This is a genomic window from Shinella sp. HZN7, assembly GCF_001652565.1.
GTDB lineage: Bacteria > Pseudomonadota > Alphaproteobacteria > Rhizobiales > Rhizobiaceae > Shinella > Shinella granuli.
Genome location: NZ_CP015736.1, coordinates 559,563 through 615,732 on the forward strand (window position 1 = coordinate 559,563; position 56,170 = coordinate 615,732).

Here is a 56,170-nt window from a genome sequence, read left to right on the forward strand (position 1 = left end):
CTTGCGGGCGTGTTCGGCGAGCTGCTTCTTCTGGATCTTGGCGCTTGCCGTCATGCCGATCGCTTCGAAGCTCTCAACGATCCAGACATGGCGCGGCACCTTGAAGCCGGCCATGTTGGCCTTCGCCCAGTCCATGATTTCCGCCGGTTCGGCCCTGGCGCCCTCCTTCAGGATGACGAAGGCGCCGGTCACCTCGACGAGGCGTTCGTCCGGCACGCCGACCACCGCCGCCTGGCGGATCGCCGCATGGCGATGCAGGACATTCTCCACATCGGCCGGCGAGACGTTCTCGCCGCCGACGCGCACGATCTCCTTGGCGCGGCCGAGGAAGGTCAGCCTGCCGTTCTCGTCCAGCACGCCGAGATCGCCGGTGGACAGCCAGCCGTCGGCCGAGAGCGCGGCCCGCGTTTCGGCGGGCTTGTCGAAATATTCCTGCATGACGCTCCAGCCGCGCACGAGGATTTCCCCCGGTTCGCCGCAGGCGGCATCCTCGCCGTCTTCCTTCAGGATGCGGACGTCGATGCCCGGTTGCGGCCGCATGGCGGCGGATATGCGGACGGCCTCCGGCTCCCACCAGGAGGATTGCGCGACGTTCGGCGCGGCTTCCGAAAGCCCGTAGCCGACGACGCATTCGCCCGCGCCGAGCTCGTCGATGACGCGGGCGACGATGGTCGGCGAGGCGGCGAGCCAGGCGCCGCGCAGGACGAGGCGTCGCGCCGGGCGCTCGGGATGGCTGAGCAGCATCAGCGCCATCGTGTCGTTGCCGGAGAAATGCGTGCAGCGCTCGGCCTCCATCAGGCGCAGCGCCTCGCCCGGCTCGAACCGGTCCATGGAGACGAGCGTCGCCATGTGCTGGAGGCAGGAGAGGATGGAGAGCGTCGTGCCTGCGACGTGGAAGAACGGCCGGGCGCTATGGAACCGGTCGCCGACGCGAAGGCCCATGCGATGACCGGAGACGAAGGCGTTGCCCAGCATGCTGCGCTGGGTCAGGAGAACGCCTTTCGGAAAGGATGTGGTGCCGGACGTATACTGGATGAGCAGCGGGTCGTTGGCCTCGCCCTGTGCCTGCGCGGGCTCGGCGCCGCTTGCGAGCAAGGCCTCCCAGGCGAGGGCCGCAGGCGGCACGTTGTCTCCGATGACGATCAATTGCCTGAGATCGGGAAGGGCGGGGGCGGGCAGCCGGTCGGTGAGCGCGGGGTCGATCTGCCGCAGCAGGCCGATGAAATCGATCTTGAGGAACCGGTCGCAGAGGATGAGGCGCGAGACCTTCGACTGGGAAAGCGCATAGGCCATCTCGGCGGCGACGAAGCGGGTGTTGATCGGCACGGTCACCGCGCCGAGCGAGCCGATCGCCAGAAAGATCGCCACCCAGCGCGTGGAATTGCCGAGGCAAAGGCCGATGTGCTCGCCCTTCTTCACACCCTGTGCTGCAAGTCCGTCGCGGATGCGTGCGACCTCGGCGGCGAGCGCGGCATAGGTCAGCCGCCCGTCCGCCGCCACGACGGCCTCCACATCGCCGGCAAGCGTTGCGGCCCGTGCCAGTGCGGCGGAGATCGTCGTTGCGCAGAGCGCGTCTATGTCGAAGGGGAGGGCGTCGCCAGCGGTCATTCCTTGGCTCCCACGCTGTTTGCGAAGCGGTTGAGGCCATCGCGCCAGCCGCCGTCCGCCAGGCACCGCTCGATCGCGGCCATTTCGACGCGAATGCCGTTATTGAGGTCGGTTTCGCTGCCGAGATCCACCGCCTGCTTGGTCAGCGCCATGGCAAGCGGCGGCGCGGCGGCGATCGCCTCGGCGATGCTGGCGATGGTTTCGACCAGGGCCTCCGCTGGCACGATACGGGCGACGAGGCCAAGCTGGTAGGCCTCCTCGACCGGCATGGTGCGGCCAGTGAACAGGAGTTCCTTGGCCCGCATCTTGCCGATCGTGCGTTGCAGGCGCTGCGTTGCGCCGACCGTGCCCCATTGCGGCTCGGGGAAGCGGAAGGTCGTCCTGTCCGATGCGATGACGAAATCGCAGCTCATCAGGATCTCGCCGCCGGAGCCGACCACGGGGCCTTGCGTTGCCGCGACCACCGGCTTGCGGCAGCGGGCAATGGCGTCGTAGGCGGCGAAGGAGGCGCGCCGCCGGGCGATCACCCAGGCCTCGTCCCGGCCGTTGCGCTCCTTCAGATCCGCTCCGGCGCAGAAGACGGGACCGTTCGCCGAAAGCACGACGGCGCGGATGTCGGCATCGGCATCGAGCGCCTCGAAAATCTCCTTCAGGACAAGGCACATCGGCAGGTTGAGGGCGTTGCGCGCTTCCGCGCGGTCCAGGACCACATGGGCGACACCCTCCTCGCGCCGCAGGAGAACCGGGGGTTTCGCTTTGCTCATCAGATCACTCCCTCATTCCTCAGCCGGTCTATGGTCTCGGCCGGCATGCCCAGTTCCCCGGCAAGCAGCGCCGCCGTGTCCGCACCGAGCGGCGGCGGGCAGCCGATGGCGGGATCCTCGTAACCCGCAAAGCGCAGCGGCGTGCGCAAGGCGCGGACGGCGCCCTCCTCCGGGTGGTCGAACGTGCCGACCACGCCGCGGGCCTCGCTGTGGGGATCGCTCAGGATCTCGCGGACCGTGTTCACCTCGCCGGCCGGCACGCCGCGGTCTCGCAGCGCCTCGGCGAGCGTTGCGCGTTCGCGCTGCGCGATCGCCTGCCGCATGCCCGCCATCACCCGTTCGCGGGCGGCGACGCGGGCGGCGTTCTTCTTCAAGGCCGCGTCGGCGGCAAGTTCGTCGAGGCCGAGGACCTCGCAGATATCGTCCCAGTGCTGGTCGCTGCCGCTGATATGCAGCCATGTGCCGTCGGCGCACTGGAACGCCGCGGAGGGAACACGGCCCGGATGCTCCGTTCCCGAGCGGCCGATATCCTCGTCCAGCGCGAAGAGGCGGGCGGCGGCAAGCGCCAGGAGGCTCGTCTGGACATCCATCATCGACAGGTCGACATGGCATCCCCGGCCGCTGCGCCCGCGCCCGACCAGCCCCGTCAGGATCGCGATCGCGATCCACAGGCCCGAGGTCATGTCCGAGACCGGAATGCCGGCCTTGGCGGGCGGCGCGTCGGGATGGCCGGTGAGATGCATGATGCCGGAGAGCGCCTGGAAGATCGTGTCGTAACCGTTGCGCAGGCGATAGGGCCCGGTCTGCCCGAAGCCGGTATTGGAGACATAGACGAGGCCGGGATTGCGGCGGGAGAGCGCGTCGTAGCCGAGATTGAAGCGGTCCATCTCGCCGGGCAGGAAGTTCTCCAGAACGACGTCGTGCGTCTCCGCCAGCCTGGCGGCGATCTCCTGTCCTTCCGGCGATTTCAGGTTCAGCGTCATGGAGCGCTTGGCGCGGTTGAACGCGAAGAAATAGGCGCTTTCGCCGCGGGGCAGCCGGGGCTCGAACAGGCGGGATTCATCGCCCGTGCCCGGCCGCTCGACCTTCGTCACCTCCGCGCCGAGCTCGGCGAGGATCTGCGTCGCCATGGGGCCGGCGAGCACGCGGGAAAAATCGAGGATGCGAATGCCTTCCAGCGGCTTCATCAGCACTCCTCCCGGAAGCTGCGCATCTGCGCGTTGACGGTGCGCCCGGCCGCCATCGCCTCGTCATAGGAGAGGTCGGCGACGCGATAGTACAGCGACTTGACGGCGGCCATCGCCTTCGGATGCGCGGCCGCCCATTGCCCGGCGATATCGAGGGCCGCCTCGACGACCGCCTCCGGCGCGACGATCCGGTTGACGAGGCCGAGGGCGCGTGCCTCCTCGGCCCCGATGAGGCGGCCGAGGCTGACCATCTCGAAGGCCGCCTTGCGGCCGAGCGAACGTTGCAGGCCGGTCATTACCAATGCCGGCACGATGGAATGCTTCAGCTCGGGATAGCCGAATTTCAGGTCCGTGCCGGCCACCATCATGTCGCAACCGATCGCCAGTCCGGCGCCGCCGCCGACGGCCGCGCCGCGCACGGCCGAAACGACCGGTTTGGAAAGGCGCTGCATCATCGCCTGGGTCCGGCAGGTGAGGTCGGCGCGCTTTTCCACGAGCTCCTGGTTGGCCGGCGTCAGGGTGGAGAACTCCGCCAGATCCGCTCCCGCGCAAAAGGCCCGTCCCGTCCCCGTCAGCACGACCGCCCGCACGGCCCCGTCGGCGTCCGCGGCCAGCAGCGCGTCATGCAGCGCCTGCGTCAGGGCCGTGTCGAGGGCATTCAGCTTGTCGGGCCGGTTGAGCGAGAGGATGCGGACCGGGCCGCGGTCTTCGCTGATGAGGATGGGTGAAGCGTCAGTCTGTGTCATGAGAAATCCTACGCTGCCAGATGGCCGAAACCGGTCCGCGCCACCTTGCTCTGCAATTCGCGCCCAAGCGCCTGTTCGCATTGCAGTGAGGCGGCCTGGAGCCTGTCGATGTCGATGCCGGTCGCAATGCCCTCGGCCTCGAAGAGATTGACGAGATCTTCCGTCGCCACATTGCCGGTATAGCCGCCGCCATAGCGGATCTGGGCGGGATGGCCGCCGACGCCGCCGATGGCGCTGTCGAACCAGCGGCAGCCGGCCTCATAGGCGGCCATGCAATTGGCGATGCCGGTGCCGCGCGTGTCGTGGAAATGGGCGATGGGCGTGACGTCGGGCACCTCGGCCATGGCGCGGGCAAAGAGGCGGCGCACGCTGCCAGGCGTGCCGTGGCCGGTCGTGTCGCAGATGGAGACGTGGCGCACGCCGAGGTCGGAGAAGGCCTTCAGGTCGCCGATGACGGATGCCGGGTCGACCCGGCCTTCGAAGGGGCAGCCGAGCGCCATGGAGATCACGCCGATCAGGCGGAACCGGCCGTCCGCCAGCGCGACCATCTCGGCGATGTTGCGCCATTGCTGCTCGCGCGTCGTGCGCAGGTTCTTCTCGGTGTGCGCCTGTGTCGCCGACACCAGCAGGCTTATCTCCTCCGGTCCATGGCCGGCTTCACGATCCCCGATTGCCCGTCTGACGGCATGAAGGTTGGGGCAGGTGGCCTTGTAGGCCGTGCCCGGCCGGCGGCGGATGCCGGCCAGCACGTAGCTGGCATCGGCGAAAACCGGCACATGGCGGGGGCTGCTGTAGCTCGTCGCTTCCACGCGCGGGAAGCCGGCTTCGGAAATGGTGTCGATCAGGGCGATCTTGGTTTGCGTGGAAAGGTCCGTCGTTTCGTGCTGCAAGCCGTCCCTTGCAAAGCACTCGCAGATTGTCAGCGCCTCCGACATCTCGATCCTCCCGGTTTCCTTGGAGGTAGTGATGCGAAATTTAGTTCATATTGTCAACTATAATTCTGGCGATGCATGTTCACTCCTCGTCCAGTTCGCGCAGATCCTCCTGGGACGCCCTGGTTTTCAGATCGTGGAAATAGTGCGCGCTGTTGCGCCCCACCCGCTGCAGGAGTTCGATCAGGATCTGCCGTTCGGCGTGGCTGAGTGTCGAGAGCATGTTTTCGTTGCGCTCGAAGGCGTCGGCCAGGATCGCCTGCGACAGGTCCAGCCCTTCCGGGCTGAGCTTGAGCAGGATGCTGCGTCCGTCCTCGGGATTGGCGGTCTTCAGGATGTAGCCGCGCTCGATCATCGACGAAACCGTCCGGCTCATCTGGCTTTTCAGCAGTCCGCTATGTTTTGCCAGTTCCTGGAGCGGCACTTCGCCGAGATATTTGAGGACGGCGAGCGCGCGCCATTCGCGTGCGGTGATGCCGTATTTCGGCCGGATCGAAAGGGCTGCGATGCGGGTGGAAAGCCCGGCCAGTCGCTGCAGTTCGAAGGAGAACAGGTCCCGTATGTCCGGTTCGCTCTTCTGGGGCGCCAGGTGTCCGCGAAAGAAATTGCCGTCGGAGCGGTCCGTCATGTTTTCGACTTTCTTATTCAAATGGTTGCTCCTTACGGTTCCCGCCGGGCGATTTTATGCACAGAAATTTAGTTGACAAGGTGAACAATATAGTTCATCTCATTAACCAGATTGGCACGCAGGGAACGGAATGTCGATCATGCATTCGGGCCGTGGAGGATGGCTCCGGCCGGGCATCACCAGAGGAGGAACTTGGTAATGGCATCGTGTAATCGCGCATTCTTGACCATCGCCGCGACAGCGGGCGTGCTCTCCTTCGCCGGCGTCGCTGCGGCGCAGGACGTCCTCACCGTCGCCGGCTTCGGCGGCAACCTTCAGACAGACCTGCGCAAGACGATCTGGCAGCCCGCGGCCGATGCCGCAGGCGTCGAATTGCGCGAGGAGACCCATGACGGGCTTGCCGCCGTGCGGGTGCAGGTCCAGTCCGGCTCCCCGACCTGGGATGTCGTGCATCTCGGCGCGGACGAATGCGCGGTCGGCGGCAAGGAAGGGCTTTTCGAGCCGCTCGACTACGGCACGATCAGCACGAAGGGTTTTGACGCGCGCGGATACGGCGAGCACTGGATCGCGACGAACACCTATTCCGTCGTCCTGGCCTGGCGCACCGATGTCTACAAGGACAAGGAGCCGGCAAGCTGGCAGGATTTCTGGAACGCGGAGGCCTTTCCCGGCCGTCGCGCGCTCAGCACCTATCCGCAGGAAATGATGGAGATCGCGCTCATCGCCGACGGCGTCGACAAGGACAGCCTCTATCCGCTCGACACCGAGCGGGCGCTCGCGGCCCTTGAGAAGATCAAGGCCAATGTCGGCGTCTGGTGGTCGTCCGGGGCGCAATCCGCCCAGCTCCTCAAGGATGGCGAGGTCGACATGATGGCGATCTGGGGCAGCCGCGTGGCATCGGTGATCACGGACGGGGCGCCTGTCAAGTTCACCTACCAGGATGCGATCCTCGGTTACGGCTGCCTGGCGATCCTCAAGGGCGCGCCGCACGCGGCGAGCGCCCAGAAGTTCATCGCCGGCGTCGTGTCGCCCGAAGTTCAGGCGCGCATTCCGGAAATGATGCCCTATTATGGCCCGACCAACAGCCTGGCCTTCGAGGTGAAGGCGTTTTCGCCGGAGGTGCTGGCGCAATCCAACATGTCGCCGGAAAACGTCAAGAAGCAGACCTTTCTCGACGCCAACTGGTGGCGTGACAACAACGAGCTGGTTCGCGAGGACTACAGCCTGTTGATGTCGAACTGATCGAACGAGCCGGGAGGACAGGATGCGCTCGGGCAGAGTCAACCTTCGCGAGGTCCACAAGGCCTATGGCAGCTTCAGGGCGCTCGATGGCGTTTCCCTGGATATCAAGGCGGGGGAGTTCCTGACGCTTCTCGGTCCTTCCGGCTCGGGAAAGACCACGCTTCTCAACGTCATCGCCGGCTTCGAGCGGCCCGATCTCGGCAGCTTGCTGGTCGATGACGTGGAGTTCATCACGCGTCCGCCGCACAAGCGCGACCTCGGCATGGTGTTCCAGAACTATGCGTTGTTCCCTCACATGGACGTTTTCTCGAACGTCGCCTATCCGCTGAAGCTGCGGAAGGTGGACAAGCCCTCCATCCGCAGGCGGGTGATGGACGCGCTGGAGATCGTGCACATGCAGCACCTTGCCGACCGGCGCATCACCGCGCTGTCGGGCGGCCAGCGCCAGCGTGTGGCGCTGGCGCGTGCCTTCGTCTTCGAACCGCGCCTGCTGCTGATGGACGAGCCGCTCTCCGCACTCGACAAGAACCTGCGCGAGCACATGCAGATCGAGCTCAAGCGGCTGCACAAGCAGCTCGGCATGACGACGATCTATGTCACGCACGACCAGCAGGAGGCCCTGACCATGTCGGACCGCATCGCGGTTCTCGACAAGGGAAGGATCGTCCAGCTCGACGTGCCCGCGACGGTCTACGATCGCCCGAACTGCAAGTTCGTCGCCGGCTTCATGGGCGAGACCCGCTTCCTGCCCGTCGAGCGCCGCGATCAGTCCTATGTCCTCGATGGACGGCCGCTCCGGCTTGCCGATACGAGAGCCATCTCGTCGACGGGGGAGACCTGGCTCATGGTCCGCCCGGAGCGGCTGCGCTGGCAGGGCGATGCCAGCAGCGACAACCGCATCGAGGGCAGGGTGCTCGATGTCGTCTATCGGGGGGACTGCAACCAGGTTTCCGTCTCGCTGCCCGGCGGGCATGAGGTCGCCATCCGCCATTCCGGGGCGGAACGGCAACCCTTGCCGCAGCCTGGCGATACCCTTGCCCTGTGGCTGCCGGCGGAAGCGAGCCTCGTCATCGGGAGCGCCGCGCCATGACGCTCGCCATGGATGGAGCCCCGGGCATGCCGCTCAACCGCGCCATGCTCAAGAGCGCCAGGCGCCGGGAACGGCGCATTTTCAGCGGGCTTGCCCTTCCGGCGCTGGTCCTCGTCGCCTGCATTCTTCTCATCCCCTTCGCCTGGCTTGCCTGGCTGTCGCTGTTCGACGCCGCCGGCAATCTCTCGGCCCAGAACTATGCCCGGCTGCTGCGGCCCGCCTATGTCGGCAGCTTCCTCACCACCTTCAAGGTCGCCGGCCTGGTGACGGCGCTGTGCGTGGTCTTCGGCTATCCGGTCGCCTATCTCCTGTCGCAGCTTTCCGCGCGTGCCGCACAGATCCTCCTGGTGTTCGTCATCCTGCCGTTCTGGACGTCTGTGCTGGTGCGCACCTATGCCTGGCTGGTCCTGCTGCAGCGCAACGGCGTCATCAACGACTGGCTGCTTTCGATGGGCGTGATCGGCGAACCGCTTGCGCTGGTGCACAATCTGACGGGCACGATCATCGGCATGGTGCATGTCATGCTGCCCTTCCTGATCCTGCCGCTCTATGCGTCCATGAAGGCGATCGACCCGGTGCTTTTGCGCGCGGCGGCCAATTGCGGCGCCTCGCCGAGCCAGGCGTTCCGACAGGTCTTCCTGCCGTTGTCGATGCCCGGCCTTGCCTCGGGCATCGCGCTGACCTTCGTGCTTTGCCTCGGTTTCTACCTGACGCCGGCCCTTCTCGGCGGCGGCCGTGTCGCCATGTGGTCCACGCAGATCGCCGATGCCGTCTCGAAATTCTCCAACTGGGGCGCGGCAAGCGCTCTCAGCGTGGCGCTGCTGGTGGTGACGGCCGTCGTTCTGTGGGGCGTGCGCAGGCTGACCGACGCCCTGAGCTTTTCCGCGGGGAAACCATGATGCTGAACACGCCCGCCACCTCCACCCAGATCACGCACGGCCAGCGCCTCTGGCTCTATGCGACGGTTGCGCTCGTCATGGCCTTCCTGGTCATTCCCTGCATCCTCGTCATCCCCATGTCGTTCTCGGACTCGCAATATCTCGAGTTTCCGCCGCGCAGCCTCAGCCTGCGCTGGTACGAAGCCTTCTTCACCTCGACGGAATGGATCCAGTCCGCGGTGGTCTCGCTCAAGGTCGCGGGCCTCACGACGGTGCTGGCCACCGTGCTCGGCACGCTGGCCTCCTACGGGCTCTACAAGGCGACCAGTGTCTTCACGCCGATTACCCGGGGCCTCTTGATGCTGCCGATGATGATCCCGCTGATCTTCGTCGCCATCGGCGTGTTCTTCGTCTACGCCCGCTTCGGGCTCAACAACACCATCACCGGCCTCGTCCTGGCGCATACCACGCTCGCCATCCCCTTCGTCATGATCGCCGTCGGCAACGGGCTGAAGAGTTTCGACCCCAACCTCGAACGCGCCGCCCGCAGCCTCGGGGCCTCGCCCGTGACGGCCTTTCTCACCGTCACGCTGCCGCAGATCCGCATCTCGGTCTTCTCCGGCATGCTGTTCGCCTTCGTCACGTCCTTCGACGAGGTCGTCGTCTCGCTGTTCGTGTCGAGCGGCGCGAACTCCACGCTGACCAAGCGCATGTTCGCCAACATCCGCGACCAGGTCGATCCGACCGTCGCCGCCATCTCGTCCATGCTGGTGGCCCTGTCGATCGTCGTCCTGATCGCCGCCCAGTTCGTGAAGCGCAAGGACGCGTGACGGCCGTCCGATACGCCCCGCATCTCATTTCAGGAGGAAACCATGTACAACTCGCTGCGCATGCGCGACATCGCGTCCCAGATCCACCCGCAGACCAATCTTGCCGCCCACGAGACCGTCGGACCGACGATCATGGCCCGCGGCGAGGGCGCCTATGTCTATGACGACGACGGCAAGCAATATATCGAGGGCATGTCCGGCCTCTGGTGCGCGGCGCTCGGCATGAGCGAGAAGCGGCTGGTCGATGCGGCGACGCGCCAGCTCAATACCTTGCCCTACTACCAGAACTTCGCCCACCGCGCGACGGAGCCGGCGATCGAGCTTTCGGAGCGCCTCCTGAAGATCGCGCCGGTGCCGATGTCCAAGGTGCTCTTCCAGAGCTCCGGCTCGGAGGCGAACGACACCGCCGTCAAGCTCGCCTGGTACTATTTCCACGCCCAGGGCAAGCCGGAAAAGAAGAAGATCATCGCGCGCAACCGCGGCTATCACGGAACCTCGATCGGTTCGGCCAGCATCACCGGCCTGCCGCACCTGCACCGGGAGTTCAACCTGCCGCTGCCGGGCTTCCTGCATGTCACATGCCCGCATTTCTATCGCGAGGGCCGGCCGGGGGAGACGGAGGAGGACTTTTCCACGCGTCTTGCGGAGGAGTTGGATGCGCTGATCGTGGCGGAGGGGCCGGACACGGTTGCGGCCTTCTTCGCCGAGCCGGCCATGGGGACGGGCGGCGTCGTCATTCCGCCGAAAACCTATTTCGAGAAGATCCAGAAGGTTCTGAAGAAGCACGACGTCCTGCTCGTGGCCGATGAGGTCATCACCGGCTTCGGGCGCACCGGCGCCTGGTGGGGAAGCCAGACCTTCGGGCTGGAGCCGGACATGATCACCTGCGCCAAGGCGTTGACCGCCGCCTATATACCGCTCTCGGCGGTGCTGCTTTCCGAGCGGCTTTATGCCGGCATGAAGGCGCAAAGCGAGAAGATCGGCGTCTTCGGCCATGGTTACACCTACGGCGCGCATCCCGTTGCGTGCGCCGTCGGTGTCGAGGCGCTGAGGATCTACGAGGAGGACGGCATCATCGACGGTGTCGCGGCGCTCGGGGAGCGCATGGCCGAGGGCATGTTGCCGCTTGCCGAGCATCCGCTCGTCGGCGAGGTGCGCGGCGTCGGCCTGATGTGGGGCGTCGAGATCGTCCGCGACAAACGGACGCGCGAAGCCTTTCCCGCCGACATGCAGTTCGGCATTGGCATCCAGAACCGCGCCTTCGAGAACGGGCTGGTCTGCCGTTCGCTCGGCACGGCGATCGCCTTCGCGCCGCCGCTCATCAGCACGCCGGAGCAGATCGACGCGGTCGTCTCGCGGTTCCGCGACGCTCTCGACAGGTCTCTCGATGCCTACCTTGCCGGCGGCGGCCGGCTCGGCGAATGAGGGGAGGCCATCGTGCTGGCGATCCATGACGAACGGCAGGCGCTGCACCGGCCGCTGACGCGCATTGCGGGCGGCGTGCTGAAGCCCAATCTCGAGGTTCCCGAGCGCATAGTGCTGCTGCGCGAGGGGTTGGCGCTGGCGGGCATCGATGTCGTCGCGCCCGCCGGCGACGATGCGGGCCTGATCCGTGCGTTGCATGATCCCGGCTATCTCGATTTCCTGGAGAACGGCTTTGCCGCCTGGCGCGCGATCCCGGGCAATGGCCCGGAGCTGCGCTCCAGCATCCATCCGAACGTCTACATGAACCGGCGTCCCGACGATCTTCTCGGGTGTGCCGGCTTCTATCAGGCCGATGCGGGCTGCGTTCTGGTGGAAGGAACCTGGCAGGCCGCCCGGGCGAGCGCGCTGACGGCGCTCGATGCCGCGGCGCGCGTGCTCGGCGGCTGCGACATGGTCTACGCCCTGTGCCGGCCGCCCGGCCACCATGCCTATCGCGACAAGGCCGGCGGCTTCTGCTACCTCAACAATTCCGCCCTTGCCGCCGAACGGGCGGTCCTGGCAGGGCGGCGCGTCGCGATCCTCGACATCGATGTGCACCACGGCAACGGAACGCAGACGATGTTCTACGATCGCGGTGACGTGCTGACGCTGTCGGTGCATGGCGATCCTGCATATCTCTATCCCTACTATGCCGGTTATGCCGATGAGGCCGGGATCGGCGCGGGGGCGGGAAGGAACCGCAATTTTCCCCTTCCGCTCGGCAGCGACGGCGCGGCGTACCGGGCAGCGGTGCGGGCAGCATGTGACGAAGTCCGACGGTTCGGCGCCGACTTCCTGGTCCTTGCCCTCGGCCTCGATGCGTCCGTGAACGATCCCTTCGCCTGTATGACGGTGAACGACGAGGACTTCGCCCGCATCGCAGAGGACATCGCGGACCTGCGGATCCCGACCGTCATCGTTCAGGAGGGGGGCTATGTCTCGCCCTTCCTCGCCGGAACGCTGGCCGCCTTCCTGTCTGGCATCCTGCAATAGGTTCGGCGCGTTTCTGCGTTCGTGTCCTCTATCCCGGTGAGGCGGGGGAGGGCGTCGCCGGCATGGTGTGAGGCGCATGTCGGCGGATTGGAGCCCATGGCAGGCTAGCCCGGATCACGCTCGATAACGCAACGCCGCGATCAGGGCCGCGAGCGCGGGCGATTGCTGGCGGCGATTGGGGTAATAGAGGTGATAGCCCTCGAAAGTCTTGCGCCAGTCGGCCAGGACCTCGACCAGCCGGCCGGCCTCGATCGCGTCGGAAACGTAGTCCACCGGAAGATAGGCCAGCCCGAAGCCGGCCAGGGCCGCCTCCCGTATCTGGCGCACGCTGGTGAAGACCAGCCGGCCCTCCGCGGTGGCGCGCAGATCCTTGCCGCCCTTGCTGAAGGTCCAGGCCATCAACTCGCCATGGGTCGGCAGGCGCAGGTTGATGCAGGGATGGCCCGACAGGTCCTGCGGCGTGCGGGGTCTCTTCCGGCCGGCAAGGCAGGACGGGGCCGCGACGACCGCCATGGGCACATCCGGCCCGATGCGCATGGCGATCATGTCCTTTGAGACAAGCTTTCCCCGCCGCACCCCGGCATCGAACCGCTCGCGCACGATATCGGTGCGGCCGTAGTCGGTGACGAGCTCGATGCCGATCTCGGGATAATCGGCCAGGAACGGCGACAGCCGCGGCCAGAGAACCGTCTCGATCGCATATTCGTCCGCCGAGATGCGGATCGTGCCCGTCGGCCGGTCGAGCAATGTTCCGATCTGCGCGAAGCCGCGCTCGATCTCCTCCAGCGCGGGCGTCACATGCGTCAGCAGCCGTTCGCCAGCCTCGGTGGGGGAGACGTTCCGGGTCGTGCGGTTGAGCAGGCGGATGCCGACCCGCTCCTCCAGATTGCGCAGCGTCTGGCTGAGCGCGGATTGCGACACGCCGAGCCGTGCCGCCGCGCGGGTGAAGCTGCCCTCGCGGGCCACGGTGACAAAGGCCTGCAAGTCCCTGAGGTTCTCGTTCGGCATTCATAAGCCTGTCTAATGATGGCATCCCGTTTGCCACCCATAATCGAAAAAAGGGTGCGGCGCTATATTCCCTTCATCGCAAACGACAGAAGCGGAGTGATGCTGATGAACCCTGTCAAATTCCCCAACGGCAATCTTGAAATGGCCGCAAACCTCTATCTGCCGGAAGCCTTCGACGAGGCCGGGACCTATGCGGGCATCGTCGTCGTGCATCCCGGCGGCGGCGTGAAGGAGCAGACCGCAGGTGGCTATGCGCGGAAGCTGGCGGCCGAGGGCTTCGTCGCGTTCGCCTTCGACGCTTCCTTCCAGGGCGAGAGCGGCGGCGCGCCGCGCTTCCAGGAAGACCCCTACTCCCGTGTGAACGACGTCCGCGCGGCGGTCGACTACCTGACCACCCTCGACTTCGTCGACAACGAGCGCATCGGCGCGCTCGGCATCTGCGCGGGCGGCGGCTATGCCATCCACGCGACCATGACCGACCGTCGCATCAAGGCGGTGGGCGGCGTCAGCGCGGTCAATATCGGCGACATGTTCCGTAAGGGCTGGACTGGCGATAGCGACGTGGCGCAGGCCATCGGCCTCCTGGAGATGGGCGCGGCCCAGCGCACGGCGGAGGCCAATGGCGGCGAGGCGGCCTTCATTCCCTTCTCGCCCCCGAGCCTCGAAGGTGTCGAGGAGCGCGACATGCAGGAAGCCTACGACTACTACCGCACCCAGCGCGCCCAGCACTGCAACACCGAAAGCAAGTTCACGGCGGTAAGCCTGCCGCAACTGGTCACCTACGACGCCTTCCATCTGGCCGACCAGCTTCTGACCCGGCGGCTGCAACTGGTGGTCGGGCGCGAGGCGGGCTCGTTCTGGTACAGCGAGACCATCCTCGCCAAGGCGGCGAGCAGCGTGAAGGAGCTGCACGTCGTCGAAGGCGCCACCCACATGTCGCTCTACGACACGCCGAACCAGATGGAGGAGGCCATGTCGAAGCTCGGCCCCTTCTACAGGGCCAACCTGGCGGCCTGACCGGCGGATGGTGGCGCGGACGTTTCGCGCCTCCTCCAGATTCTTGCCGTGCAGAAACGCCCCGGCTGGCGGAGATCACGCGCGTTCTGGCCGATTTCGAAGCGGAGAATCCGACGGTTCGCGTCGATCTTCTGATGGAGGGAACGCAGCGCAAGGCGAATCCGGACCTGATGATCCGCTTCGGGGAGGAGCCGCATCTTGTGCGGCATCCGCGGTGGTTGATGGGCATGTCCCACGTCATCATGTGCCGCAAGGAGGATTCCGCGCGCATTGCCAGTCTGGAGGATCTGCTGTCGTTTCGCCTCTATGACGTGGCGTCCCATGCCATTGGCTGGACCGCGCTCCTCAATCACAATTTCGGTCCGCAGCCGGGCCGGCAATTGAAACTCGAAACCGTCGATACGACGCCTCTGTCCCTCATGATGGTCAGCCAGGGCCTGGGACTTGCGATCGGCCACCTTCCGGTATGCGGTCCGATTGCCGCCGCCCTTGGTCTCGTCGTTTGCCCGTTCGTGCCGGGAACGCCTGGTCCGGGCAATTATTATCTCGAACAGCCCCGGGATCAGCCGCAACGTCCTTCCGTCAGCCGGTTGGAGCAAGCCCTTCAGGATGCGGCGCAAGCCTCAATGCGAACTGGTTAGCGCATGAGCGGTTGGAACGAGGGTTCCCTTCATGTCAAACGGCCACCAGGCGCATGATTGTCTCGATGTTGAACTGGATGCGCTCCTCCAAGGCCTCCTTGGCCATCAGGTCCCGCTCATAGATGATTGAGCCGGTAAAGCGGTTTGTCAGATAGTAATAGCCGACGGCGGCAATGGTGATGTTGAGCTGCACGGGGTCGACGCCGTCGCGGAAGACACCCGCCTTCACGCCCCGCTCGAGGATGCTGGAGACCAGGCTGACGAGCTTGCGGCTGGAGGCCTTGACGATCTCGGATTTTTTCAGGTGCTTTGCGCGGTGAAGGTTCTCGCTGTTCACGAGTGTCAGGAATTCCGGGTTTTTCAGGTAATATTCCCATGTGAACCGCACAAGTTTTTCGAGCGCGGCGGTGGGCTCGAGATCCTCCAGGTGCAGCTTCTGCTCGGCGCTGCGTATGTCGAGATAGACCTCCTCCAGGATCGTCCGGAACAGGCCCTCCTTGCTCTCGAAATAGTGGTAGATCATGCGCTTGTTGGCTTTCGCCTTCTCGGCGATGTCATCGACGCGCGCGCCGCCCAAGCCGTTCTTGGCGAATTCCTTTTTGGCAGCATCAAGAATGCGCGCCTTGGTGGCTTCCGCATCGCGGATGCGCGGCTTGCGGCCGGGTTTGTCTTGCTGCTCGCTTGTCGTTCTCAAGGCCGTTCTCCGCCGCGGTCGAGGTTTCCACACTTCCAGTCATATACGCACGAATCGCGCGGCGTCAAAAACGCCTGAACCGCGCGATGCGCTCGCAGCCAGTGTACCCCACTTGACGGCAATGGCAATAATGCAGTAACTAGTTAGTGCGTTAGTGGAGTGGCGCGTGTTGTTGGCAGCGGACATCCGGGCATTGTGGCCTGCCAGATCTGCCGTAACGCGAAAGTGGATTTTTCAAACGGGAACCGGAGGAGCCAATGTCGACCTTCATCAAGGATTTCATCGAGCGGGAGACGATCAGTCGCCGCAACTTTCTCTTCGCCACGGCCGCCGGTCTCGGCGTGGCCGCGGTGCCGGGCGTGTTCGGCCGCGGGACGGCCGCGGCAGCGCTGACGGACCCGGCGATCGCCTGGAGCTACCGCGACCGGGCGTCCGCCTACTGGAACTCGGTCATCGCCGGCGGCGAGGCCTTCGTGGAATCGCTCGGCAGGCCGAAGAGCGCGCTGGTCAGCCTGATCAACGAGGGCTCGACGGAAAAGTCGCTGTCCGACATCAAGGCCTTCCTTGCCAAGAACAACGGCAATTGCGCCATCGCCTGCGATGCCAATGACAGCCCGAACGCCCGCCCGGTCGTCGAGGCGGTCCAGGCCGCCGGCGCCTATATCGCGACGATCTGGAACAAGACCGACGACCTGCACCCCTGGGATTTCGGCGACAACTACGTCTCGCACATGACCTGGTCGGACGAGAAGCCGGCGGAAGAGACCGCCCGCATCCTGTTCGAGGCGATGGGCGGCGAGGGCGGCGTGGTCCATCTCGGCGGCATCGCGGCCAACAACCCGGCCGTCGAGCGCCTCGCCGGCCTCCAGAATGCGCTGAAGGATTTCCCGAACATCGAGCTTCTCGACGCGCAGCCCGCCGATTGGGACACCCAGAAGGGCGCCGCCCTGATGGCCTCCTTCCTCACGCGCTACGGCGACAGGATCAAGGGCGTGCACTGCGCCAACGACAACATCGCCTATGGCGTCATCGAGGCGCTGCGCGCCGAGGGCATCGAGGACATGCCGATCGTCGCCTATGACGGCAATCCCGAGGCCGTGCAGATGGTCATGGACGGCCAGCTGCTCGCCACCGTCTTCACCAATCCGCATTGGGGCGGCGGCATCAGCGCGGCGCTCGCCTACCATGCGGCCATCGGCACCTTCAAGCCGTCCGAGGAGCCGAAGGAGCACCGCGAATTCTACGGCCCGACCATCCTCGTCACGGCCAAGGACGCGGCGGAATTCAAGGCGAAATACCTCGATTCCGTGCCGGCCTACGACTGGAAGGATTTCTGGGGGCCGTCGAACGGCCAGATCCAGTACTGAGCCGCCAGCGGGCTCGGCGGCAGCCTGAAGCGCTGCCGCCGCATTCCCTGAACTTCATCGGGAGGAAGAAGTGTCTGACGTGACACGTCGCATATCGCGCGAAACCTTGATCAAATGGGCGCCGCTGCTGGTGCTGATCGCGCTGGTGATCTTTTTCACCGCGCTCAATCCGACCTTCTTCTCGCTGCGGAACTTTGCCCGCATCGCGATTGCGGCGGCCCCGGCGCTGATGGTCGCCATCGGCGTCACCTTCATCATCGTCATGGGATCGATCGACCTTTCCATGGAGGGAACGGTCTCGCTCACGGCGGTCTCCTTCGCCTTCATCTTCGCCCAGCTCGGCGGTTCGCTGGCGGGGTTCGGCTGGGTCGCCATTCCGCTCGTGCTGGTGCTCGGCGGCCTGATCGGGCTTTTGAACGGGCTGGTGCATGTGAAGCTAAAAATCCCGTCCTTCATGGCGAGCCTCGCCATGGGCTTCGTCGGCACGGGCGCGGCGATCCTGCTCACCGGCGGCGATATCGTGAAGGTCGGCGACGCCGCCTTCCGCGGCCTCTTGACGGTGCGCTGGCTCGGCTTTCCGCTGATGGTCTATGTCGCGGCCTTCTTCCTCTTCGTCGGCTGGTTCATCCAGACCCATACGACGCTCGGGCGCAACTTCTATGCCGTCGGCGGCGGCGAGGATCTGGCCCATGCCTCCGGCCTCAACGTCACCCGCGTCCGCGTCACCGGCTTTGCGCTGGCCGGCGTGTTCTATGCCATCGCCGCGATCCTCGTCGTCGCCCGCATCGGGCAGGCGGAATCAGTGACGGGGGCGAACTTCATGTTCGTCTCCATCACCTCCGTCGTGGTCGGGGGCGTGGCGCTGTGGGGCGGCATCGGCGGCGTGTGGAACGCGCTCGTTGGCGTCCTCATCGTCAATGTCATCGACAACGGCATGGTCGTCATCGGCCTGCCGGATTTCCTCCAGGACGGCGTGCTCGGCCTGCTCGTCATTCTTGCCGTCGTGCTTTCGACCGACCGCAAGATGGTTTCCTTCGTGAAGTGAGGCGCGCCATGTATGAGCTGAAAGCCGTCGACAAGAAATTCCCCGGCGTCCATGCGCTGAAGGCGATCGATTTCCACATCAGGCGCGGCGAGATCGTCGGGCTGGTGGGCGAGAACGGCGCCGGAAAATCCACCCTGATGAAGGTCATCTACGGCGCCTACCAGCCGGATGGCGGCCAGGTCCTCATCAAGGGCACGCCCGTGCGCTTCGCCAATCCGCGCCAGGCGATGGAAAAGGGCATCGGGATGGTGTTCCAGGAACAATCCCTGATCCCCAACCTCTCCGTCATGGAGAACATTTTTCTCGGCTACGAGCGCCAGTTCGTCCGCTTCGGCGTCGTCGACTGGAAGGCGATGGCGAGCGCCGCCAGGGCGCAGCTTGCCAAGGTGAAGCTCGACATCGACCCGGCGATGGTGACCTCGAAACTCTCCTTCGCCCAGCGCCAGCTCGTCGAACTCGCCAAGGTTCTGACGCTGGAGGAGCGGGTGAAGGGCGATCTCGTCATCCTGCTCGACGAGCCGACCTCGGTCCTCTCGAAGGAAGAGGTGGCGCTGCTCTTCAAGCTGGTGCGCGAACTGACGACCCGCGCCTCCTTCATCTTCGTCTCGCACCGCATGGACGAGGTGATGGACCTTTCCGACCGCATCTATGTGATGAAGGACGGCGAGGTGGTCGACGTGGTGGAACGCGGCGGCGCGACGGCGGAGGCCATCCAGCACAAGATGGTCGGCCGCAATGTCGACAAGCAATATTACCGCGAGCACCTGCAAAAACCGTTCGATGCGTCGAAAAGGCTGGTCGAGATGGAGGCTGTCGGCCTTCCCGGCCGCATCCAGGATATCTCGCTGAAGCTGCATGCCGGCGAAGTCCTGTGTCTCGTCGGCACGGAAGGCTCGGGCCGCGAGGCGATCCTCAGAACCATCTACGGCATGCTGACGCCGGTGACCGGCCGCCTGACGATCAAGGGCGCGGCGGCGAACGGCTATTCGCCGCGCCAGTCGGTCGCCCATGGCGTCGGCTATGTGCCGCGCGAGCGCAAGGTCGAGGGCATCGTCGCCGGCATGAATGTCTACGAGAACATGACGCTCTCGCAGATGAAGAACCATTCGCGCGGCGGGGTGCTGCGCGTTGCCGAAGAGCGGGCGCTGGCGCGCGACTGGATCAAGAAACTCTCGATCAAGGCGCATTCGGAGTTCGCCGATTGCGGCAACCTCTCCGGCGGCAACCAGCAAAAGGTGGTTCTCGCCAAATGGCGCTCCGGCGGCTCCGACATCATGCTGCTCGACCATCCGACGCGCGGCCTCGACATCGGCGCGAAAGAAGACGTCTACGACATGATCCGCGCCATGAGCGCGGCGGGTGTCGGCATCGTGCTGGTCGCCGATACGCTGGAAGAGGCGATCGGCCTGTCGCACACCATCATCGTCGTCAAGGACGGGCGCATCCAGAAGCAGTTTTCCTGCGAGCCGGGTGCAAAGCCCACGCCCTTCGACCTCCTGCACTACATGATCTGAGGGACAAGATGGATATTCAGCGCCTCAAACCCCACCTGCCCTGGATCACGCTGGTCGTGCTCGTCGCCATCGTCGGCGTCAACGATCCCGGCTTCCTGCGCCCGTCGAACCTGCTCGGTATCGCGGGTGATATCGTGCCGCTGTTCATCATGGCGCTGGGGCTCACCTTCGCCATCTATATCGGCGGCATCGACCTCTCGGCCCAGTCCATGGCCAACATGGTGACGGTCGTCGCCTCGGTCTACCTTGCCTCGATGGGGGCGTGGGTCGCCGTGCTCTGTGTGATGGCCGGTTTCCTGCTCGGCATGCTCTCCGGCTATGTGACGACGCGGCTCTTCGTGCCGTCCTTCATCTCGACGCTCGCCGTCGGCGGCGTCGCCTTCTCGATTGCGCAGTGGCTGTCCGGCCAGCGCGCGCTCAACATGGACGCGGCCCAGCGCAACGAGACCTTCGGCTGGATGATCGGCCGCACTTGGGGCGTGCCGCATGAATTGCTGATCGCCGCCGTGCTCGTCGCCCTCTGCCTGTTCATCGAGCGCCGCACGACGCTGGGACGCGCCCTGAAGGCGGTCGGCGCCGGCGAGCTTGCCGCCGCGGCGTCGGGCCTCAATGTCGCCCGCTACAAGATCCTCGCCTTTGCGATATCCGGCGCGCTCGCCGCCATCGCCGGCCTGCTCTTCGCGGTCAAGCTTTCCGGCGGCGCGCCGACCATCGCCAACGGCTTCCTACTGCCGGCCATCGTCGCCGTGCTGGTCGGCGGCACGCCGTTGACCGGCGGTGTCGGCGGCGTGGCCAATACGGTGGTCGGCACGCTCATCGTCGCCGTCATCCGCGCCTCGATGCTCTATTTCGAGATCGACGCGACGCGCCAGCAGATCGTCTTCGGTGTCGTGCTGATCGTCGCCATCGCGCTGACCATCGACCGCGCCAAGCTGCGCACGGTGAAGTGATGAGCACCATGCGCGCCGCCGTCCTCACGGCACCAAAACGCTTCGAAATCCGCGCGGTCCCCGTGCCGTCCATCGGCCCGGAAGATGTGCTGGTCCGCGTGATGCGCACGGGCATCTGCGGCACCGATATCCACATCTTCAACGGCCACTACGCCGCCGACCGGCTGCCGCTGGTCCCGGGCCACGAATTCTGCGGCACGATTGCCGAATGCGGCGCCAATGTGCGCCATCTGGCGGCCGGCACGCGGGTCGTCGTCGATATCAATATCGGCTGCGGCACCTGCTTCTGGTGCCGCCGCAACGAGGTGCTGAACTGCGCCGAGGTCACCCAGGTCGGCATTACCAGGGATGGCGCCTTTGCGGAATTCGTCGCCGTGCCCGCGCGGCTGGCGATCCCCGTCGAGGCCGATATCGCTGACGAGATTCTCGTGCTCACGGAACCGGTCGCCTGCGTCGTTCGCGCGGCGCGCAAGGCGAAGGCGGCGTTCGGCCAGTCGGTGGTCATCTTCGGCGCCGGGCCGATCGGCAACCTGCATGTGCAGATGATGCGGCTTGTCGGCGCCGCGCCCATCATCGTCGCCGATCTCTCGGCCGAGCGCCGCCGGATGGCGCTTGCGGCGGGGGCGGATGCAGCGGTGTCCGATCCGGCCGAACTCGGGGAAACCGTACCGCGGATGACCGGCGGGCGCGGCGCGGACCTGGTGATCGAAAGCGTCGGCAACAGGAAGCTCTACGAACAGGCATTTGGCCTGGCGCGCCGCGGCGGGCACGTCGCCTTCTTCGGCATCACGCCGCCCGGCGAGACGGTGCCGATCGATATTCTCCGCACGGTTCTGGAGGAGGGCAGCCTCAAGGGCTCCGTCGCGGGCATGGGGGAGGATATGCACGACGCGTTGACCCTCCTGTCGCATGGCCGGTTCCATACGGAGGATTTCACGAAGGCGAGCTTTCCGCTGGAAAAGATCCAGGAGGCTTTCGAAACCCTCGGCGACCGGCCGCAGCACCTGAAGACGCAAATCGCCGTTTCGGCGTAAACACCATCGAAGTGGAGGAGATCTCATGGACCAGAAAAACCCGTATCTTTCTGCCCCGACCGCAGCGCGCACCTTCGGCTTTTTCGTCGACGGGCAGTGGAGGGACGGCGCGGAGCACTTCGAGCGCGCCTCGCCGGGCCACGGCACGCCCGTCACGCGCACGGTCCGCTGCACGGTCGAGGACCTGAACGCCGCCGTCGCCGCCGCAAGGCAGGCCTTCGAGGATCGCCGCTGGTCGGGCCTGTCGGGCGCGGCGCGCGGGAGCGTCCTGTTGCGCGTCGCCGAAATCCTGCGCCGCCGCCGCGACGAGATCGCCTATTGGGAAGCGCTGGAGAACGGCAAGCCGATCTCCCAGGCGCGCGGCGAGATTGACCATTGCATCGCCTGCTTCGAGGTCGGCGCGGGTGCGGCGCGCATGTTGCATGGCGACAGCTTCAACTCGCTCGGCGACGATCTTTTCGGCATGGTGCTGCGCGAGCCGATCGGCGTCGTCGGCCTCATCACGCCCTGGAATTTCCCCTTCCTGATCCTGTGCGAGCGGGTGCCCTTCATCCTCGCTTCCGGCTGCACGATGGTCGTCAAGCCATCGGAAGTCACCTCCGCCACGACGCTGCTGCTCGCCGAAGTGCTTGATGAAGCGGGCCTGCCGGCCGGGGTCTACAATGTCGTCACGGGTTCCGGCCGCGTGATCGGCCAGGCGCTGTCGGAGCATCCGGATGTCGACATGCTGTCCTTCACCGGCTCGACGGCCGTCGGCCGCTCCTGCGTCCACGCTGCCGCCGACAGCAATTTCAAGAAGCTTGGCCTGGAGCTTGGCGGCAAGAACCCGATCATCGTCTTCGCCGATTCCGACCTGGAGGACGCCGCGGACGGCGCCGCCTTCGGCATCAGCTTCAACACCGGGCAGTGCTGCGTCTCCTCCTCGCGGTTGATCGTCGAGCGCTCGGTTGCCGCCGATTTCGAAAAGCTGCTCGCCGAGAAAATGGCAAAAATCCGCGTCGGCGATCCGCTGGACGAGGCGACGCAGGTCGGCGCCATCACCACTGAGGCGCAGAACGCCACGATCCTCGATTACATCGCCAAGGGGAAAGCCGCGGGCGCCCAGCTTCTGGCGGGTGGCGGGCCGATCGATCTCGGCCGCGGCCAGTATATCGCGCCGACGCTGTTCTCCGGCGTTTCCCGCGACATGGCGATCGCGCGCGACGAGATTTTCGGCCCCGTCCTGTGCTCCCTGCATTTCGATACGGTGGAAGAAGCCATCCAGCTCGCCAATGACACGGTCTATGGTCTTGCAGCGAGCGTCTGGACGAAGAATATCGACAAGGCGCTGACGGTGAGCCGCCGGGTGCGCGCCGGGCGCTTCTGGGTCAACACGATCATGGCGGGCGGGCCTGAAATGCCGCTCGGCGGTTTCAAGCAATCCGGCTGGGGCCGCGAGGCCGGTGTCTACGGCGTGGAGGAGTATACGCAGGTGAAGTCCGTTCATGTCGAGATCGGCAAGCGCACGCATTGGATCGCATGATGTCCGCCGGCTATGACTATGTGATCGTCGGCGGCGGCAGCGCCGGCTGCGTGCTGGCGGCGCGGCTTTCGGAAAACCCGTCCGCCTGGGTCTGCCTTATCGAGGCGGGCGGGCGCGATACCAATCCGCTCATCCACATGCCCGTCGGCTTCGCCAAGATGACGACGGGCCCGCTGACCTGGGGTCTGAAGACCGCGCCCCAGAAACACGCCAACAACCGCGAGATTCTCTACGCGCAGGCAAAGGTGCTCGGCGGCGGGTCTTCCATCAATGCGGAAGTGTTCACGCGCGGCGTTCCCGGCGATTATGACCGCTGGGTCGAGGAGGGCGCCGAGGGCTGGGGTTTCCGGGACATCCAGAAATATTTCCTGCGCTCGGAGGGCAATGCCATTCTCTCCGGCGCCTGGCATGGAACCGATGGCCCGCTCGGCGTCTCGAACATTCCAGAACCGCAGCGCATGACGCGGGCCTTCGTGCAGAGCTGCCAGGAATTCGGCATTCCCTACAATCCGGACTTCAACGGCCCGGTGCAGGAGGGCGCCGGCGTCTACCAGACGACGACGCGCGACAACCGGCGCTGCTCGGCCGCCGTCGGCTATCTGCGCCCGGCCCTGAAGCGCAAGAACCTCACGGTCGTCACCGGCGCGCTCGTCCTGCGCATCGTCTTCGAGGGACGCCGCGCCGTGGGCGTCGACTACGCGGTCGACGGCAAGCGCATGACGGCGCGGGCGGAGAGCGAGGTGCTGGTCACGTCGGGCGCCATCGGCACGCCGAAGCTGATGATGCTCTCGGGCATCGGCCCGGCCGATGCGCTGAAGAGCCACGGCATCGACGTGGTGCAGGACATGGCCGGCGTCGGCCAGAACCTCCAGGACCATTTCGGCGTCGATATCGTCGCGGAATTGAAAAGCCACGACAGCCTCGACAAGTACAACAAGCTGCACTGGTCGATCTGGGCGGGCCTTCAATATACGCTGTTCAAGTCCGGCCCCATCACCTCCAACGTGGTGGAGGGCGGCGCCTTCTGGTACGGCGACAAGGCGAACCCCACGCCGGACCTGCAATTCCACTTTCTCGCAGGGGCGGGGGCGGAAGCGGGCGTTCCCGGCGTGCCGAAGGGCTCCTCCGGCATCACGCTCAATTCCTACACGCTGCGGCCGAAATCCCGTGGGACGGTGAGTCTGCGCTCGGCCGATCCGCGCGCCCTGCCGGTCATCGACCCGAATTTCCTGGCCGATCCGGAGGATGTGCGGATTTCCGTGGAGGGCGTGAAGATCAGCCAGGAGATTTTTGGCCAGCTGTCGCTGCAGAAATATATCAAGGCGCTGCATTTCCCGGATCGCAACGTGCGCACGGAGGCGGACTATATTGCCTATACCCGCCAGTACGGCCGCACCTCCTATCACCCGACCTGCACCTGCAAGATGGGACGGGACGAGATGGCGGTGGTCGATCCGCAGTTGCGCGTGCACGGCCTCGACGGCATCCGCATCTGCGACAGTTCCGCCATGCCGAGCCTTGTCGGCTCCAACACCAATGCGGCGACGATCATGATCGGGGAGAAGGCCGCGGACATGATCCGCGGCAATGCCTGATCCATCGCAGGCAGGAAGGGCGGCCTTGCGGCCCCCCTTTTGCGTCAATCCCATTCGGGAACCCAGGGCAAAAGCCCGGTCTTGACGATGCGGTGACCGGTCGCCGTCAGGGCATCGATGCGGTCCATGTCAATGGACGACAGCGTGAAATCCATGATCTCGAAATTCGCCCGGATGTTTTCCGGCTTCGTCGACATGGTGTTGAGCGGCACGCCCTTCTGGAGAATCCAGCGCAGCACGACCTGAGCGGCGGACTTGCCGTAAGCCGTGCCTATCTCGGCGAAGAGGCCGTGCTTGAACACTTCGCCGCGGGCCACCGAGGCGTAGGACGAGAGCGGAATGCCCGTCTCCGTGGCTGCGGCGAGCAGCTTCCGCTGATCGAGCAGCGGGTGGAATTCCACCTGGTTGGTGACGAGCGGCCCATCGATGGTGGCGCGGGCCACATGCATCATGCGTGCCGTGTAGTTCGAGACGCCGACGGCGCCCGCAAGGCCCGCCTCCCGGGCGGATTGCAGCAGGCGGAGGGACGGGGCGACGTCGCCATCCGCCGGCGGCCAGTGGAGCAGAAGCACGTCGACGCGATCGATCTGCAAGGCTTTCAGGCTGGCCTCGACCGAGGGGAGGAATTTTTCCGCGGTGTAATTGTCCGGATGCACCTTCGTCGTAATGCAGAGCTTTTCACGCGCGACGCCGCAGGCGGCCAGCGCTGCGCCGGTTTCAGCCTCGTTGCCGTACATCTGCGCCGTATCGAAGGCCCGGTAGCCGGCGTCGATGGCAGCGTCGATGGCGTTCCTGAGATCGTCACCCTTCAATGGAAAGGTGCCGAATCCCCGCTGAAAGCTCTTCTGGAAATAGATGTTCATGCCTCCTCCTTGGCTGGCCGGCGCGATGGAAAATCGCGGGCGGCGGATTGATCTTTCCGCAATTAATGTATAACTAGTTAGTTACTTAATGCAATGGAGAACGGAGGTTTCGGCGATGAAGAAGGTGAAGACCGCGGAGGAGGCGGCTCGGCTCGTCAGGGATGGGGCGGTGGTCGCCGTCAATTCTTCCTCGGGCCTGTGCTGCCCGGATGCCGTGCTGAAGGCGCTCGGCGAGCGTTTCGATCGCGAGGGCCATCCGCGCGGGCTCACCTCCATCCACCCTATCGCGGCCGGCGATTTCTTCGGCACAAAGGGCGTCGATCACATCGCCAAGCCGGGCATGCTGGTGAAGATCATCGGCGGCTCCTATCCCTCCGGGCCGAGCAATGCCGAGCCGCCGCTCGTCTGGCAGATGATCTTGAAGGAAGAGCTTGCCGCCTGGAACGTGCCGTCCGGCATCGTCTTCGACATGCTGCGCGAGGGGGCCGCCAAGCGTCCGGGCGTGCTGACCCAGGTCGGCATGGAGACCTTCGTCGATCCCGTTGAGGACGGCTGCGCCATGAATGCCAGCGCGCGGGCCGCGCCGCTCGTCAAGCGCGTTTCCTTCGAGGGGGAGGAGTGGCTGCATTTCCCCGCCATCCGCCCCGACGTGGCGATCATCCGGGCGACGACCGCCGACGAGAAGGGCAACCTCACCTTCGAGCAGGAGGGCGCGACGCTCGGCGCGATGGAGATGGCGCTCGCCGCGCGCAATTCCGGCGGCCTCGTCATCGCGCAGGTCAAGCGCGTGGCGGCGAGCGGCACGCTGCGCCCGCATGAGGTGCGGGTGCCCGGCATCCTCGTCGATGTCATCGTGGAGGCGCCCGACCAGTTGCAGACGACGGCGACGCCCTATGACCCGGCGATATCGGGCGAGCTTTTCCGCCCGCTCGAAACGTTCCGCCTGCCGGGGCTGGATGTCGGCAAGGTTATCGCCCGCCGCGTGGCGCAGGAACTCAAGGAGGACTGGGCGGTCAATATCGGCTTCGGCATCTCGGCCAATGTGCCGCGCATCCTCATCGAGGAAGGGCTTCACGGCAAGGTGACCTGGGTGATCGAGCAGGGCGCCGTCGGCGGCGTGCCGCTGCTCGATTTCAAGTTCGGCTGTGCCTCCAATGCGGAAGCCTTCGTCGCCTCGCCGCACCAGTTCTGTTATTTCCAGGCGGGCGCCTTCGATTGCTCGCTGCTGTCCTTCCTCGAAATCGATGCGGAAGGCTCGGTCAATGTCAGCCGCCTTGCGGCGACGCCGCACCGCACCGCCGGTGCCGGCGGTTTTGTCGACATCACCGCCCGGGCGAAAAAGATCGTCTTTTCCGGCAATTTCAATGCGGGGGCGAAGATGCATGTCGAGGATGGGCGCCTGGTGATCGACAAGGAGGGCCGCATCGCCAAGTTCGTGCAAAAGGTCGACCAGGTCAGTTTCTCCGGCAAGCGCGCCCAGGCGCAGGGGCAGGACATCACCTATGTCACCGAGCGCTGCGTGATCCGGCTCGATGCGGACGGGCTGGTCGTCACCGAGATCGCCCCCGGCCTCGACCTCCAGCGCGATGTTCTCGACCAGGCGGCAACGCCGCTGCGGGTCTCGAAGGCGCTCAAGGTCATGGACGATGCGCTGTTCCGGGCCGAGACCATGGGACTCAGCCTGTGAGCGACCCGCGCATCGACCTCGTCATCGCGGACCGCATGGCGCGGCTGACCCTTCGCCGCCCGGAAAAGCTGAACGCGATCGACGCGGACATGGTCGATGCGCTGTTGCAGGCCTGTCGCACCATCGAACGTTCGGATGCCCGCGTCGCCATCCTGACGGGCGAGGGGCAGAAATCCTTCTGTGCGGGCGGGGATATCGAGGCGTGGAGCAGCCTCGACGCCGAGACGTTCTCCCGCCGCTGGCTGCGCGATGGGCACGATGCCTTCGATGCGCTGGCGCGCCTCACCGTGCCGCTGATCGCGGTGCTGAACGGGCATGCGCTCGGCGGCGGGCTGGAGCTTGCCGCCTGCGCGGACCTGCGCATCGCCGAGGCGCATGTGAAGATCGGCCAGCCGGAACCCGGCCTCGGCATCATTCCCGGCTGGTCCGGCACGCAGCGGGCCGCGCGGCGGTTCGGTGCGGGTCTTGTCCGCCGCATGGCGTTGTTCGGCGAGGTGTTTTCCGCCGGGGACGCGCTGGCGCTCGGGCTGGTGGACCGGGTCGTGGCGACGGGAGAGGGCGCGGCGGCCGCGCAGATTGCCGCGGCGCGCGTGTTGCAGCGGTCTCCCCGTGCGACGGAACTCACCAAGATGCTGGTCAACGCCGCCGAGGGCGAGGAGAGCGAGCGGGTGGTCGAGGCTCTGGCCGGCGCCGTCGCTGCCTCCTCAGCCGATCTGGCGGAGGGCCTTGCAGCCTATCGGCAGAAGCGCCCGGCCCGATTCGGGCAATAGAGCATTTCCAGCAGAAGTGCGAAGCGATTTTGTGTCCGGAAATGCGGAAAAACAAGGAGATAGAGCGTTTTCGCGATTTGGAGAAAAGCGGAAATGCTCTGGAACATCGGCAATACACTCGACCCGTGGGACACAGGTCATGAAACCAGGCGACAAAGAATTCCTTGCCGAACTCTTCGGTGCGGCGGTCGAGGCCGCCGATCCGGAGGCGGCGCTCCGTGCCCGTCTTCCAGCCCGGCCGCGCGGGCGGACCGTCGTCATTGGTGCGGGCAAGGGCGTGGCGCAGCTCGCGGCGGCCTTCGAAAGGTTGTGGGACGGGCCGCTCGAAGGCGTGGTGGTGACGCGCTACGGTTACACCGCCCCCTGCCAGCGCATCCGCGTGCTCGAAGCCGCCCATCCCGTGCCGGACACGGCGGGGCTGCAGGCATCGCGCGCGCTTTTCGAGGCGGTGGAAGGCCTCGGCGAAGACGACCTTGTGGTCGCCCTGATCTGCGGCGGCGGATCGGCGTTGCTTCCCTTTCCGCCCGGGCCTCTCACGCTGGCGGACGAGGCGGCGATGAACAGCGCGCTTCTTGCCAGCGGCGCGCCGATCTCCGTCATGAATGCGATCCGCAAGCAGGTCTCTGGCATCAAGGGCGGCCGGCTTGCCGCGACCTGCCATCCGGCGAAGGTCGTGACGCTGGTCGTCTCCGACGTGCCGGGCGACGATCCGGCGCAGGTCGCCAGCGGGCCGACCATACCGGACGCCGCCGATCGCGTGGAGGCGCGGGCGCTGGTCAAGACCTGGGGCATCAGGCTGCCGGAGGCGGTGGAAGCCTGGCTTGCCGGAGAGGAGGGGCAGCCGCCGTCCCCAGACGATCCGGTCTTTGCCGGCCATGCGGTTCACGTCGTCGCTTCGGCGCGCCTCTCCCTGGAGGCCGCCGCCGCGCGGGCGGAAGCGCGCGGCGTGCCGGCGGTCATCCTGTCCGATAGCATCGAGGGCGAGGCGCGGGACGTCGCGCGCGTGCATGCGGCCATCGCCCGCGAAGTCGCCGGCCGCGGCCACCCGTTCGCGCGCCCGGTCGTCATCCTGTCGGGCGGCGAAACGACGGTGACGATCCGGGGGCAGGGCAAGGGCGGGCGCAATACGGAATTCCTGTTGTCGCTCGCGCTTGCCGGCGAGGGCGTCCCGTTCGCCGCGCTCGCCGCCGATACGGACGGCATCGACGGTTCCGAGGACAATGCGGGCGCCTTTGCCGACGGCGCCAGCATGCAGCGTTTGCGCGGACTGGGTGCCGACCCGGCCGCCCTGCTTGCCGGCAACGATGCCTGGACAGCCTTCCACCGTCTGGGAGACCTGTTCGTGCCCGGCCCGACCGGGACCAATGTCAACGATTTCCGGGCAATTCTGATTCGGTAGTCCCCGCGCCGCTTTTTGCAGCGCGGGCAGACCGGGCTTCAGGCCGGAACGGGCGCGTCCTCGCGCAGCAGGCCCTTCTTCTTGAGGTCCGACCAGAAATCGGCGGGGATCGGATGGGAGAACCAGGCAAGGTTCTGATCGAGCTGTTCGATCGTGCGCGTGCCCGCCATGAAGGACGGGACGGCGGGATGGGCGACGACGAATTGCAGGGCCGCAGCGGCAAGCGGCACGCCATGGTCGGCACAGACGGCCTCGATCTTCGCGACCTTTTCCATCACATCGCGCGGGGCCGGCGCGTAATTGTACTTCGCGCCCTCCACCGCGCCGGTGGCGAGGATGCCCGAATTGAAGCCGCCGCCCACGACGACCGCCGCGCTGCGTGCCTCGCAAAGCGGAAGGAAGCTGTCGAGCGCCTCCTGTTCGAGAAGCGTATAGCGGCCGGCCAGCAGGAATCCGTCGAAATCGTGGCGCAGCAAGGCCTCGTGGCAGACCTGCCATTCATTCACCCCGACGCCGATCGCCTTAACGACCTTTTCCGACCGCAGCCGTTCCAGTGCCCGCCAGGCGCCGTCCATCGCCTGCTCGAACACCTCCGGCTGCGCGCTTCCGCGCGTGAAGACGTCGATATCGTGGATGAAGCACATGTCCATGCGTTCCAGCCCCAGCCTTTGCAGGCTGTCCTCGAAGGCGCGCATCGTGCCGTCATAGCTGTAGTCGAAATGCAGGGTGAAGGGGGCGGCATTCGTCCAGGGCGCGAAATCGATGCTCTCGCGCCTGGCCGGGCGCAGCAGGCGGCCGACCTTGGAAGCGAGGACGAAGTCGTCCCGCTTCTTCCAGCGCAGGGCATGGCCGGTGCGCAGCTCGGCGAGCCCATGCCCATACATGGGCGCACTGTCGAAGAAGCGCACGCCGGCCTCCCAGGCGCGCGCGAACATCGCTTCCGACGTCGCCTCGTCGATCTCGCGGAAGATATTGCCGAGCGGGGCGGTCCCGAAACCGAAGGCCGTCACCTCCAGATCCGTCCGGCCGAATTTCCGCTTTTCTCCAGGATGCATGGTTCTCCTCCATAAGTAACCAGATAGTGCATAATATGCACGCGTCGAACCCCTGTGCAAGCGGCTTCCTCGTCGTGCGGAGGTTTTTCCATCTTGACGGAAGATCAGCTTCGAATGTATGTAACTAGATAGTTACTAGATTGGAGGATGCGGATGTATCTCACCGAAACGCAGGAGCAGGTGCGCGAGATGGCGCGCACGTTCGCCGACGAAGTGATCCGGCCGATGGCCGAGGAGCTGGACCGCGAGGAGCGCTTCCCGGCCGCGCTTTACGACGAAATGGCCAAGCTCGGTCTCTTCGGCATCGGCGTGCCGGAAGCGCTCGGCGGGCCGGGTTTCGATACGCTGACCTATGCGCTCGTCATGGAGGAACTGAGCCGGGGTTACGCCTCCGTCGCCGACCAGTGCGGCCTCGTCGAGCTCATCTCGACCCTGCTGGTGCGCCACGGCACGCAGAGCCAGCAGGCCCTGCTGCCGGACATCCTCGGCATGCGGTCGAAGGTCGCCTATTGCATCACCGAGCCGGAGGCCGGCACCGACGTTTCGGGCATCCGCACGACGGCCGAGCGGGACGGCGATGGCTGGCGGCTGAACGGCGGCAAGATCTGGATCCACAATGCGCCGGTCGCCGATTACGGCTTCGTGCTGGCGCGCACCGACAAGGACGCCGGCAATCGCGGCATGTCCATCTTCATCGTCGACCTGCATGCCGATGGTGTCGAGAAGGGGCCGAAGGAACACAAGATGGGCCAGCGCGCCAGCCAGGTCGGCGCGCTGAACTTCACCGATGTGCGCCTGTCCGCCGATGCCCTGCTCGGCGCCGAAGGCCGTGGTTTCCACATGATGATGTCCGTCCTCGACAAGGGCCGCGTCGGCATCGCCTCGCTGGCCGTCGGCATCGCCCAGGCCGGCCTTGAAGCCGCGCTCGATTATGCCGGGACGCGAAAGCAGTTCGGCAAGGCGATATCGGATTTCCAGGGCGTGCAATGGCTGCTCGCCGATATGGCCAAGGACATCGAGGCCGCCCGCCTGCTCGTCCACTCCGCCGCCTCGAAGATCGATGCGGGGGCGGATGCGACGAAGGCCTGCTCCATCGCCAAGTGTTTTGCCGGTGACATGGCGGTGCAGCGCACGGCCGATGCCGTGCAGGTCTTCGGCGGTTCCGGCTATATCCGCGGCTTCGAGGTGGAGCGCCTCTACCGCGATGCGAAGATCACGCAGATCTACGAGGGCACGAACCAGATCCAGCGCATGATCATCGCGCGCGAGCTTCTGAAGAAGGGGGCGCGGGCATGAGCGCCGCATCCGCCCGGCCCGTCGCGCTTGTGACCGGCTCTTCGCGCGGCATCGGGCTTGCCGTCGCCGAGGCCTTGGCGCGCGAGGGTTTCGCGATCGCCGTCAACGGGCCGGCAGACGATGCCGAACTTGCCGCGGCCGTCGCGCGCATCGCCGCGCACGGCGTGCCGGTCGCGGCCGCTCCGTTCGATGTCGCAGCGGCTGCGGGTCACGCTGCGGCGCTCGATGCGGTCGAGCAGGCGCTCGGGCCGCTCACCACATTGGTCAACAATGCGGGCGTCGGCGTTCTGAAGCGCGGCGACATGCTGGACGTTTCGGAAGAGAGCTGGGATCGCTGCCTTGCCGTCAACGCCAAGGCGATGTTCTTCCTGAGCCAGGCCTTCGCGCGTCGTCTTCTTGCGCGCAGCCGGGCGCCGCTCTTTCATTCGATCGTCAACGTCACCTCGTCGAATGCCGTCGCGGTGGCGGAGCAGCGCGCGGAATATTGCGCCTCGAAGGCCGCTGCCGCCATGGTCTCCAAGACGCTCGCCGTCCGCCTCGGGCGCGAAAACATCGCCGTCTACGACGTGCAGCCGGGCCTGATCGCCACCGAGATGACCGCGCCTGTCATCGCGGCCTATCGCGAACGGGCCGCCCAGGGGCTCACGCTCTTCCCGCGCGTCGGTGAGCCCGATGAGGTCGGCACGCTGGTGGCGTCGCTTGCGACGGGCCGGCTTCCCTACACAACCGGACTGTCGATCCCGGCCGATGCCGGCATGCTCGTCCCGCGCTTCTGAGGTTCCTTCCATGAAAATCGCTCTTCCCGATACCACCGGCCGTTTCACCGATTACGCCCTTTCCGGAACACCGATCGCGGCTGCGGCTCTGGGAAAGAATCCGGCGCGTGTTGTCTATTCGGCCGCGCACGTCGTCGCCGATCCCTTCACGGCGAATGATCCTTCGGGCCGCGCCACGGTCGATTGGGCGAAGACGATGGAGTTTCGCCGTTATCTCGCCGGCCTCGGCCTCGGCATCGCCGAGGCGATGGACACGGCCCAGCGTGGCATGGGCCTCGACTGGCCGGGCGCGCTGGAACTGATCCGCCGCACGCGCGAGGAACTTCCGGATGCGCTGGTCGCCAATGGCTGCGGCACGGATCATCTCGATCCCGCCGACGCCCGCAGCGTCGACGACGTCCGCCGGGCCTATCTCGAACAGGCCGAAGCGATCCAGACGGTCGGTGGCCGCCTCATCCTCATGGCTTCGCGCGCGCTGGTGCGTGTCGCCAAGGGGCCGGAAGATTACGTCAGGATCTATTCGGACGTGCTTTCCGCCTGCGATGAACCGGTGATCCTGCACTGGCTCGGCGACATGTTCGACCCGCAGCTCGCCGGCTATTGGGGGAGCGCCGGTTTCGATCCCGCCATGCAGACGGCGCTTGCCGTCATCGAAGCGAACGCGGCCAAGGTCGATGGCATCAAGATCTCCCTCCTCGACAAGGAGAAGGAAATCGTCATGCGCCGCCGCCTGCCGGCCGGCGTGAAAATGTACACGGGCGACGACTTCAACTATCCCGAACTCATCGAAGGCGACAGCGAAGGCTTCTCTCATGCGCTGCTCGGTATCTTCGATCCGCTGGCGCCGGCGGCGGCCTATGCGGTGGAGCGGCTGGGCGAGGGCGATCACGCCGGCTTCCGCGCCGCGCTCGACCCGACCGTGCCGCTCGCCCGCCTGATCTTCCGCGCGCCCACGCAATACTACAAGACGGGCGTCGTCTTCCTCGCCTGGCTGAACGGTTTCCAGGATCATTTCGTGATGCTGAACGGCGCCCAGGCCATGCGGCCGCTGCCCTATTTCGTCGAGGTCTTCCGCCTGGCCGACCAGTGCGGCCTGCTGCGCGATCCGGAGCTTGCGGTCGAGCGCATGAGGAAGCTGCTCGCCCTTTACGGGGCATGACGATGCGCGACTTCTCGACGGATCATTCGGCGCTCGCGCTCAACACCGCGAGCCTGGGCCACAACCTGGACGGCCACGGCGCGGGCTGGTCGCCGGAGCGCGTGATCGACGCCTGTGCAGCGCGCGGCTTCGGCTCGATCGTCTTCTGGCGCCGCGAAATCGGTTCGCGGGCGGTGGAGATCGGCGAGCGGGCACGGGCGGCCGGGCTGTCCGTCGCGGGGCTCTGCCGGACGCCGTTTCTCGTCGGCGCCGAGGCGACGGACCGGCAGGCGGTCATCGACGGTGCGAAGGCCTCCATCGACATGGCGGCGGGCCTTGGCGCCGCCGTGCTGACGATCGTGGTCGGCGGCGTGCATCCCGGCACGAAAGGCACGGCCGAAAGCCTGAAGATCGTCGCCGACCGCGTCGGCGAGATCGCACCCTACGCGGCCGAACGCAACGTCCGGCTGGCGCTCGAGCCGCTGAACCCGGTCTATGCCGGCAACCGCTCGTGCCTGGTGACGCTGCGGGACGCCCTCGATATCTGCGATGCGGTCGGTGCGCGGAACCTGGGCGTCGCGGTCGACGTCTACCATGTCTGGTGGGACAGCGGGATCGATGCCCAGGCGCAACGCGCCGGGCCGGAGCGGATTTTCGGCTACCACCTCTGCGACTGGCTCGCCGATACGACCGACGTGCTGCTGGATCGCGGCATGATGGGCGATGGTGTTGCCGATCTCAAGGCGATCCGTGCCGGCGTCGAGGGTGCGGGCTATGCCGGCCCCTGCGAGGTCGAGATCTTCTCGGCGAACAACTGGTGGAAGCGGGATCCCGGCGCGGTTCTCGATGTGATGGTCGAGCGTTTCCGCACACTCTGCTGACAATTGAGGAGAATGCCATGAAGATCCTGGTCCCTGTAAAGCGGGTCGTAGACTACAACGTTAAGATCCGCGTGAAGGCGGACGGCTCGGGCGTCGAGCTTGCCAACGTGAAGATGTCGATGAACCCGTTCGACGAAATCTCCGTGGAAGAGGCGCTGCGGCTGAAGGAAGCCGGCAAGGCGGAAGAGGTGGTCGTCGTCTCCATCGGCCCGGCCAAGGCCGAGGAAACGCTGCGCACCGCGCTCGCCATGGGCGCCGACCGCGCCGTGCTGGTCGAGACGGACGATCAGGTCGAGCCGCTCGCCGTCGCCAAGATCCTCAAGGGCGTCGCCGAGGCTGAGCAGCCCGGCCTCGTCATCGTCGGCAAGCAGGCGATCGACGACGACAGCAACCAGACCGGTCAGATGCTGTCGGCCCTGCTCGGCTGGGCGCAGGCGACCTTCGCCTCCAAGGTCGAGATCGGCAACGGTTCGGCCCAGGTCACGCGCGAAGTCGACGGCGGTCTCCAGACGATCGACGTGAAGCTTCCGGCCGTCGTCACGACCGATCTTCGCCTCAACGAGCCGCGCTATGCCTCGCTGCCGAACATCATGAAGGCGAAGAAGAAGCCGCTCGACAAGAAGACGCCTTCCGACTTCGGCGTCGATACCGCCCCGCGCCTCAAGGTGCTGAAGACCGAGGAGCCGTCCGGCCGCAAGGCGGGCGTCAAGGTCAAGTCGGTCGCCGAGCTGGTCGAGAAGCTCAAGACCGAAGCCGGCGTGCTCTGAGAACGGAAAGGGAGAACTAAACCATGGCCATTCTTCTTCTGGCAGATCACGACAACGCACACCTTTCCGACCAGACCGCCAAGGCTCTGACGGCAGCCTCCAAGATCGGTTCCGACGTGCATGTGCTCGTCGCCGGCAGCAATGCGAAGGCTGCGGCCGAACAGGCGGCAAAGCTCTCGGGCGTATCCAAGGTGCTCGTCGCCGACGACGCCAGCCTTGCCAACAACCTCGCCGAACCGCTGGCTGCGCTCATCGTCTCGCTTTCGGGCAACTACGATGCGATCGTCTCGGCCGCCACCTCTGTCGGCAAGAACGTGCTGCCGCGCGTCGCCGCCCTTCTCGACGTGGCGCAGGTCTCGGAAATCGTCGAGGTCGTCAGCCCCGACACGTTCAAGCGTCCGATCTATGCCGGCAATGCGATCCAGACGGTGCAGTCCACCGACGCCAGGAAGGTGATCACGGTGCGCACGGCCTCCTTCGCCGCTGCCCCCGAAGGCGGCAGCGCCTCGGTGGAGACCGTTTCGGCCGCTGCCGATCCGGGCCTCTCGACCCACGTCCAGGACGCCCTGTCGTCCTCCGATCGTCCGGAGCTGACGTCTGCGAAGATCATCATCTCGGGCGGCCGTGCGCTCGGCTCGTCGGAGAAGTTCCAGGAAGTCATCCTTCCCGTTGCCGACAAGCTCGGTGCCGCCGTCGGTGCCTCGCGCGCTGCCGTCGATGCAGGCTACGCGCCGAACGACTGGCAGGTTGGCCAGACGGGCAAGGTCGTCGCCCCGCAACTCTACATCGCCTGCGGCATCTCGGGCGCGATCCAGCACCTTGCCGGCATGAAGGACTCGAAGGTGATCGTCGCCATCAACAAGGACGAGGAGGCGCCGATCTTCCAGGTCGCCGACTACGGCCTCGTCGCAGACCTCTTCGAGGCCCTCCCGGAACTCGAAAAGGCGCTTTGACCAGCATGGCGTCGATGGAGAAACTCCCCGAACGCGAAAGCATGGAATTCGACGTGGTGATCGTCGGCGCGGGTCCGGCGGGCCTGTCTGCCGCGATCCGGCTGAAGCAGGTGAACCCTGACCTCACCGTCGTCGTGCTGGAGAAGGGCGCGGAAGTCGGCGCGCATATCCTGTCGGGCGCTGTCGTCGATCCCATCGGCATCGACCGCCTCTTGCCCGACTGGCGCGAGGACGCCGACCATCCCTTCAAGACCGAGGTGACGGACGATCATTTCCTCTTGCTCGGCCCCGCCGGCTCCGTGCGCCTGCCGAACTTCGCCATGCCGCCGCTGATGAACAACCACGGCAACTACATCGTCTCGCTCGGAAACGTCTGTCGGTGGCTCGCGGCCAAGGCGGAAGAACTCGGCGTCGAGATCTATCCCGGCTTTGCCGCGACCGAAGTGCTCTACAACGACGAGGGCGCCGTCATCGGCGTCGCCACCGGCGACATGGGCATCGAACGCAGCGGCGAGCCCGGCCCGAACTACACCCGCGGCATGGCGCTGCTCGGCAAGTACACGCTGATCTCCGAAGGCGTGCGCGGTTCGCTGGCCAAGCAGCTCATCGCGAAGTTCAAGCTGGACGAGGGCCGCGAGCCGCAAAAATACGGCATCGGCCTCAAGGAGCTCTGGCAGGTGAGGCCCGAGAACCACAGGCCCGGCCTCGTCCAGCACTCCTTCGGCTGGCCGCTCGGCATGAAGACCGGTGGCGGCTCGTTCCTCTATCACCTGGAAGACAACCTCGTCGCCGTCGGCTTCGTCGTGCACCTCAACTACAAGAACCCCTATCTTTTCCCCTTCGAGGAATTCCAGCGCTTCAAGACGCACCCCGCCATCCGCGGCACCTTCGAGGGCGGCAAGCGGCTGTCCTACGGTGCCCGCGCCATCACCGAGGGTGGCTACCAGTCGGTGCCGAAGCTGTCGTTCCCCGGCGGCGCGCTGATCGGCTGCTCGGCCGGCTTCGTCAACGTGCCGCGCATCAAGGGCAGCCACAATGCGGTGCTCTCCGGCATCCTCGCCGCCGAGAAGCTGGCGGATGCGATTGCGGCGGGCCGCGCCAATGACGAGCCGATCGAGATCGAGCAGGGCTGGCGCGACAGCGCCATCGGTTCGGACCTGAAGAAGGTCAGGAACGTCAAGCCGCTGTGGTCGAAGTTCGGCACGGCGGTCGGTGTCGCCCTCGGCGGCCTCGACATGTGGACGAACACGCTGTTGGGCTTCTCCTTCTTCGGCACGCTGAAGCACGGCAAGACGGATGCGCAGAGCCTGGAGCCGGCGGCCAAGCACAGCCGCATCGACTATCCCAAGCCGGACGGCGTGCTGACCTTCGACCGTCTCTCCTCGGTGTTCCTGTCGAACACCAACCACGAGGAGGACCAGCCGATCCACCTGCAGCTCAAGAACCCGGAGCTGCAGAAGACCTCGGAGCTCGACGTCTATGCCGGCCCGTCGACCCGTTACTGTCCCGCCGGTGTCTACGAATGGGTGGAGAAGGACGGCAGGCAAGTGTTCGTGATCAACGCGCAGAACTGCGTGCACTGCAAGACCTGCGACATCAAGGACCCCAACCAGAACATCAACTGGGTGCCTCCGCAGGGCGGCGAAGGGCCCGTCTACCCGAATATGTAAGGTTTGGAGAGGCCGGACCGCACGGACCTCCGCCTGAAAGAGCACGGCGAGGGGCTGGTGTGTGCTGATATGTGATCTTCGGCCGGCCGCAGAGATGCGCGCCGGAGGCACTGGCGAAGGCCCGATCCATCCGGCCGGAAGCAGGGCAGCCGCATGTGGAGTACGATAATGCCGCTCCTCCCTTCTCCCCACAGGGAGAAAGTGGTCCCCACCGATCTCGCCAGCTGGAAACGCAAACCGTGTCCCCCCTTGCGAAAACCTCGATCTTCCCCGGCTGTTCGGCCGCAATGGCGGTGGCCTTTCGATTGCCGGCGGCTGCGGATGTCTTTGCAACGAACCGGGCCAGCCGTATTGACACCGGTGAAATTTCACAATTAATATTGCATCCAATTTATGGCTGCAATTTTTGATCTGCGCTTGCGGTTCGCCGTGCCCGGGGAGGGGCGGGGTGAGAGCGACGGCGGCTGCCGCCGGGCCGGCTTCAGGCATCGGACAGGAGGATTTCGATGAACGATATTGCAACGGCGATCGACCTTGCGCAATTCCGGCGCCAGGTGGAGACCGAGACGACCATGGCGATGTGCCCGACGGCGATCGCCATCGAGAAGAACATCCCCATCTATGACGGCGCATCGGTCGATGACGGCATCGGCCCGGAATGGGCCTCGGTCATCGGGGAGGGGCCGGGCGTCTTCGTCGTCAAGCGCGCCTTCACCGATCCCGGCGCCATCGACGCGGCAAGCGAGGTCTTCCGCGCGATCATCGCCGACGAGCGGGCGGCGGGCACGGCGGCGGGCGACCATTTCGCCAAGGCGGGCGCCAACGACCGCATCTGGAACTCGCTGCAGAAGCTCTGCCTGCGCGATCCCGCCGTCTATGCCCGCTACATGGCCAATCCGGTGATCGACATCGCCTGCCGCGCCTGGCTCGGCCCGGGCTACCAGATCGCCACCCAGGTCAACCAGGTCCGCCCCGGCGGCAAGGCGCAGGCGCCGCACCGCGACTATCACCTCGGCTTCATGAAGCCCGAGCAGATGGCGCAATATCCGAGCCATATCCACGCCACCGGCCCGACGCTCATCCTGCAGGGCGGCGTCGCGCATTGCGACATGCCGGTGGAAAGCGGCACGACGAAGCTCCTGCCCCATTCGCAGCGCTACCTGCCGGGCTATGTCGCCGCCACGCGGCCGGAGTTCCGGGATTATTTCGAGGAGAACTGCGTTCAGCTTCCCCTTGAAAAGGGCGATGCGATCTTCTTCTCCCCCGCGCTGTTCCACGCGGCCGGCGAGAACCGCACGGCGGATGTCGTGCGCATGGTCAACCTCATCCAGACGGCCTCGGCCTTCGCCCGCCACATGGAAAGCCTCGACCGCACCGCGATGGTGCGCGCGGTCTATCCGCATCTGGCGGCGCTGTCGCCGGCCGGGCGGCGGGCGGTGATCGCCGCGACGGCGGACGGTTATCCGTTCCCGACCAATCTCGACACCGATCCGCCGCTCGGCGGCCTTGCGCCGGAAAGCCAGCAGGATCTCGTCGCCCGGGCCGTCGAGGAGGGCTGGGACCAGGCGCGCCTCGACGCGGCCCTTGTCGCGCAGGGCGCCAAGCGCGCGGCCTGACGCAGGAAGTTACCCGCAAAGGCTTCGGGCGGGGAGCGAACAGGAAGCCAACTTCGGGAGGAAGTTAAGCATGAAGAAAATCCTGCAATCCCTGGCCCTCGGTGCGCTGCTGGCGACGACGGCGCTTTCCGGTGCTGCCCATGCGGATGGCGAGAAATTCGTCTGGATCAGCCACGGCCCGGACAGCGACAGCTGGTTCAACGTCATCAAGAACGCGATCAAGGTGACGAACGAGCAGATGGGCGTGACGACCGAGTACCGCAACCCGCCGACCGGCGACCTTGCCGACATGGCGCGCATCGTCCAGCAGAGCTCGGCCGCCGGCGTCGACGGCATCATCGTCACCATCGCCGATTTCAACGTGCTGGAAGGGCCGATCAAGGATGCCGTCGCCAAGGGCATTCCGGTCGTCACCGTCAACTCCGGCACGGTGGAGGAGAGCGAGAAGCTCGGCGCGCTGATGCATGTCGGCCAGCCGGAATATGAAGCGGGCCTCGGCGCTGGCAAGCGCGCGAAGGAGGCCGGCATCAAGAGCTTCCTGTGCGTCAACCACTACATCACCAACCCCGCCTCGGTACAGCGTTGCCAGGGTTTCGCGGAAGGCATCGGCGTCGAGCTTGGCAACCAGATGGTCGATTCCGGCATCGACCCGTCGGAAGTGCAGAACAAGGTGAAGGCCTATCTCACCGCCAATCCCGATACCGGCGCCATCCTGACGCTCGGCCCCAACTCGGCCGAACCCTCGATCCGCGCGGTCAAGGACATGGGCCTCGACGGCGACATCTATTTCGGCACCTTCGACCTCTCGGCGGAGATCTCCGCCGCCATCAAGGACGGCACGATCAACTTCGCGATCGACCAGCAGCCGTTCCTGCAGGGCTCGATCCCGATCCAGGTGCTGACAAGCTATGTGCGCTACGGCGTCGCCCCGGCCAATTCCATCTTCACCGGCCCGGGCTTCGTGACGAAGGACAATATCGCGCTGGTCGAGTCCCTGGCGGGCCAGTACCGTTGACCTGACGGTTTTCGCGGGCGCGGGCGGGCAGCCGTCCGCGCCCCGGTCTTTCGAGGCCCGATCTTTCGAGGGAGGAGAATGCATTCATGACGGACGTCATTCCAGACGCGCTGAAGGACGAGCGCATCAAGCCCGTCTCGCCGCTCCGGCGCGCGCTGATCCGCCCCGAGCTCGGCGGCATCTGCGGCACCATCCTGGTCTTCCTGCTCTTTGCGGTGGTCGCCGGCGACAGCGGCATGTTCGCCGCCGAGGGCGTGATGAACTGGACGGTGGTGTCGGCCCAGTTCATGGTCATCGCGGTCGGCGCCTGTCTTTTGATGATCGCCGGCGAGTTCGACCTCTCCACCGGCTCGATGATCGGCTTTTCCGGCGTGATGATCGCCATTCTCTCGGTCCATATCGGCGTGCCGCTCTGGCTCGCCATCATCATGACCTTCGTCTTCTGCATCCTGCTCGGCGGGGTGAACGGCTGGCTCGTCATCCGCACCGGCCTTCCTTCCTTCATCGTCACGCTCGCCTTCCTCTATATCCTGCGCGGGCTGACGATCTGGAGTTCGATCTACTTCACCCGCCAGACGATCATCGGCGGCGTCGCGGAAAAGGCGGCCGGCGACTGGCTGGCGCCGCTCTTCGGCGGCAAGATCCTCGGCGGCCTCTTCACCTGGATGGGCGAGATGGGCTGGATCGCCACCTTCACCCGCGGCAACCGCGCCGGCCAGCCGGTCATCGACGGCATTCCCATGCTCGTCGTCTGGGCGATCGTTCTCGTCGTCTTCGGCCATTGGCTGCTCACCCGCACCAAGTTCGGCAACTGGATCTTCGCGGCCGGCGGCGATGCGCTCGCGGCGCGTTATGTCGGGGTGCCGGTCAACCGGGTGAAGATCCTGATGTTCATGTTCTCCGCCTTCTGCGCCTGCGTCTTCGCCACCTGCCAGGTGATGGAGTTCGGCTCGGCGGCGGCCGACCGGGGCCTGCTCAAGGAGTTCGAGGCGATCATCTGCGTCGTCATCGGCGGGGCGCTGCTCACCGGCGGCTACGGCTCGGTGATCGGCGCGGCGCTCGGGGCGGTCATCTTCGGCGTGGTGCAGCAGGGCCTGTTCTTCGCCAATGCGGAAAGCTCGCTCTTCCGGGTGTTCCTCGGCGTCATCCTGCTGACGGCCGTGATCATGAACACCTACATCCGCCGCATCATCACGGGAGAACGCTGATGTCCGCCATCGTGGAGATGAGAAACATCACCAAGCATTTCGGCCATGTCATCGCGCTGGCTGGCGTCTCCTTCGACATCCGGCCGGGCGAGTGCCACTGCCTGCTCGGCGACAACGGCGCGGGCAAGTCGACCTTCATCAAGATCATGTCCGGCGTCTACAAACCGAGCGGCGGCGAGGTGCTCGTCGAGGGCGTGCCGACGCTCTTCCAGAGCCCGCGCGACGCCATGACGGCGGGCATCGCCACGGTCTACCAGGACCTCGCGATGATCCCGCTGATGAGCGTCAGCCGCAATTTCTGGATGGGCCGCGAGCCGGAGCGCGGCGTCTGGCCGTTCAAGACCTTCGACACCGGCAAGGCCGACGAGATCACCGTCACCGAGATGCGCAAGATGGGCATCAACCTGCGCGGGCCGGACCAGGCGGTGGGCACGCTCTCCGGCGGCGAACGCCAGACCGTCGCCATCGCGCGCGCGGTCTATTTCGGCGCCAAGGTGCTGATCCTCGACGAGCCGACCTCGGCGCTCGGTGTGCGCCAGACGGCGAACGTGCTCAGCACCATCGACCGGGTGCGCAAGCAGGGCATCGGCGTCGTCTTCATCACCCACAATGTGCGCCATGCGCTCGCCGTCGGTGACCGGTTCACGGTGCTCAACCGCGGCCAGACGCTGGGCACGGCCGAGCGCGGCACGGTGGATGCGGCGGCCCTGCAGGACATGATGGCGGGCGGGCAGGAGCTGGCGCTGCTGGAGGCCTCGCTCGGCGACACGATCTGACAGGACCGGGCGCCGGGGCGTCGCCCGCGCGGCGCTCGGCTTCCGGCGCGCCACGGACGACTGGCGCAGCCTGGTGGCGGATCCGGAAATCGACATCGCCGCTGAGGCGAGCGTGCGGACATTCCGTGAGCTGACGCAGGAGGTGGTTCCGGCAAACAAGATCGATACGGGAGGATACTGAATGCCGCGTGTTCTGGTTGCCGGCAAGATCCACGCTGACGGGCTGGCCATCCTGCGCCAGGCGCCCGGCGTCGTGGTCGATTACGTCGAGGAGGTTTCGGCGGAGAGCTACCGTCCATTCCTTCCCACCGCCGATGCGCTGCTGATCCGCACGCAGCCTCTCACCGCGGGGCATGTCGAGGAAGCGCCGAATCTGAGGATCGTGTCACGCCACGGCGTCGGCTACGACTCCGTCGATGTCGGTGCATTGAATAGCCGTCACATCCCGCTTGCCGTGGTCGGCGACGTCAATTCCCGGGCCGTGGCGGAGCACGCCGCCATGCTCATGCTCGCCGCTGCCAGGCGCACGGTGCTTTTCGACAGGAAGATGCGTGCGGGCGACTGGAACTACAGGAACAGCCTGGACGCCACCGAGCTCGACGGCGGCACGCTGCTTCTCGTCGGCTTCGGCCGCATCGGCAAGCGGCTGGCGCAGATCGCCGGCGCGCTCGGCATGACGGTGCTCGCCTATGACAAGTTCCAGGATGCTGCCGGGATCGCGGCGGCGGGCGTCATCCCGGTCGACGACCTCATGGATGGACTGCGCCGGGCCGACGTCGTTTCGCTCCATGTGCCCAAGGTCGGCGACAAGGCGCTCATCGGCGCGGCGGAACTGGCCGTGATGAAGCCGTCGGCCATCCTCGTCAACACGGCGCGCGGCGGGCTTATCGACGAGGCGGCGCTTGTTGCGGCGCTCGACGAGGGTCGCATTGCTGCTGCCGGCCTGGACGTGTTCGAGGACGAGCCGCCGCGCGCGGATTCTCCTCTGCTCGCCAACGAGCGGGTTGTGATGTCCCCGCACAATGCCGGCCTTACGGAGGCCTGCGCGCGTCGGATGGCAGTCGCCGCAGCGCAGAACATCCTCGATTTCTTCAAGGGCACGCTTGATCCCGCGCTCGTCGTCAACCGCGCGGAGATCGCCGCGCGTCGACCCGCGACGATCGGGGCGCTGGAGGACCCTGCCTGAAGGGCTGCTCGCCTATCCGACGGTGGTGGACGACGCGCTGCCGTCGTGAATTGCAATAAACACTGCAACAAGAAATAGCATAAAATAAAAATTTCCAGGCAGTGGCCGCCGCGAAAAGGCCGACTGAGGGACGTTTACCTGGACCCGGGCGATGCCTGGTGGGATGTCGGCGTGCCGCAGGTGAGCGCGCGCGCGGAGGTCAACGCCGCCGCCGCCGACCAGCAAACCGGCCGCAAGAAGCAGCGCGTCGGCGTCTAGCCTGCCTTGAAGGCGCCGCCGGTCTCCATCGCCATCCTTGCCAGGTCAAGCGTCCGGGTCTATCGACGGTTCCGAGAAACCATGATGTACGAGGACGACCATGCATGAGATCGGGAAAATCGAGGCCGCGGACAAGCCGGCCTTCTATCGCGAGCTGCTCGCCCAGGCCGAGGGGCTGCTGCATGGCGAGCGCGATGCCGTCGCCAATGCCGCGAACCTCTCGGCGCTGATCTACGATGCGGTCGACGATCTCAACTGGGCGGGCTTCTATTTCCTCAAAGGCCCGCAGGAGCTGGTGCTCGGCCCGTTCCAGGGCAAGGTCGCGTGCGTGCGCATTCCGGTCGGCAAGGGAGTCTGCGGCGCCGCCGTGGCGGAGGGGAAAAGCCAGCTCGTGCCGGATGTGCACGCCTTTCCGGGGCACATCGCCTGCGACGCGGCCTCGCGCTCCGAGCTCGTCACGCCGCTCGTGCGCGACGGCGTGGTGTTCGGCGTTCTCGATCTCGACAGCCCGTCGCCCGGCCGGTTCACGGCGGAAGACCAGGCCGGCTGCGAGGCGCTCGCCGCGCTCTACGTCTCGGCAAGCGACGCCTGAAACGGCGAACGCCCGGCTTTTGCCGGGCGTCCATCTCGCCTTGCCGGGGGCGGCCTTACGCCGCCTTCTTGCCGGCGTCGAAGGGGATTTCGATATCGACGGCGAGCGTCGAGACCTGCGCGCCGCGTTCCATCTTGATGGAGACCTTCTCGTCGTCCACCTGCATGTGCTTGGAGATCGCCTTCAGGATCTCGTCGCGCAGCTTGTTGACGAGATCGCTGTCGCCGGTGGCGGCCCGCTCATGGGCGAGCAGCACCTGCAGCCGCTCGCGCGCGGCCGGCGCCGACTGGGCGCGGGAGAAGAAACGGAACAGGTTCATGCCGCCTTCCTTCCGAAGATCTTGCCGAGGAACGAGCGCTTGTCGCCGGGAATGGTGACCGGCAGGCTTTCGCCCTTGAGGCGGCGCGTCGCTTCGAAATAGGCGAGCGCCGGGGCCGAGCGGCCGTCGGCGAGCGTCACCGGAGCGCCGACATTGGAGGCGCGCAGCACGTCCATGCTCTCGGGGATGATGCCGAGCAGCGGGATCGAGAGGATTTCCAGCACATCGTCGACCTTCAGCATGTCGCCGCGCTCGGCGCGGGCGGCATCATAGCGGGTCAGCAGCAGGTGCTTTTCGATGCGCTCGCCGTTCTCCGCCTTCAGCGTCTTGGAATCGAGGAGGCCGATGATGCGGTCCGAATCGCGCACGGACGAAACTTCCGGATTGGTGACGACGATCGCCACGTCGGCGTGGCGCATGGCCAGCGTCGCGCCGCGCTCGATGCCGGCCGGGCTGTCGCAGATCACCCAGTCGAAGGCGTTCTTCAGGGCGGCGATGACCTGCTCGACGCCTTCCGGCGTGAGATTGTCCTTGTCGCGGGTCTGGGACGCCGGCAGCAGGTAGAGCGTCTCGACGCGCTTGTCGCGGATCAGCGCCTGCGTCAGCTTGGCCTCGCCCTGGATGACGTTGACGAGGTCATAGACGACGCGCCGTTCCGCGCCCATGACGAGATCGAGATTGCGCAGGCCGACGTCGAAATCCACGACCACGACCTTCTCGCCGTTTTGCGCCAGCGCGGCGCCGAGCGCGGCCGACGACGTCGTCTTGCCGACGCCGCCCTTGCCCGATGTGACCACGATTACCTTGCCCATTGACCTCTCCGTTTTATGAACCGCCTTCGGTTCAGCCAAGTGTTGCCGCCTTGATGGCTTCGCCTTCCAGCCAGATCTGCACGGGCTTGCCGCGCAGCTCCGGCTCCATGTCCTCGGCCGTCTTGTAATAGCCGTCGATGGCGATCAGCTCCGCTTCCAGCTTGCGGCAGAAGATGCGTGCCGAAGCGTTGCCCGTCGTGCCGGCCATCGCCCGGCCGCGCAGCGGGCCGTAGACATGGATCGAGCCGCCGGCGACGATTTCCGCGCCCGATGCGACCGAGCCGACGATGGTGACGTCGCCTTCGGGAAAGAAGATGGACTGGCCCGAGCGGACCGGCCGCGCAACGACCATCGACGGCACCGCCTGCACGGGCGGCGGGCTCGCGGGCGCCGCGGCCGTCTCGACGGGCTCGGCCTTCTCGGCCTTCGCAGCCTTGCCGGCCTTCTTCGCCGGCTCTTCCGCCGCCGGTTCCTCGACATCGGCCGCGGGGCGGCCGTCGGTCATGGCCGGCGGCATGTCCGCGCCGAGCAGCGAGGAGCGCGCGCCCTCGATGCCCATGACGCGCACATTGCGGGCGCTGAGCTGGCTGACGAGTTCGCGAAGTTCCGCCTTCTCGATGTCGAGCCCGTCGACATCGAGAACCACCGGCCGCCGCAGGAAGAAACCGGCGGACCGCGCCGCCAGATCGTCGAGCCGCACCAGCCAGTCCTCGAAGGGCAGCTCCGGGGTCAGCGCAAGCGCGAGGAAGGATCGCCCCTTGAGGCGGATCGGCCGTGGTTGGGTTAACACGTCAGTCATCTTCGTTAATTTTCGGTTGCTTCGGTGTACCGAGGAAATGGTTAACAAAGGGTTAATTTGCAGGTCTGGCTGGCGCGAGGCATGCGCCCTGGGGCGCCCGCGCAACGGTTCGCGCGGAGCGGGAAAAATCGGGGTTTTCGCGTGTGCTTTGCCCCTCATCCGGCCTGCCGGCCACCTTCTCCCCGCAGGCGGGGCGAAGGGGATATGCCGCGCCGCTTTCCCTAATCACTCCGGTTCGTGGGCCGCGTTCCCCTCTCCCCGCTTGCGGGGAGAGGGTTAGGGTGAGGGGCAGCCTGCAGGACGCAAAAAAGCCCGCCGGTGCCTATCGCAACCGGCGGGCAGGCTGGGAGGATCCTTTGCAACGCGTCAGGCCGCCGCCTCCTGGACGAAATGCCCCGGCGACACCTCACGGTAGGCGCGCTTCGGCGGCACGTAGCCGTGCGGGCGCAGCGGGCTCTTGATTTCCTCGTTGAGCGGCGGGTTCAACTGCCCGCGGCGGGTGGGATCGGGGATCGGCACGGCCGAGATGAGGCGGCGCGTATAGGCATGCTGCGGATTGTCGAAGATCGCCGCACGCGGGCCGATCTCGACGATCTCGCCCAAAAACATCACCGCGACGCGATGGCTGACGCGCTCCACCACCGCCATGTCGTGCGAGATGAAGAGATAGGCGAGGCGGTGCTTTTCCTGGAGGTCGAGCAAGAGGTTGGAAACCTGCGCCTTCACCGTCACGTCGAGCGCCGAGACCGCCTCGTCGGCGACGATGAAGGTCGGCTCCAGCGCGAGCGCCCGGGCAATCGAGATGCGCTGGCGCTGGCCGCCGGAAAACTCGTGCGGATGCCGGTCGGCCATCGCGGCCGAGAGGCCGACCTGTTGCAGAAGTTCGGCCACCCGCTCCTTCGCCTCGCGGCGCCCCATCAGGCCGTGCGCCAGCATGGGTTCGGCAATGGCCGAGCCGATGGTGATGCGCGGGTTGAGCGAGGCGAACGGATCCTGGAAGATCATCTGCGAGGTGCGGCGCATGGCGCGCAGCGCGCCGGTGCCCGCCTTCGTCACATCCTGCCCGCCGATGACCACGGAACCGGCGCTGGGATCGACGAGGCGCATGATGGCCCGGCCGGTGGTGGACTTGCCGCAGCCCGATTCGCCGACCAGCGCCAGCGTCTCGCCCGGCCGAAGATCGAAGGAGACATCCTCGACGGCGTGGATCTGGCCATGCGGCAGGGCGAAGCGGACGGAGAGTTTTTCCACCGTCAGGATCGGCGCCATGTCCGCCGGGACCGGTTCCGTCACCCGGCCCTCGGTGGCCATGCCGGATGCCGGGTCGACTTCCGGGAAGCGGCGGGGGGCCGTGGCATCGCCCATCGTGCCGAGGCGCGGAATGGAGGCGAGCAGCGCCTTGGTGTAGACCGCCTTGGGCGCGGCAAATATCTCCGGCGTCGGGCCGGTCTCGATCATGTCGCCGCGGAACATCACGAGGGTGCGGTCGGCCACTTCGGCCACCACGCCCATGTCATGGGTGATGAAGAGCACGCCCATGTTCTCCTCGCGCTGCAACTCGCGCAGCAGGTGGAGGATTTCGGCCTGCACGGTGACGTCGAGCGCCGTCGTCGGCTCGTCGGCGATCAAGAGTTTCGGGCGGCAGGCGAGGGCCATGGCGATCATCACGCGCTGGCGCATGCCGCCGGAGAACTTGTGCGGATATTCGTTGAGGCGGGATTTTGCCGCGGGGATGCGCACGCGCTCCATCAGTCGCAGCGCCTCGGCTTCGGCCGCCTTCCAGGAGAGGTCGCGGTGCAGCACCAGCGCCTCGGCGATCTGGTTGCCGATGGTGAAGACCGGGTTGAGCGAGGTCATCGGCTCCTGGAAGATCATGCCGATGACGCCGCCGCGCACCGCGCGCATCTCCGCTTCGCTCGCCTTCAGGAGGTCGCGCCCTTCGAGCAGGATGCGGCCCTCGCAGCGCGCCCGGCCGGCGGGCAGGAGGCGCATGGTGGAGAGCGCGGTGACGCTTTTGCCCGAGCCCGATTCGCCGACGATGGCGACGGTCTCGCCGGCATTCACCTCGACGTTGATGTCGCGGATGACGGCGCGCCACCCCTCGGCGGTCTTGAAGGAGGTGGTCAGGTTCTCGATCGAGAGCACCGGCCGCTTTGCAGTGTCCGTCATGGTCAGCTTTCCTTCGCAAGACGCGGATCGACGAGATCGCGCAGCCCGTCGCCGACGAGTTGCAGGGCGAGGACCGAGAAGACGATGGCAAGGCCGGGAAACACCATCAGCCAGGGCGCGTTGTTCATGTATTCGCGGCCGGAGGCGAGCATGGTGCCCCAGGTCGGCATGTCGGTGGAAACGCCGACGCCGAGGAAGGAGAGGCTCGCTTCCGCCAGCATCGCCGAGGCGAAGACGAAGGTCGCCTGGACGAGGATGGGCGAGGCGAGGTTGAGCAGGACGTGGCGCGTCAGGATCTGCCAGGTCGGCAGGCCCATGGCGACGGCGGCCTCGATATAGGGCAGTTCGCGCAGCACCAGCGTCGAGCCGCGCACGATGCGGGCAAGGCGCGGCGCATAGGTGATGCCGAGCGCCAGGATGACCGTGGTGAGCGACGGCCCGAGCGCCGCGACCAGCGCGATGGCGAGCAGGATGTCCGGGAAGGACATCATGGCGTCGAGCAGCCGGGAGATCGGTGCGTCGAGCTTGCGGAAGAAGCCGGCGGCAACCCCGAGGATGACGCCGAGCACCGTGGAGATGCAGACGACGCCGAGGCTGACGAGCAGCGAGATGCGCCCCGCATAGATGGCGCGGGAGAAGATGTCGCGGCCGAATTCGTCGGTGCCGAAGACATGGGCGAGGGACGGCGCCTTCAGCTTGTTGACGATCGACAGCTTGTTCGGCGCATAGGGCGCGACCCACGGGGCGAGGACCGCCGCCACGAGCACGACGGCAAGGATGATCGCGCCGATGAGGATGGCCTTGTTTCGGAAGAGCCGCCGCAGGCTGGAAACGAGCGGCATGGAGAGGGAAGCGGTCATCATAGGCGCACCCGCGGATCGACGAGGATGTAGAGCATGTCGACGATGAAGTTGATCAGCACGTAGATCGCCGCGACGACGAGCAGCGTGCCCTGGATGACGGGATAGTCGCGGCGCAGCACGGCCGAGACCACGAGATTGCCGACCCCCGGCAGGCCGAACACGGTTTCCGTCACCACCGCGCCGGCGACCAGCATGGCGATGGAAAGGCCGATGACGGTGATGATCGGGATCAGGGCGTTCTTCAGCGCATGCTTGAGGATCACGCGCCGCTCGCTCGCCCCCTTGGCGCGGGCGGTGCGCACATAGTCGTCGCCGAGCACGTCCAGCATGGCGGCGCGGGTGAAGCGGGTGATCAGCGCCGAATTGACGATGCCGAGCGCCACGGCCGGCAGCACGAGATGGTGCAGCCGCTCGAGGAAGGAGGTGTCCGGCCCGCCATAGCCGGAGGCCGGGAACCAGCCCTGGCCGACGGCGAAGACCTGGATCAGCATGAGGCCGAGCCAGAAGCTCGGCACGCTCGCCGCCACCATGGTCAGCGTCACCACGACCTGGTCGAACAGCGTGCCGCGCTTGACGGCGGAGAAGATGCCGACCGGCAGCGCGATCGCGACCGCGATCAGGATCGAGAACAGCGTGAGGAAGAAGGTCGGCTCCGCCCGTGCGGCGAGCGCCGATGTCACCGGCTGGTCGAGGAAGATCGACTGGCCGAGATCGCCTTGCAATATACCCAGCACGAACTGGCCGTATTGGGCGATCAGCGGCGCGTCGAGCCCCATTTTCGTACGCAGCTCGGCGATGTCCTCAGGGGTCGCATCCGACCCCAGCATCACGGCGGCGGGATCGCCCGGCGTTACGCGGACGATGACGAAAACCACCGTCACGACGAGGGCGAGCACGATGGCCATGCCCCCCAGCCGTTTCAACAATGCCCGGACGATCCTTGCCATGATATCCCCCTTACTTCTTCGGCGTGACGTTCCAGAAGTGCGGCCAGTAGGTCGGCGTGTAGTCGGCAATTCCGGCGCCGACGCCCGTGACCGCGTTGAAATTGCCGACCTTGAAGAGCGGCGCGTCGTCGTAGATCACGGTCTGGATGCCTTCCCAGGCCTTCTGCTTGTCGGCGTCGGACACGGCGTCCATGTAGGTGGCGACGGCCGCCGCCTTCTGGTCGGAGACATACCAGCCCGGATAGCTGTCGGTGATCGTGTTGATCGTCGTCGGGTCGCCCGGGAAGTTGGAATGGGTGATGAAGATGTCCCATTCTTTCGGGTCGGCGCGGCGGGTCGTCAGGGTCGCCCAGTCCACCACCTGCAGGTCGACCTTGAAGCCGGCGGCTTCGAGATAGGCCTTGGCGACCTCGCCGATCTTGTAGTGGAACTCGTACTGGCGGCTGGTCATCAGGCGCAGCGGCGTGCCGTCATAGCCGGCATCCGCAAGCAGCTTGCCGGCCTCTTCCGGGTCGCCCTCGCCGTAGCGCGCGACGCCCGCCTCGGTGTACCAGAGCGAGCCCTTCGGGAAGATCGAGGCATCGACGCTGAAGAAGCGCTCGTCGGAGAAGGCGGCGAGCATCATGTCATTGGGGTTGAGCGCGGCCTGCACGGCCTGGCGCAGCTCCTTCTTGATAAGCAGGCCTTCCTTCATGTTCATGTTGAGCGAGGCCCAGCCGGTGTTCTCGTAGATCACCGCCTTCGCCTTGCCGCTCGCCTCGATGCGTTCATAGGCGCTGACGGGCAGCGAATCGGCAAAGTCGAACTGGCCGGAGATCAGGCCCTCGACGCGAGTGTTCGCGTCGGGAACCGGCACGAAGCGGATCTCCTTGGCGATCGCCACGCGCTTGCCGGCATAATTGCTGGGCTCGCCCTCGGGCGATGTGTAGCCGTCGAAGCGGACGAGCTGGGTATACTGGTCGGGCTTGCGCTCCTTCAGCGCATAGGGGCCGGTGCCGACGAATTCGGTCAGCGTATCGGCGATCTTCTCCGATGGCATGATGACGGAGGCCTGCGAGAAGGTGGCGAGCAGCGGGGCATAGCGCGACTTCAGCTTGACGACGACGGTGTTCGGCCCGTCCTCGGACAGGCTCTCGACCACTTCGGCGACCTGCTTGCCCTTGGAGTTGACGGCCATCCAGCGCGTCAGCGAGGCGGTGACGTCCTTGGAATCGAGCGCGCTGCCGTCGTGGAACTTGACGCCCTCGCGCAGCGGGATGCGATAGGTCAGGCCGTCCTCGGAAATCTCCGGCATGGCGAGCGCCAGCAGCGGCACGGAGCGCCATTCGTTGTCATAGGTGTAGAGCGTCTCGAAAATGTGCTGGTCGATGGTCAGCACGATGTCGGTCGCCGTCTGCATGACGTCGAGCGTCGGCGGCTCACCGATGGTCGCGACGGTCAGGACGCCGTCCGTCGTCTGGGCGATGGCGAGGCTGCTGGTGCTGGCGAGCGCCGCGGCCAACGTGATCATGACAAATGTATTTTTCATCTTATATCCCTCTGGTTCCACAAGGTTCATATCCGCGCCGGCTCCCGTCCGGCGGGTGGTTCAGCTTTCAAGCCCGAGCGGATCGTCGACGCGTGGCCAGAGTTCGAGACTGGCCTTGCGATAGGCGGTTGTTGCCGGATCGGTCGGGTAGGAGGTCGGTGCGGCGACGTAGACGATCTCGGAGGAGACCGGCTGGAAGCCGGCATGGAAGTGGTTGGTGGACTTCACCAGCAGGAAGGCCTTTGCCGTGAAGTCGATGCCCTGGTTGGCAAAGATGTCGGGCTCGTAGGTCTGCGTGCGACTGGTGATCAGCACGATGTCGATCGTCGTGCCGAGCGGACGCACCACGGCGGCAGGACCCAGCGTCACCCGGCTGTTGCGGAAGCTTTGCCAGCCGGCGTCGAACACGGTCTCGACCGTGACGCGGAGGTCGAGCGGCTCGCCGCCCTCCGGCCCCGACTTGCCGCCGAGGCGCAGCGCAAGCTCCGCCCCTTCCCCCGCCGCATGGCAGAAGGAGACGGCGATCGGGTCCCAGATCGTCGCCACCGCGACATCGTCAAAGCCCCGCGCCATCATGCGGCGCAGGATATAGGTCGCATCGCCCGCCACCCCGCCGCCCGGATTGTCCCAGACGTCGGCGATGACGACGGGCATGTCCGGCCGCTCGTCACGCACGGCCAGCGCCCGGTCGAGCCCGGCCTCCGTGTCGAACATCGGCATCGCCGTCTTGCGGCGCAGGCCGTAGAGCTCGTGGCCGAGCCTTTGCGCCAGCGCGTCGCCCTTCGCCTTGTCGCCGTCGGCAACGACGACGATGCGCGTGCCCATGTCCGGCACGTCGCCGGCCATGAAGCCGTGGATGACGGAGATGGAGAGGATGCCGTCCCTGCCCTCCATCGCCTTCAGCCGGTCGATAAAGGCGCGCATCGGCTCGCGGCTCGTCGGGTAGAGGGTGATCATGCGGCAGTCGAAGGTGGAGATGACGGGGCGGATCTCGCCGCGCAGCGTGCGCAGCGCAAGCTCGACGACATGCTCGCCGCGCTCCTCGAAATCGGTGTGCGGGAATTCGAGGAAGGTCGCCATCAGGTCGAGATGGGCGACGCGCCGGGCGGTGAGGTGGCTGTGCGGGTCGAACTCGGCGGCAACCAGCACGTCCGGCCCGACGATCGCGCGCACCCGCTCCAAGAGGTCGCCCTCCGGATCGTCATAACCCTGCGCCACCATCGCGCCGTGCAGGCCGAGCACGACGGCATCGACCGGCAGGGCGGCCTGCAGTTCGCCGAGGATGCGGTCGCGCAGGGTCTCGTAGGTCCGGCGCTGGATGAGGCCGGCGGGCTCGGCCCAGCAGGAGGTGCCCTCGATGACGGCAAAGCCTTCCGCCCGGCCGCGCCGGCGCAGGATCGGCACGACGGAGGAGCAGAGCGTGGGCGTGTCGGGATGCTCGCCCGGGCCGGCATAGAAGGCGGCCTTGAAGGCGTTCATGTCCGTGGGGACGGGCGAGAAGGTGTTGGTCTCGGTGGCAAGCGAGGCCGTGAAGATGCGCATGGGCGTCCGTTCCGCTGGCGTCCAGGCCGGCCGCTGCCCGGCCGTCATCGCCCGCCGCGTGGCGCGCCGGTGCCTGGCCGAACGGCGTGATGCCGTGCTGTTGGATCGCAAAGTTCCCGTCAACGATCATCGCTGGAGCGATGTAATTTGTTTTCTCGATAATGCGATAATTTCACCGGAAGTCAATGGATGACGGGTGTATGGCAGGCCTTAGTGTAATCCGTTTTCTTTTCAGATGAAAATGGGAGAAATTTTCATGGCAGGCGCCTTGGCGAGAGCGGTGAGGGTCATCGCAGTCGCCTTGAATCCCGTATCAATTTCAACCCGTTCCAGAGCCGATATAAGGACACGAAGAAGGAACGGAACCCCGGAAAACCGGCGTAAACGTGAAAATGGGACCATGTTCGGACGGTCTGATTTTCACGGGTGGCAGGCTTCTGTTTCGCGCCGCGCGTCGATTTGGCATCAACACGTAAAAATTTTTCTGAAAAAGAGAGCCCGCCGGCCTGAAAATCCGTGTCGCGACGGCCGCCGCGATCCGCTTCGGCGTGAAATCCGCCGTTCTTTCGGTGGGCGGCGCTTTCCATGGCTGAAGATCCGGGCGGTGTCGCGCAGGAGGATGGGAGGGCATCCCGGAACGGTCCGGTGAATTTCAGGCGCCGATCGCCAAGCCCATTGATGCGCGCCGGCACTGTGTTATGACTGGCAGACAAGAAATTCGTTTTCATTTGCGCGCCGGACCGACGCGCCGTGCAGGGGGAGGCCGCAGCCGATGGACCTTTTTCACGCCTTGTCGGATGAGGATGGCCGGCTGTCGGGGCTCGATCGCAAGCTGGCGCAACTCGCCCTCGACGACGTCGATTTCGTCGTCAATTCGTCGATCGGCGAGCTGGCCGACCGCGCCGGCGTGTCGCCGCCGACCGTCACGCGCTTCTGTCGCCGGCTCGGCTGCAAGGGCTATCCGGACTTCAAGGTGCAGCTCGCCCGGCTCACTTATGTGGGCCTGCGCTACGTCAAGCCGGAAGTGCCGACCGAAACGCCCGAGGAAGTGGCCGAGGACATCATCGCCAAGGCGCAGAACGCCCTGTTCCAGCTGCATCGCCAGCTCGATTTCGCCTCGCTCGACATGGCGGCCCGCCTGCTGCGCGGCGCCGATTTCATCCAGGCCTTCGGGGCGAGCGGCAATTCGGCGATGATCGTCAACGAGCTGCACAACCGGCTCTTCCGGCTCGGCTGCCGCATCAACGCCTCGAACGACCACAACATGAACGCGATGATCTCCGCGGCCGCCCAGCCGGGCACGGTGGTGTTCGGCTCCTCCTTCACCGGCCGCGACCCGGCGCTCGTCCACTGCCTCGAACTGCTGCGCCGGCGCGGCATCCCCACCATCGTCCTCACGCAGGGCGGTTCGCCCGTCGCGACGGCGGCGGATGTGGTGATCTCCGTCGAGCTGCCGGAGGGCAAGAACATCTTCCGGCCCACCTCGACACGCTATGCCTATCTCGCGGTCATCGACATGCTGGCCAATCTCGTCGCCTATGCCGACCGGACCAAGGCGATGAAGACCCTGCGCAGCATCAAGGAGGAGCTGGTCAGCCGGCGCGACGGCGACGACCGCCAGCTCCTCGGCGACTGACGGGGCCGGCCGTCCTGCTGGAGAATTTCTGCTTTTCTTCGAATCGCCAAAACGCTCTATCTATTTGTTTTTACATAATACCGGACGCAAAACCGCTTCGCACTTTTGCTGGAATTGCTTTACCGCGAGGGTTTCGGCGCCCCGGCGGAAAGCACCTCGACGTGCTGCGTGCCGACCGTGCCGTCCGCCTCGACGACGGCCTGCCAGCGGCGGTTGCCGCAGCGCACCGAAAGCCGCCAGCGCCCGGCATCCTCGCCTTCGCCGCGCTCGACGCGCGAGGCGACGAGGCCGCGGCGCATGTAGTCGCGCAGCGTCTGCGTCGGCCAGCCGAAACGCGCGGCGAGCATGTCTGCCGGCAGGAGGAATTCTCCGGCTTCGTCCCGGCTGAGGACGAGGGGGCTGGCATCGGCGGCACTCATGAAATTGCTTCCCGCGAAATCGGCGTGACCGCCATGGAATCCTCGCCGCGGCTGAAGGCGATGGCGAGGCGGAAGGAATGGGCGATGCGCAAGGCCCGGTCGAGGAAGAGATCGGCGACCTCGGGCGGGCAGAGCCGCTCGACGGTTGCGCGGAACAGCGTAAGCCAGCGGCGGAAATGCTGTTCCCCAAGCTCGGGTATGGCAAGGTGCGGCGGCAAGGGTCGGCCCTCGTAGCGGTCGGTGCGCAGAAGCGTTGCAGACCAGAAGTCGCACATCTTTGCAAGATGCACCGGCCAGTCCTCCGGCGCGATCGCACCGTCGAAGATCGGGCCGAGCAGCGGATCCTTGCGGATCCCGTCATAGAAACCGTGCACCACGGCATGGATCATCGCTTCGTCGAGCACTTCCGGCAGCGGCTTGCCGTCGATGACGATGGTGCGGTCGGGGGCAGGGCGGCCTCTCATCGGATCGCCCTGTAGCT

Annotated in this window: 55 protein-coding genes (2 of these 55 only partly in view); 33 read left to right on the forward strand and 22 right to left on the reverse strand. The window is 66.1% G+C overall.

What is annotated here, in order from left to right; all coding sequences use genetic code 11:
- The 6 genes from shn_RS02715 to shn_RS02740 form a co-directional block, all read right to left on the reverse strand.
- A protein-coding gene (locus tag shn_RS02715) for a class I adenylate-forming enzyme family protein (protein ID WP_064329030.1) crosses the window boundary here: on the reverse strand, positions 1-1,608 show its 5' portion. Its footprint begins 15 nt before the window's first position; 1,608 of the gene's 1,623 nt are visible here — the first part of the coding sequence; its start codon is at positions 1,606-1,608; its stop codon lies off the left edge, out of view.
- Positions 1,605-2,372: an enoyl-CoA hydratase/isomerase family protein gene (locus shn_RS02720; protein ID WP_064329031.1), complete on the reverse strand. Its 768-nt coding sequence runs from the start codon at positions 2,370-2,372 to the stop codon at positions 1,605-1,607. Before shn_RS02720 ends, shn_RS02715 begins: the two co-directional genes overlap by 4 nt.
- Entirely contained in the window at positions 2,372-3,559 is a 1,188-nt protein-coding gene (locus shn_RS02725; RefSeq protein ID WP_064329032.1) for a CaiB/BaiF CoA-transferase family protein, read from the reverse strand. Before shn_RS02725 ends, shn_RS02720 begins: the two co-directional genes overlap by 1 nt.
- Positions 3,559-4,305, reverse strand: a complete 747-nt coding sequence (locus shn_RS02730; RefSeq protein ID WP_064329033.1) for an enoyl-CoA hydratase/isomerase family protein — start codon at positions 4,303-4,305, stop codon at positions 3,559-3,561. Before shn_RS02730 ends, shn_RS02725 begins: the two co-directional genes overlap by 1 nt.
- 8 nt (positions 4,306-4,313) lie before the next feature.
- Positions 4,314-5,240, reverse strand: a complete 927-nt coding sequence (locus tag shn_RS02735) for a hydroxymethylglutaryl-CoA lyase (protein WP_064329034.1) — start codon at positions 5,238-5,240, stop codon at positions 4,314-4,316.
- Between the two features lie 79 nt (positions 5,241-5,319).
- Complete coding sequence (locus tag shn_RS02740; protein ID WP_064329035.1) at positions 5,320-5,886, reverse strand: MarR family winged helix-turn-helix transcriptional regulator; 567 nt, start codon at positions 5,884-5,886, stop codon at positions 5,320-5,322.
- A gap of 177 nt (positions 5,887-6,063) precedes the next feature.
- Between shn_RS02740 and shn_RS02745 the strand changes: the two genes are divergently transcribed.
- The 6 genes from shn_RS02745 to shn_RS02770 are packed head-to-tail and all read left to right on the forward strand — an operon-like array spanning position 6,064 to position 12,362.
- A complete protein-coding gene (locus tag shn_RS02745) occupies positions 6,064-7,107 on the forward strand; it encodes an ABC transporter substrate-binding protein (protein ID WP_064329036.1) in 1,044 nt (347 codons plus the stop codon).
- Positions 7,108-7,129: 22 nt separating this feature from the next.
- On the forward strand, positions 7,130-8,197 hold the full coding sequence (locus tag shn_RS02750; protein WP_064329037.1) for an ABC transporter ATP-binding protein: 1,068 nt from the start codon (positions 7,130-7,132) through the stop codon (positions 8,195-8,197).
- Positions 8,194-9,096: an ABC transporter permease gene (locus shn_RS02755; protein ID WP_064329038.1), complete on the forward strand. Its 903-nt coding sequence runs from the start codon at positions 8,194-8,196 to the stop codon at positions 9,094-9,096. Before shn_RS02750 ends, shn_RS02755 begins: the two co-directional genes overlap by 4 nt.
- Complete coding sequence (locus shn_RS02760) at positions 9,093-9,905, forward strand: ABC transporter permease (protein WP_245337355.1); 813 nt, start codon at positions 9,093-9,095, stop codon at positions 9,903-9,905. Before shn_RS02755 ends, shn_RS02760 begins: the two co-directional genes overlap by 4 nt.
- A gap of 42 nt (positions 9,906-9,947) precedes the next feature.
- Complete coding sequence (locus shn_RS02765; protein WP_064329040.1) at positions 9,948-11,330, forward strand: aminotransferase; 1,383 nt, start codon at positions 9,948-9,950, stop codon at positions 11,328-11,330.
- A 12-nt stretch (positions 11,331-11,342) separates the two neighbouring features.
- Positions 11,343-12,362, forward strand: a complete 1,020-nt coding sequence (locus shn_RS02770; protein ID WP_064329041.1) for a histone deacetylase family protein — start codon at positions 11,343-11,345, stop codon at positions 12,360-12,362.
- Positions 12,363-12,476: 114 nt separating this feature from the next.
- Here shn_RS02770 and shn_RS02775 read toward each other — a convergent pair whose 3' ends face one another.
- A complete protein-coding gene (locus shn_RS02775) occupies positions 12,477-13,370 on the reverse strand; it encodes a LysR family transcriptional regulator (RefSeq protein ID WP_064329042.1) in 894 nt (297 codons plus the stop codon).
- Between the two features lie 105 nt (positions 13,371-13,475).
- On the opposite strand from shn_RS02775, the gene shn_RS02780 reads away from it, so the two are divergent.
- A complete protein-coding gene (locus shn_RS02780; protein ID WP_064332400.1) occupies positions 13,476-14,387 on the forward strand; it encodes an alpha/beta hydrolase in 912 nt (303 codons plus the stop codon).
- A 134-nt stretch (positions 14,388-14,521) separates the two neighbouring features.
- Positions 14,522-15,028 (forward strand): LysR substrate-binding domain-containing protein, encoded by a 507-nt coding sequence (locus shn_RS02785; protein ID WP_064329043.1) that lies wholly within the window; start codon positions 14,522-14,524, stop codon positions 15,026-15,028.
- Between the two features lie 34 nt (positions 15,029-15,062).
- On the opposite strand, the gene shn_RS02790 is transcribed toward shn_RS02785, so the two are convergent.
- The gene (locus shn_RS02790; RefSeq protein WP_064329044.1) at positions 15,063-15,722 is read right to left on the reverse strand and encodes a TetR/AcrR family transcriptional regulator; all 660 of its coding nucleotides are present in this window, start codon (positions 15,720-15,722) and stop codon (positions 15,063-15,065) included.
- 257 nt (positions 15,723-15,979) lie between these two features.
- Between shn_RS02790 and shn_RS02795 the strand changes: the two genes are divergently transcribed.
- From shn_RS02795 to shn_RS02825, 7 genes are all read left to right on the forward strand, one after another.
- The gene (locus shn_RS02795) at positions 15,980-17,089 is read left to right on the forward strand and encodes a sugar ABC transporter substrate-binding protein (protein WP_064329045.1); all 1,110 of its coding nucleotides are present in this window, start codon (positions 15,980-15,982) and stop codon (positions 17,087-17,089) included.
- Between the two features lie 79 nt (positions 17,090-17,168).
- Positions 17,169-18,134, forward strand: coding sequence for an ABC transporter permease (locus shn_RS02800; protein ID WP_064329046.1), 966 nt, complete (start codon positions 17,169-17,171; stop codon positions 18,132-18,134).
- An 8-nt stretch (positions 18,135-18,142) separates the two neighbouring features.
- Positions 18,143-19,648, forward strand: a complete 1,506-nt coding sequence (locus shn_RS02805) for a sugar ABC transporter ATP-binding protein (protein ID WP_064329047.1) — start codon at positions 18,143-18,145, stop codon at positions 19,646-19,648.
- An 8-nt stretch (positions 19,649-19,656) separates the two neighbouring features.
- Positions 19,657-20,598, forward strand: coding sequence for an ABC transporter permease (locus shn_RS02810; protein ID WP_064329048.1), 942 nt, complete (start codon positions 19,657-19,659; stop codon positions 20,596-20,598).
- A complete protein-coding gene (locus tag shn_RS02815) occupies positions 20,598-21,632 on the forward strand; it encodes a zinc-binding dehydrogenase (protein ID WP_064329049.1) in 1,035 nt (344 codons plus the stop codon). Before shn_RS02810 ends, shn_RS02815 begins: the two co-directional genes overlap by 1 nt.
- Positions 21,633-21,657: 25 nt before the next feature.
- On the forward strand, positions 21,658-23,154 hold the full coding sequence (locus shn_RS02820; protein ID WP_064329050.1) for an aldehyde dehydrogenase family protein: 1,497 nt from the start codon (positions 21,658-21,660) through the stop codon (positions 23,152-23,154).
- On the forward strand, positions 23,154-24,749 hold the full coding sequence (locus shn_RS02825) for a GMC family oxidoreductase (protein WP_064332401.1): 1,596 nt from the start codon (positions 23,154-23,156) through the stop codon (positions 24,747-24,749). Before shn_RS02820 ends, shn_RS02825 begins: the two co-directional genes overlap by 1 nt.
- A 44-nt stretch (positions 24,750-24,793) precedes the next feature.
- Here shn_RS02825 and shn_RS02830 read toward each other — a convergent pair whose 3' ends face one another.
- On the reverse strand, positions 24,794-25,612 hold the full coding sequence (locus tag shn_RS02830; RefSeq protein WP_064329051.1) for an aldo/keto reductase: 819 nt from the start codon (positions 25,610-25,612) through the stop codon (positions 24,794-24,796).
- Between the two features lie 115 nt (positions 25,613-25,727).
- Here shn_RS02830 and shn_RS02835 point away from each other — a divergent pair, with 115 nt between their 5' ends.
- The 3 genes from shn_RS02835 to shn_RS02845 all read left to right on the forward strand — a co-directional run bounded on the left by shn_RS02835 (position 25,728) and on the right by shn_RS02845 (position 29,468).
- On the forward strand, positions 25,728-27,299 hold the full coding sequence (locus tag shn_RS02835; protein ID WP_064329052.1) for an acyl CoA:acetate/3-ketoacid CoA transferase: 1,572 nt from the start codon (positions 25,728-25,730) through the stop codon (positions 27,297-27,299).
- The gene (locus shn_RS02840; RefSeq protein WP_145925849.1) at positions 27,296-28,069 is read left to right on the forward strand and encodes an enoyl-CoA hydratase/isomerase family protein; all 774 of its coding nucleotides are present in this window, start codon (positions 27,296-27,298) and stop codon (positions 28,067-28,069) included. Before shn_RS02835 ends, shn_RS02840 begins: the two co-directional genes overlap by 4 nt.
- 139 nt (positions 28,070-28,208) lie before the next feature.
- A complete protein-coding gene (locus shn_RS02845) occupies positions 28,209-29,468 on the forward strand; it encodes a glycerate kinase (protein WP_064329053.1) in 1,260 nt (419 codons plus the stop codon).
- Between the two features lie 38 nt (positions 29,469-29,506).
- Here shn_RS02845 and shn_RS02850 read toward each other — a convergent pair whose 3' ends face one another.
- Positions 29,507-30,523, reverse strand: coding sequence for an aldo/keto reductase (locus shn_RS02850; RefSeq protein ID WP_064329054.1), 1,017 nt, complete (start codon positions 30,521-30,523; stop codon positions 29,507-29,509).
- A 153-nt stretch (positions 30,524-30,676) separates the two neighbouring features.
- On the opposite strand from shn_RS02850, the gene shn_RS02855 reads away from it, so the two are divergent.
- The 13 genes from shn_RS02855 to shn_RS02915 all read left to right on the forward strand — a co-directional run bounded on the left by shn_RS02855 (position 30,677) and on the right by shn_RS02915 (position 44,655).
- Positions 30,677-31,819 carry an acyl-CoA dehydrogenase family protein gene (locus shn_RS02855; protein ID WP_064329055.1) on the forward strand — a complete coding sequence of 381 codons (1,143 nt, stop codon included), beginning with the start codon at positions 30,677-30,679 and terminating at the stop codon, positions 31,817-31,819.
- Complete coding sequence (locus shn_RS02860; RefSeq protein WP_064329056.1) at positions 31,816-32,595, forward strand: 3-ketoacyl-ACP reductase; 780 nt, start codon at positions 31,816-31,818, stop codon at positions 32,593-32,595. The genes shn_RS02855 and shn_RS02860 overlap by 4 nt, the downstream gene beginning before the upstream one ends.
- A gap of 10 nt (positions 32,596-32,605) precedes the next feature.
- Positions 32,606-33,754 (forward strand): dihydrodipicolinate synthase family protein, encoded by a 1,149-nt coding sequence (locus tag shn_RS02865; RefSeq protein ID WP_064329057.1) that lies wholly within the window; start codon positions 32,606-32,608, stop codon positions 33,752-33,754.
- A 2-nt stretch (positions 33,755-33,756) separates the two neighbouring features.
- Positions 33,757-34,614: a sugar phosphate isomerase/epimerase gene (locus shn_RS02870; protein WP_064332403.1), complete on the forward strand. Its 858-nt coding sequence runs from the start codon at positions 33,757-33,759 to the stop codon at positions 34,612-34,614.
- Between the two features lie 17 nt (positions 34,615-34,631).
- Positions 34,632-35,381 carry an electron transfer flavoprotein subunit beta/FixA family protein gene (locus shn_RS02875; RefSeq protein ID WP_064329058.1) on the forward strand — a complete coding sequence of 250 codons (750 nt, stop codon included), beginning with the start codon at positions 34,632-34,634 and terminating at the stop codon, positions 35,379-35,381.
- Positions 35,382-35,404: 23 nt separating this feature from the next.
- Positions 35,405-36,334 (forward strand): electron transfer flavoprotein subunit alpha/FixB family protein, encoded by a 930-nt coding sequence (locus tag shn_RS02880; protein WP_064329059.1) that lies wholly within the window; start codon positions 35,405-35,407, stop codon positions 36,332-36,334.
- 5 nt (positions 36,335-36,339) lie between these two features.
- On the forward strand, positions 36,340-38,004 hold the full coding sequence (locus tag shn_RS02885) for an electron transfer flavoprotein-ubiquinone oxidoreductase (RefSeq protein ID WP_064329060.1): 1,665 nt from the start codon (positions 36,340-36,342) through the stop codon (positions 38,002-38,004).
- Between the two features lie 506 nt (positions 38,005-38,510).
- Positions 38,511-39,620, forward strand: coding sequence for a phytanoyl-CoA dioxygenase family protein (locus shn_RS02890; RefSeq protein WP_064329061.1), 1,110 nt, complete (start codon positions 38,511-38,513; stop codon positions 39,618-39,620).
- 70 nt (positions 39,621-39,690) lie between these two features.
- Positions 39,691-40,635 (forward strand): sugar ABC transporter substrate-binding protein, encoded by a 945-nt coding sequence (locus shn_RS02895; protein ID WP_064329062.1) that lies wholly within the window; start codon positions 39,691-39,693, stop codon positions 40,633-40,635.
- A gap of 86 nt (positions 40,636-40,721) precedes the next feature.
- Entirely contained in the window at positions 40,722-41,843 is a 1,122-nt protein-coding gene (locus shn_RS02900) for an ABC transporter permease (RefSeq protein WP_206362196.1), read from the forward strand.
- Complete coding sequence (locus tag shn_RS02905; RefSeq protein ID WP_064329063.1) at positions 41,843-42,619, forward strand: ATP-binding cassette domain-containing protein; 777 nt, start codon at positions 41,843-41,845, stop codon at positions 42,617-42,619. Before shn_RS02900 ends, shn_RS02905 begins: the two co-directional genes overlap by 1 nt.
- Positions 42,620-42,800: 181 nt before the next feature.
- Positions 42,801-43,805: a hydroxyacid dehydrogenase gene (locus shn_RS02910; protein WP_064329064.1), complete on the forward strand. Its 1,005-nt coding sequence runs from the start codon at positions 42,801-42,803 to the stop codon at positions 43,803-43,805.
- Positions 43,806-44,163: 358 nt separating this feature from the next.
- Complete coding sequence (locus shn_RS02915; protein ID WP_064329065.1) at positions 44,164-44,655, forward strand: GAF domain-containing protein; 492 nt, start codon at positions 44,164-44,166, stop codon at positions 44,653-44,655.
- Between the two features lie 55 nt (positions 44,656-44,710).
- On the opposite strand, the gene minE is transcribed toward shn_RS02915, so the two are convergent.
- The 8 genes from minE to shn_RS02955 all read right to left on the reverse strand — a co-directional run bounded on the left by minE (position 44,711) and on the right by shn_RS02955 (position 53,634).
- Positions 44,711-44,974, reverse strand: coding sequence for a cell division topological specificity factor MinE (gene minE, locus shn_RS02920; protein ID WP_064329066.1), 264 nt, complete (start codon positions 44,972-44,974; stop codon positions 44,711-44,713).
- On the reverse strand, positions 44,971-45,786 hold the full coding sequence (minD, locus tag shn_RS02925) for a septum site-determining protein MinD (protein ID WP_064329067.1): 816 nt from the start codon (positions 45,784-45,786) through the stop codon (positions 44,971-44,973). The genes minE and minD overlap by 4 nt, the downstream gene beginning before the upstream one ends.
- A 31-nt stretch (positions 45,787-45,817) precedes the next feature.
- Entirely contained in the window at positions 45,818-46,585 is a 768-nt protein-coding gene (minC, locus tag shn_RS02930; protein WP_064329068.1) for a septum site-determining protein MinC, read from the reverse strand.
- Between the two features lie 366 nt (positions 46,586-46,951).
- Positions 46,952-48,754, reverse strand: coding sequence for an ABC transporter ATP-binding protein (locus tag shn_RS02935; protein ID WP_064329069.1), 1,803 nt, complete (start codon positions 48,752-48,754; stop codon positions 46,952-46,954).
- A gap of 2 nt (positions 48,755-48,756) precedes the next feature.
- A complete protein-coding gene (locus shn_RS02940; RefSeq protein WP_084437725.1) occupies positions 48,757-49,617 on the reverse strand; it encodes an ABC transporter permease in 861 nt (286 codons plus the stop codon).
- Entirely contained in the window at positions 49,614-50,555 is a 942-nt protein-coding gene (locus tag shn_RS02945; protein WP_064332405.1) for an ABC transporter permease, read from the reverse strand. The genes shn_RS02940 and shn_RS02945 overlap by 4 nt, the downstream gene beginning before the upstream one ends.
- A 19-nt stretch (positions 50,556-50,574) precedes the next feature.
- A complete protein-coding gene (locus shn_RS02950; protein ID WP_064332407.1) occupies positions 50,575-52,092 on the reverse strand; it encodes an ABC transporter substrate-binding protein in 1,518 nt (505 codons plus the stop codon).
- Positions 52,093-52,152: 60 nt separating this feature from the next.
- Entirely contained in the window at positions 52,153-53,634 is a 1,482-nt protein-coding gene (locus shn_RS02955; RefSeq protein ID WP_064329070.1) for a M81 family metallopeptidase, read from the reverse strand.
- Between shn_RS02955 and shn_RS35685 the strand changes: the two genes are divergently transcribed.
- Positions 53,633-53,827 carry a hypothetical protein gene (locus shn_RS35685; protein WP_145925850.1) on the forward strand — a complete coding sequence of 65 codons (195 nt, stop codon included), beginning with the start codon at positions 53,633-53,635 and terminating at the stop codon, positions 53,825-53,827. The genes shn_RS02955 and shn_RS35685 overlap by 2 nt on opposite strands.
- Positions 53,828-53,921: 94 nt before the next feature.
- On the opposite strand, the gene shn_RS35690 is transcribed toward shn_RS35685, so the two are convergent.
- Positions 53,922-54,362 carry a hypothetical protein gene (locus shn_RS35690; RefSeq protein WP_145925851.1) on the reverse strand — a complete coding sequence of 147 codons (441 nt, stop codon included), beginning with the start codon at positions 54,360-54,362 and terminating at the stop codon, positions 53,922-53,924.
- A gap of 44 nt (positions 54,363-54,406) precedes the next feature.
- On the opposite strand from shn_RS35690, the gene shn_RS02960 reads away from it, so the two are divergent.
- Positions 54,407-55,270 (forward strand): MurR/RpiR family transcriptional regulator, encoded by an 864-nt coding sequence (locus shn_RS02960; RefSeq protein WP_064329071.1) that lies wholly within the window; start codon positions 54,407-54,409, stop codon positions 55,268-55,270.
- A gap of 119 nt (positions 55,271-55,389) precedes the next feature.
- On the opposite strand, the gene shn_RS02965 is transcribed toward shn_RS02960, so the two are convergent.
- The 3 genes in view from shn_RS02965 to shn_RS02975 are tightly spaced (each overlapping or abutting the next) and all read right to left on the reverse strand, a layout consistent with a single transcriptional unit that may run on beyond the window.
- Entirely contained in the window at positions 55,390-55,689 is a 300-nt protein-coding gene (locus tag shn_RS02965; protein WP_064329072.1) for a DUF6522 family protein, read from the reverse strand.
- The gene (locus shn_RS02970; protein ID WP_064329073.1) at positions 55,686-56,153 is read right to left on the reverse strand and encodes a group III truncated hemoglobin; all 468 of its coding nucleotides are present in this window, start codon (positions 56,151-56,153) and stop codon (positions 55,686-55,688) included. Before shn_RS02970 ends, shn_RS02965 begins: the two co-directional genes overlap by 4 nt.
- Positions 56,150-56,170, reverse strand: partial view of a DUF2189 domain-containing protein gene (locus shn_RS02975; RefSeq protein ID WP_064329074.1) — the 3' end only. 765 nt of this gene lie beyond the right edge of the window; the window shows 21 of its 786 coding nt (coding positions 766-786); its start codon lies beyond the right edge, outside the window; the stop codon is at positions 56,150-56,152. Before shn_RS02975 ends, shn_RS02970 begins: the two co-directional genes overlap by 4 nt.

Bases quoted from the DNA above. Each gene is read 5' to 3' on its own strand.
- shn_RS02720 (WP_064329031.1), bottom strand. From the start codon at position 2,372: ATGAGCAAAGCGAAACCCCCGGTTCTCCTGCGGCGCGAGGAGGGTGTC.
- shn_RS02725 (WP_064329032.1), bottom strand. From the start codon at position 3,559: ATGAAGCCGCTGGAAGGCATTCGCATCCTCGATTTTTCCCGCGTGCTC.
- shn_RS02730 (WP_064329033.1), bottom strand. From the start codon at position 4,305: ATGACACAGACTGACGCTTCACCCATCCTCATCAGCGAAGACCGCGGC.
- shn_RS02735 (WP_064329034.1), bottom strand. From the start codon at position 5,240: ATGTCGGAGGCGCTGACAATCTGCGAGTGCTTTGCAAGGGACGGCTTG.
- shn_RS02745 (WP_064329036.1), top strand. From the start codon at position 6,064: ATGGCATCGTGTAATCGCGCATTCTTGACCATCGCCGCGACAGCGGGC.
- shn_RS02750 (WP_064329037.1), top strand. From the start codon at position 7,130: ATGCGCTCGGGCAGAGTCAACCTTCGCGAGGTCCACAAGGCCTATGGC.
- shn_RS02755 (WP_064329038.1), top strand. From the start codon at position 8,194: ATGACGCTCGCCATGGATGGAGCCCCGGGCATGCCGCTCAACCGCGCC.
- shn_RS02760 (WP_245337355.1), top strand. From the start codon at position 9,093: ATGATGCTGAACACGCCCGCCACCTCCACCCAGATCACGCACGGCCAG.
- shn_RS02765 (WP_064329040.1), top strand. From the start codon at position 9,948: ATGTACAACTCGCTGCGCATGCGCGACATCGCGTCCCAGATCCACCCG.
- shn_RS02775 (WP_064329042.1), bottom strand. From the start codon at position 13,370: ATGCCGAACGAGAACCTCAGGGACTTGCAGGCCTTTGTCACCGTGGCC.
- shn_RS02780 (WP_064332400.1), top strand. From the start codon at position 13,476: ATGAACCCTGTCAAATTCCCCAACGGCAATCTTGAAATGGCCGCAAAC.
- shn_RS02785 (WP_064329043.1), top strand. From the start codon at position 14,522: ATGGAGGGAACGCAGCGCAAGGCGAATCCGGACCTGATGATCCGCTTC.
- shn_RS02795 (WP_064329045.1), top strand. From the start codon at position 15,980: ATGTCGACCTTCATCAAGGATTTCATCGAGCGGGAGACGATCAGTCGC.
- shn_RS02805 (WP_064329047.1), top strand. From the start codon at position 18,143: ATGTATGAGCTGAAAGCCGTCGACAAGAAATTCCCCGGCGTCCATGCG.
- shn_RS02810 (WP_064329048.1), top strand. From the start codon at position 19,657: ATGGATATTCAGCGCCTCAAACCCCACCTGCCCTGGATCACGCTGGTC.
- shn_RS02815 (WP_064329049.1), top strand. From the start codon at position 20,598: ATGAGCACCATGCGCGCCGCCGTCCTCACGGCACCAAAACGCTTCGAA.
- shn_RS02820 (WP_064329050.1), top strand. From the start codon at position 21,658: ATGGACCAGAAAAACCCGTATCTTTCTGCCCCGACCGCAGCGCGCACC.
- shn_RS02825 (WP_064332401.1), top strand. From the start codon at position 23,154: ATGTCCGCCGGCTATGACTATGTGATCGTCGGCGGCGGCAGCGCCGGC.
- shn_RS02830 (WP_064329051.1), bottom strand. From the start codon at position 25,612: ATGAACATCTATTTCCAGAAGAGCTTTCAGCGGGGATTCGGCACCTTT.
- shn_RS02835 (WP_064329052.1), top strand. From the start codon at position 25,728: ATGAAGAAGGTGAAGACCGCGGAGGAGGCGGCTCGGCTCGTCAGGGAT.
- shn_RS02845 (WP_064329053.1), top strand. From the start codon at position 28,209: ATGAAACCAGGCGACAAAGAATTCCTTGCCGAACTCTTCGGTGCGGCG.
- shn_RS02850 (WP_064329054.1), bottom strand. From the start codon at position 30,523: ATGCATCCTGGAGAAAAGCGGAAATTCGGCCGGACGGATCTGGAGGTG.
- shn_RS02855 (WP_064329055.1), top strand. From the start codon at position 30,677: ATGTATCTCACCGAAACGCAGGAGCAGGTGCGCGAGATGGCGCGCACG.
- shn_RS02860 (WP_064329056.1), top strand. From the start codon at position 31,816: ATGAGCGCCGCATCCGCCCGGCCCGTCGCGCTTGTGACCGGCTCTTCG.
- shn_RS02865 (WP_064329057.1), top strand. From the start codon at position 32,606: ATGAAAATCGCTCTTCCCGATACCACCGGCCGTTTCACCGATTACGCC.
- shn_RS02870 (WP_064332403.1), top strand. From the start codon at position 33,757: ATGCGCGACTTCTCGACGGATCATTCGGCGCTCGCGCTCAACACCGCG.
- shn_RS02875 (WP_064329058.1), top strand. From the start codon at position 34,632: ATGAAGATCCTGGTCCCTGTAAAGCGGGTCGTAGACTACAACGTTAAG.
- shn_RS02880 (WP_064329059.1), top strand. From the start codon at position 35,405: ATGGCCATTCTTCTTCTGGCAGATCACGACAACGCACACCTTTCCGAC.
- shn_RS02885 (WP_064329060.1), top strand. From the start codon at position 36,340: ATGGCGTCGATGGAGAAACTCCCCGAACGCGAAAGCATGGAATTCGAC.
- shn_RS02890 (WP_064329061.1), top strand. From the start codon at position 38,511: ATGAACGATATTGCAACGGCGATCGACCTTGCGCAATTCCGGCGCCAG.
- shn_RS02895 (WP_064329062.1), top strand. From the start codon at position 39,691: ATGAAGAAAATCCTGCAATCCCTGGCCCTCGGTGCGCTGCTGGCGACG.
- shn_RS02900 (WP_206362196.1), top strand. From the start codon at position 40,722: ATGACGGACGTCATTCCAGACGCGCTGAAGGACGAGCGCATCAAGCCC.
- shn_RS02905 (WP_064329063.1), top strand. From the start codon at position 41,843: ATGTCCGCCATCGTGGAGATGAGAAACATCACCAAGCATTTCGGCCAT.
- shn_RS02910 (WP_064329064.1), top strand. From the start codon at position 42,801: ATGCCGCGTGTTCTGGTTGCCGGCAAGATCCACGCTGACGGGCTGGCC.
- shn_RS02915 (WP_064329065.1), top strand. From the start codon at position 44,164: ATGCATGAGATCGGGAAAATCGAGGCCGCGGACAAGCCGGCCTTCTAT.
- minE (WP_064329066.1), bottom strand. From the start codon at position 44,974: ATGAACCTGTTCCGTTTCTTCTCCCGCGCCCAGTCGGCGCCGGCCGCG.
- minD (WP_064329067.1), bottom strand. From the start codon at position 45,786: ATGGGCAAGGTAATCGTGGTCACATCGGGCAAGGGCGGCGTCGGCAAG.
- minC (WP_064329068.1), bottom strand. From the start codon at position 46,585: ATGACTGACGTGTTAACCCAACCACGGCCGATCCGCCTCAAGGGGCGA.
- shn_RS02935 (WP_064329069.1), bottom strand. From the start codon at position 48,754: ATGACGGACACTGCAAAGCGGCCGGTGCTCTCGATCGAGAACCTGACC.
- shn_RS02940 (WP_084437725.1), bottom strand. From the start codon at position 49,617: ATGATGACCGCTTCCCTCTCCATGCCGCTCGTTTCCAGCCTGCGGCGG.
- shn_RS02950 (WP_064332407.1), bottom strand. From the start codon at position 52,092: ATGAAAAATACATTTGTCATGATCACGTTGGCCGCGGCGCTCGCCAGC.
- shn_RS35685 (WP_145925850.1), top strand. From the start codon at position 53,633: ATGGGCGTCCGTTCCGCTGGCGTCCAGGCCGGCCGCTGCCCGGCCGTC.
- shn_RS02955 (WP_064329070.1), bottom strand. From the start codon at position 53,634: ATGCGCATCTTCACGGCCTCGCTTGCCACCGAGACCAACACCTTCTCG.
- shn_RS35690 (WP_145925851.1), bottom strand. From the start codon at position 54,362: ATGAAAACGAATTTCTTGTCTGCCAGTCATAACACAGTGCCGGCGCGC.
- shn_RS02960 (WP_064329071.1), top strand. From the start codon at position 54,407: ATGGACCTTTTTCACGCCTTGTCGGATGAGGATGGCCGGCTGTCGGGG.
- shn_RS02965 (WP_064329072.1), bottom strand. From the start codon at position 55,689: ATGAGTGCCGCCGATGCCAGCCCCCTCGTCCTCAGCCGGGACGAAGCC.
- shn_RS02970 (WP_064329073.1), bottom strand. From the start codon at position 56,153: ATGAGAGGCCGCCCTGCCCCCGACCGCACCATCGTCATCGACGGCAAG.